The 57,407-nt window shown below is 56.5% G+C and carries 54 protein-coding genes and 1 other annotated feature (2 of these 55 cut by a window edge); of the genes, 28 read left to right on the plus strand and 26 right to left on the minus strand.

All coding sequences use genetic code 11. The features are described 5' to 3' along the window. The 10 genes from AC790_RS16590 to hisL all read right to left on the minus strand — a co-directional run. On the minus strand, nt 1–457 hold the 5' end (the start) of the coding sequence (locus AC790_RS16590) for a type II toxin-antitoxin system HipA family toxin (RefSeq protein WP_049852480.1). It extends 860 nt beyond the left edge of the window; only the first 457 of its 1,317 coding nucleotides appear in the window; its start codon is at nt 455–457; its stop codon lies off the left edge, out of view. A 118-nt stretch (nt 458–575) separates the two neighbouring features. Then, nucleotides 576–1,187, minus strand: a complete 612-nt coding sequence (gene hisIE / locus AC790_RS16595) for a bifunctional phosphoribosyl-AMP cyclohydrolase/phosphoribosyl-ATP diphosphatase HisIE (protein WP_049852481.1) — start codon at nt 1,185–1,187, stop codon at nt 576–578. Next, the gene (gene hisF / locus AC790_RS16600) at nt 1,181–1,957 is read right to left on the minus strand and encodes an imidazole glycerol phosphate synthase subunit HisF (protein WP_007888882.1); all 777 of its coding nucleotides are present in this window, start codon (nt 1,955–1,957) and stop codon (nt 1,181–1,183) included. Before hisF ends, hisIE begins: the two co-directional genes overlap by 7 nt. After that, the gene (gene hisA, locus AC790_RS16605; protein ID WP_049852482.1) at nt 1,939–2,676 is read right to left on the minus strand and encodes a 1-(5-phosphoribosyl)-5-[(5-phosphoribosylamino)methylideneamino]imidazole-4-carboxamide isomerase; all 738 of its coding nucleotides are present in this window, start codon (nt 2,674–2,676) and stop codon (nt 1,939–1,941) included. Before hisA ends, hisF begins: the two co-directional genes overlap by 19 nt. Then, nucleotides 2,676–3,266: an imidazole glycerol phosphate synthase subunit HisH gene (gene hisH, locus AC790_RS16610; RefSeq protein ID WP_008104825.1), complete on the minus strand. Its 591-nt coding sequence runs from the start codon at nt 3,264–3,266 to the stop codon at nt 2,676–2,678. Before hisH ends, hisA begins: the two co-directional genes overlap by 1 nt. Further along, nucleotides 3,266–4,333, minus strand: a complete 1,068-nt coding sequence (hisB, locus tag AC790_RS16615) for a bifunctional histidinol-phosphatase/imidazoleglycerol-phosphate dehydratase HisB (protein ID WP_049852483.1) — start codon at nt 4,331–4,333, stop codon at nt 3,266–3,268. Before hisB ends, hisH begins: the two co-directional genes overlap by 1 nt. Continuing rightward, nucleotides 4,330–5,406 (minus strand): histidinol-phosphate transaminase, encoded by a 1,077-nt coding sequence (gene hisC, locus AC790_RS16620; protein ID WP_049852484.1) that lies wholly within the window; start codon nt 5,404–5,406, stop codon nt 4,330–4,332. The genes hisB and hisC overlap by 4 nt, the downstream gene beginning before the upstream one ends. Beyond that, nucleotides 5,403–6,710: a histidinol dehydrogenase gene (hisD, locus tag AC790_RS16625; RefSeq protein ID WP_049852485.1), complete on the minus strand. Its 1,308-nt coding sequence runs from the start codon at nt 6,708–6,710 to the stop codon at nt 5,403–5,405. The genes hisC and hisD overlap by 4 nt, the downstream gene beginning before the upstream one ends. A 4-nt stretch (nt 6,711–6,714) precedes the next feature. After that, nucleotides 6,715–7,614: an ATP phosphoribosyltransferase gene (gene hisG / locus AC790_RS16630; protein WP_007888873.1), complete on the minus strand. Its 900-nt coding sequence runs from the start codon at nt 7,612–7,614 to the stop codon at nt 6,715–6,717. A gap of 53 nt (nt 7,615–7,667) precedes the next feature. Further along, nucleotides 7,668–7,789: a sequence feature (His leader region), on the minus strand. Then, nucleotides 7,765–7,812, minus strand: coding sequence for a his operon leader peptide (hisL, locus tag AC790_RS24775; RefSeq protein ID WP_100396937.1), 48 nt, complete (start codon nt 7,810–7,812; stop codon nt 7,765–7,767). It overlaps the preceding feature by 25 nt. Before the next feature lie 176 nt (nt 7,813–7,988). On the opposite strand from hisL, the gene AC790_RS16635 reads away from it, so the two are divergent. Further along, complete coding sequence (locus AC790_RS16635) at nt 7,989–8,816, plus strand: SDR family oxidoreductase (RefSeq protein WP_049852486.1); 828 nt, start codon at nt 7,989–7,991, stop codon at nt 8,814–8,816. A 61-nt stretch (nt 8,817–8,877) separates the two neighbouring features. Here AC790_RS16635 and AC790_RS16640 read toward each other — a convergent pair whose 3' ends face one another. From AC790_RS16640 to puuD, 3 genes are read right to left on the minus strand one after another with little or no spacing between them, the layout of a single operon-like run. Continuing rightward, nucleotides 8,878–10,155 (minus strand): FAD-binding oxidoreductase, encoded by a 1,278-nt coding sequence (locus AC790_RS16640; RefSeq protein ID WP_049852487.1) that lies wholly within the window; start codon nt 10,153–10,155, stop codon nt 8,878–8,880. 24 nt (nt 10,156–10,179) lie between these two features. Next, complete coding sequence (gene puuR, locus AC790_RS16645; protein ID WP_007888866.1) at nt 10,180–10,737, minus strand: HTH-type transcriptional regulator PuuR; 558 nt, start codon at nt 10,735–10,737, stop codon at nt 10,180–10,182. Further along, a complete protein-coding gene (gene puuD, locus AC790_RS16650) occupies nt 10,734–11,498 on the minus strand; it encodes a gamma-glutamyl-gamma-aminobutyrate hydrolase (RefSeq protein ID WP_049852488.1) in 765 nt (254 codons plus the stop codon). Before puuD ends, puuR begins: the two co-directional genes overlap by 4 nt. Nucleotides 11,499–11,711: 213 nt before the next feature. Between puuD and AC790_RS16655 the strand changes: the two genes are divergently transcribed. Next, nucleotides 11,712–13,127, plus strand: coding sequence for a glutamine synthetase family protein (locus tag AC790_RS16655; RefSeq protein WP_007888864.1), 1,416 nt, complete (start codon nt 11,712–11,714; stop codon nt 13,125–13,127). 371 nt (nt 13,128–13,498) lie between these two features. Beyond that, complete coding sequence (locus AC790_RS16660; protein ID WP_007888862.1) at nt 13,499–14,857, plus strand: APC family permease; 1,359 nt, start codon at nt 13,499–13,501, stop codon at nt 14,855–14,857. A gap of 156 nt (nt 14,858–15,013) precedes the next feature. On the opposite strand, the gene ygbI is transcribed toward AC790_RS16660, so the two are convergent. Next, nucleotides 15,014–15,775 carry a DNA-binding transcriptional repressor YgbI gene (gene ygbI, locus AC790_RS16665; RefSeq protein WP_049852586.1) on the minus strand — a complete coding sequence of 254 codons (762 nt, stop codon included), beginning with the start codon at nt 15,773–15,775 and terminating at the stop codon, nt 15,014–15,016. Between the two features lie 258 nt (nt 15,776–16,033). Between ygbI and ltnD the strand changes: the two genes are divergently transcribed. From ltnD to AC790_RS16690, 5 genes are all read left to right on the plus strand, one after another. After that, on the plus strand, nt 16,034–16,942 hold the full coding sequence (gene ltnD / locus AC790_RS16670; RefSeq protein ID WP_072093438.1) for an L-threonate dehydrogenase: 909 nt from the start codon (nt 16,034–16,036) through the stop codon (nt 16,940–16,942). A 2-nt stretch (nt 16,943–16,944) separates the two neighbouring features. After that, entirely contained in the window at nt 16,945–18,201 is a 1,257-nt protein-coding gene (gene otnK, locus AC790_RS16675; RefSeq protein ID WP_049852489.1) for a 3-oxo-tetronate kinase, read from the plus strand. Next, nucleotides 18,201–18,827, plus strand: coding sequence for an aldolase (locus AC790_RS16680; protein WP_007888852.1), 627 nt, complete (start codon nt 18,201–18,203; stop codon nt 18,825–18,827). The genes otnK and AC790_RS16680 overlap by 1 nt, the downstream gene beginning before the upstream one ends. Next, complete coding sequence (locus AC790_RS16685; protein ID WP_049852490.1) at nt 18,827–19,606, plus strand: HPr family phosphocarrier protein; 780 nt, start codon at nt 18,827–18,829, stop codon at nt 19,604–19,606. Before AC790_RS16680 ends, AC790_RS16685 begins: the two co-directional genes overlap by 1 nt. Before the next feature lie 228 nt (nt 19,607–19,834). Then, nucleotides 19,835–21,187: a GntP family transporter gene (locus tag AC790_RS16690; protein ID WP_007888850.1), complete on the plus strand. Its 1,353-nt coding sequence runs from the start codon at nt 19,835–19,837 to the stop codon at nt 21,185–21,187. Between the two features lie 88 nt (nt 21,188–21,275). Here the strand turns inward: AC790_RS16690 and sbcB are convergent, their stop codons facing one another. Beyond that, a complete protein-coding gene (gene sbcB / locus AC790_RS16695; RefSeq protein ID WP_049852491.1) occupies nt 21,276–22,697 on the minus strand; it encodes an exodeoxyribonuclease I in 1,422 nt (473 codons plus the stop codon). A 201-nt stretch (nt 22,698–22,898) separates the two neighbouring features. Between sbcB and dacD the strand changes: the two genes are divergently transcribed. The 4 genes from dacD to tmaR all read left to right on the plus strand — a co-directional run bounded on the left by dacD (nt 22,899) and on the right by tmaR (nt 26,400). Further along, nucleotides 22,899–24,065: a serine-type D-Ala-D-Ala carboxypeptidase DacD gene (gene dacD / locus AC790_RS16700; RefSeq protein WP_200902273.1), complete on the plus strand. Its 1,167-nt coding sequence runs from the start codon at nt 22,899–22,901 to the stop codon at nt 24,063–24,065. Between the two features lie 88 nt (nt 24,066–24,153). Beyond that, on the plus strand, nt 24,154–24,618 hold the full coding sequence (locus tag AC790_RS16705) for a GyrI-like domain-containing protein (protein ID WP_049852493.1): 465 nt from the start codon (nt 24,154–24,156) through the stop codon (nt 24,616–24,618). Nucleotides 24,619–24,859: 241 nt separating this feature from the next. Continuing rightward, entirely contained in the window at nt 24,860–25,918 is a 1,059-nt protein-coding gene (locus AC790_RS16710; RefSeq protein ID WP_007888846.1) for an FUSC family protein, read from the plus strand. 161 nt (nt 25,919–26,079) lie between these two features. Further along, complete coding sequence (gene tmaR, locus AC790_RS16715) at nt 26,080–26,400, plus strand: PTS system regulator TmaR (protein ID WP_007888845.1); 321 nt, start codon at nt 26,080–26,082, stop codon at nt 26,398–26,400. 65 nt (nt 26,401–26,465) lie between these two features. On the opposite strand, the gene AC790_RS16720 is transcribed toward tmaR, so the two are convergent. Continuing rightward, on the minus strand, nt 26,466–27,527 hold the full coding sequence (locus tag AC790_RS16720; RefSeq protein WP_049852494.1) for a LacI family DNA-binding transcriptional regulator: 1,062 nt from the start codon (nt 27,525–27,527) through the stop codon (nt 26,466–26,468). A gap of 99 nt (nt 27,528–27,626) precedes the next feature. On the opposite strand from AC790_RS16720, the gene AC790_RS16725 reads away from it, so the two are divergent. Beyond that, a complete protein-coding gene (locus tag AC790_RS16725; RefSeq protein WP_049852495.1) occupies nt 27,627–28,394 on the plus strand; it encodes a YdcF family protein in 768 nt (255 codons plus the stop codon). Nucleotides 28,395–28,485: 91 nt separating this feature from the next. On the opposite strand, the gene AC790_RS16730 is transcribed toward AC790_RS16725, so the two are convergent. After that, on the minus strand, nt 28,486–29,397 hold the full coding sequence (locus AC790_RS16730) for a ketopantoate reductase family protein (RefSeq protein WP_049852496.1): 912 nt from the start codon (nt 29,395–29,397) through the stop codon (nt 28,486–28,488). 209 nt (nt 29,398–29,606) lie between these two features. On the opposite strand from AC790_RS16730, the gene fusA reads away from it, so the two are divergent. Both fusA and AC790_RS16740 read left to right on the plus strand, forming a co-directional pair. Next, on the plus strand, nt 29,607–31,703 hold the full coding sequence (gene fusA / locus AC790_RS16735) for an elongation factor G (RefSeq protein ID WP_049852497.1): 2,097 nt from the start codon (nt 29,607–29,609) through the stop codon (nt 31,701–31,703). An 87-nt stretch (nt 31,704–31,790) separates the two neighbouring features. Continuing rightward, entirely contained in the window at nt 31,791–32,384 is a 594-nt protein-coding gene (locus AC790_RS16740) for a LuxR family transcriptional regulator (protein ID WP_049852498.1), read from the plus strand. Nucleotides 32,385–32,535: 151 nt separating this feature from the next. On the opposite strand, the gene AC790_RS16745 is transcribed toward AC790_RS16740, so the two are convergent. The 4 genes from AC790_RS16745 to AC790_RS16760 form a co-directional block, all read right to left on the minus strand. After that, nucleotides 32,536–33,702 (minus strand): CfaE/CblD family pilus tip adhesin, encoded by a 1,167-nt coding sequence (locus AC790_RS16745; protein ID WP_049852499.1) that lies wholly within the window; start codon nt 33,700–33,702, stop codon nt 32,536–32,538. Nucleotides 33,703–33,711: 9 nt separating this feature from the next. Beyond that, a complete protein-coding gene (locus tag AC790_RS16750) occupies nt 33,712–36,450 on the minus strand; it encodes a TcfC E-set like domain-containing protein (RefSeq protein WP_049852500.1) in 2,739 nt (912 codons plus the stop codon). A 76-nt stretch (nt 36,451–36,526) separates the two neighbouring features. Beyond that, on the minus strand, nt 36,527–37,030 hold the full coding sequence (locus tag AC790_RS16755; RefSeq protein WP_007891030.1) for a CS1 type fimbrial major subunit: 504 nt from the start codon (nt 37,028–37,030) through the stop codon (nt 36,527–36,529). A gap of 102 nt (nt 37,031–37,132) precedes the next feature. Continuing rightward, nucleotides 37,133–37,930 (minus strand): fimbrial protein, encoded by a 798-nt coding sequence (locus tag AC790_RS16760; RefSeq protein ID WP_049852501.1) that lies wholly within the window; start codon nt 37,928–37,930, stop codon nt 37,133–37,135. Nucleotides 37,931–38,411: 481 nt separating this feature from the next. On the opposite strand from AC790_RS16760, the gene AC790_RS16765 reads away from it, so the two are divergent. The 8 genes from AC790_RS16765 (at nt 38,412) to AC790_RS16800 (ending at nt 48,273) form a co-directional block, all read left to right on the plus strand. Beyond that, nucleotides 38,412–39,275, plus strand: a complete 864-nt coding sequence (locus AC790_RS16765; RefSeq protein WP_049852502.1) for a hypothetical protein — start codon at nt 38,412–38,414, stop codon at nt 39,273–39,275. Between the two features lie 177 nt (nt 39,276–39,452). Then, nucleotides 39,453–41,066, plus strand: coding sequence for an ABC transporter substrate-binding protein (locus tag AC790_RS16770; protein WP_049852503.1), 1,614 nt, complete (start codon nt 39,453–39,455; stop codon nt 41,064–41,066). 241 nt (nt 41,067–41,307) lie between these two features. After that, entirely contained in the window at nt 41,308–41,832 is a 525-nt protein-coding gene (locus AC790_RS16775; protein WP_049852504.1) for a GNAT family N-acetyltransferase, read from the plus strand. 36 nt (nt 41,833–41,868) lie between these two features. Beyond that, nucleotides 41,869–43,482, plus strand: coding sequence for an ABC transporter substrate-binding protein (locus AC790_RS16780; RefSeq protein ID WP_049852505.1), 1,614 nt, complete (start codon nt 41,869–41,871; stop codon nt 43,480–43,482). 13 nt (nt 43,483–43,495) lie between these two features. Beyond that, nucleotides 43,496–44,488: an ABC transporter permease gene (locus AC790_RS16785; protein WP_049852506.1), complete on the plus strand. Its 993-nt coding sequence runs from the start codon at nt 43,496–43,498 to the stop codon at nt 44,486–44,488. Next, nucleotides 44,485–45,318 carry an ABC transporter permease gene (locus AC790_RS16790; RefSeq protein ID WP_007891014.1) on the plus strand — a complete coding sequence of 278 codons (834 nt, stop codon included), beginning with the start codon at nt 44,485–44,487 and terminating at the stop codon, nt 45,316–45,318. The genes AC790_RS16785 and AC790_RS16790 overlap by 4 nt, the downstream gene beginning before the upstream one ends. Then, a complete protein-coding gene (locus AC790_RS16795) occupies nt 45,315–46,922 on the plus strand; it encodes an ABC transporter ATP-binding protein (protein WP_049852507.1) in 1,608 nt (535 codons plus the stop codon). Before AC790_RS16790 ends, AC790_RS16795 begins: the two co-directional genes overlap by 4 nt. Before the next feature lie 10 nt (nt 46,923–46,932). Beyond that, a complete protein-coding gene (locus tag AC790_RS16800) occupies nt 46,933–48,273 on the plus strand; it encodes an LLM class flavin-dependent oxidoreductase (protein ID WP_049852508.1) in 1,341 nt (446 codons plus the stop codon). A 64-nt stretch (nt 48,274–48,337) separates the two neighbouring features. On the opposite strand, the gene AC790_RS16805 is transcribed toward AC790_RS16800, so the two are convergent. Then, the gene (locus AC790_RS16805) at nt 48,338–49,123 is read right to left on the minus strand and encodes a phosphate/phosphite/phosphonate ABC transporter substrate-binding protein (protein ID WP_152929139.1); all 786 of its coding nucleotides are present in this window, start codon (nt 49,121–49,123) and stop codon (nt 48,338–48,340) included. Further along, nucleotides 49,020–50,087, minus strand: a complete 1,068-nt coding sequence (locus AC790_RS16810) for a fatty acid desaturase (RefSeq protein ID WP_049852510.1) — start codon at nt 50,085–50,087, stop codon at nt 49,020–49,022. The genes AC790_RS16805 and AC790_RS16810 overlap by 104 nt, the downstream gene beginning before the upstream one ends. Before the next feature lie 204 nt (nt 50,088–50,291). On the opposite strand from AC790_RS16810, the gene AC790_RS16815 reads away from it, so the two are divergent. Then, nucleotides 50,292–51,314, plus strand: a complete 1,023-nt coding sequence (locus AC790_RS16815; RefSeq protein WP_007891009.1) for an LLM class flavin-dependent oxidoreductase — start codon at nt 50,292–50,294, stop codon at nt 51,312–51,314. Between the two features lie 110 nt (nt 51,315–51,424). On the opposite strand, the gene AC790_RS16820 is transcribed toward AC790_RS16815, so the two are convergent. The 3 genes from AC790_RS16820 to AC790_RS16830 form a co-directional block, all read right to left on the minus strand. Beyond that, nucleotides 51,425–52,252, minus strand: coding sequence for a glycosyltransferase family 8 protein (locus AC790_RS16820; protein WP_049852511.1), 828 nt, complete (start codon nt 52,250–52,252; stop codon nt 51,425–51,427). A gap of 18 nt (nt 52,253–52,270) precedes the next feature. Beyond that, the gene (locus tag AC790_RS16825; protein WP_049852512.1) at nt 52,271–53,653 is read right to left on the minus strand and encodes a D-arabinono-1,4-lactone oxidase; all 1,383 of its coding nucleotides are present in this window, start codon (nt 53,651–53,653) and stop codon (nt 52,271–52,273) included. A gap of 74 nt (nt 53,654–53,727) precedes the next feature. Beyond that, complete coding sequence (locus tag AC790_RS16830; RefSeq protein ID WP_036621675.1) at nt 53,728–54,369, minus strand: TetR family transcriptional regulator; 642 nt, start codon at nt 54,367–54,369, stop codon at nt 53,728–53,730. A gap of 213 nt (nt 54,370–54,582) precedes the next feature. Here AC790_RS16830 and AC790_RS16835 point away from each other — a divergent pair, with 213 nt between their 5' ends. The 4 genes from AC790_RS16835 to AC790_RS16850 form a co-directional block, all read left to right on the plus strand. Then, nucleotides 54,583–55,410 carry a MetQ/NlpA family ABC transporter substrate-binding protein gene (locus AC790_RS16835; RefSeq protein WP_007891001.1) on the plus strand — a complete coding sequence of 276 codons (828 nt, stop codon included), beginning with the start codon at nt 54,583–54,585 and terminating at the stop codon, nt 55,408–55,410. 11 nt (nt 55,411–55,421) lie between these two features. Further along, a complete protein-coding gene (locus AC790_RS16840) occupies nt 55,422–56,552 on the plus strand; it encodes a methionine ABC transporter ATP-binding protein (protein WP_049852513.1) in 1,131 nt (376 codons plus the stop codon). Further along, the gene (locus tag AC790_RS16845) at nt 56,533–57,192 is read left to right on the plus strand and encodes a methionine ABC transporter permease (RefSeq protein ID WP_007890997.1); all 660 of its coding nucleotides are present in this window, start codon (nt 56,533–56,535) and stop codon (nt 57,190–57,192) included. The genes AC790_RS16840 and AC790_RS16845 overlap by 20 nt, the downstream gene beginning before the upstream one ends. 131 nt (nt 57,193–57,323) lie before the next feature. Beyond that, nucleotides 57,324–57,407, plus strand: partial view of a M20 family metallopeptidase gene (locus tag AC790_RS16850; RefSeq protein ID WP_049852514.1) — the 5' portion only. Its footprint extends 1,116 nt past the window's final position; 84 of the gene's 1,200 nt are visible here — the first part of the coding sequence; its start codon is at nt 57,324–57,326; the stop codon falls past the right edge of the window.

A 57,407-nucleotide genomic window follows, 5' to 3' on the forward strand; every position in this document is an offset into this window, starting at 1 on the left:
GCGCGTACTCAAGAAAGTCGGTATCCCGTTCAATCGCCCATTCGGCGGGAAAACGCCGGCTTTTCAGTCGGCTGTCTGGCGGCAGTTGCGGCAGTGACTCTTTTATTCTCAGATTGCCCACAGGCGCGATGGTTCCAGCCTTCAACAGCGTGTAATCTTGCTCGTTCGCAGGTTTACCTTGCAGACCCAGCTGCGTAATCCAGTAACGTCTGCTGGCACCGGCGGGAATGATGTCATCAAGAAAACCAAACCAGGGTTTAGCAAAATGGCTGCCAATCAGCATGACCGGATAGTTGATGCTACAGCTAGCCATATCGTTGCGGTCTAAATGTTCAACGGCATAGTTGAAGTCGTATGCAAGCAGGGCTTCGCCGTCGCGGCCTTTGAGCGGCGCTTTAAAATCAAGCACCGCGGCATCATGCCAGCATCCATCCAGGTAGATCTGCAGAGTGAGCATGGGAAACCCAAGTTGAGCAGTATATTGCTCAATTCTAGTTTGTTTTGCTTTTTTTGAGAAGCATGCTGCTCAATTTTGGCTTCATCAGCCAATTTTGAGCAGCATATTGCACAATCAGTTATTTATGACGCGCGCGCAGATTATTGATGATGGTACTCAAATCCAGATCCTGATCCTGCAGCAGCACCAGCAGGTGATAAAGCAGGTCCGACGCTTCATTGGTCAGCTCGTGACGATCGTTAACCGTAGCCGCCAGCGCGGTTTCCACGCCTTCTTCACCCACTTTCTGTGCAATGCGCTTGGTGCCGCTAGCGTAGAGTTTCGCGGTGTACGAGCTCTCCGGATCGGCGGTTTTGCGCGACGCCAGCAGTTGCTCCAGCTGGTAGAGGAAAGTCCAGTCGGGCGCAGCCGGCGAGAAGCAGCTTGAGGTGCCGAGATGGCAGGTTGGGCCAATCGGATTGGCCAGCACCAGCAGCGTGTCGTTATCGCAATCCGGCGTGATGCTCGCCACTTGCAGGAAGTGGCCCGAGGTTTCGCCTTTGGTCCACAAGCGGTTTTTGGTGCGTGAGAAGAAAGTCACGTTGCCCTCGCTGAGGGTTTTTTGCAGCGCTTCCTCGTTCATATAACCGTGCATCAGCACTTCGCCGGAAACGTTGTGCTGGACGATAACGGGCATCATGCCCGCAGTTTTGACCCAATCCAGCTTGCTCAGTTGTTCTGCAGTTAACACGCGCGAATCTCCACACCGTTGTCGATCAGGAAGTTTTTCAACTCACCGATATTAATAATTTGTTTGTGAAACACTGAAGCGGCCAGCGCGCCATCGACGTTCGCTTGCTCAAAGGCTTCAAGGAAGTGCGGCATGGTGCCCGCGCCACCGGACGCGATCAGCGGCACTTTGCAGACATCGCGTACCTTCTTCAGCTGCACCAGATCATAGCCATTCCGTACGCCATCCTGGTTCATCATGTTGAGAACGATTTCACCCGCACCAAGCTTCTGCACTTCCTGCACCCAGTCGAGCGTTTCCCATGTGGTGACTTTGGTGCGCGCTTCGTCGCCGGTGTACTGATTGACGTGATATTTGCCGCTCGCTTCATCAAACCAGGTATCAATGCCGACCACGATGCACTGCACGCCAAAGCGATCGGCCAGGCGCGTAATCAGTGTTGGATCGGCCAATGCCGGTGAGTTGATAGAGATCTTGTCGGCACCGAACTGCAGAATGCGTGCCGCGTCCTCTTCACTTTTGATGCCGCCCGCCACGCAGAAAGGAATATCGATCACTTCCGCCACGCGCGATACCCAGCTTTTGTCCACTACGCGGCCATCCGAAGAGGCGGTGATATCGTAGAACACCAGCTCGTCCGCGCCTTCCTGCGCATAACGCTGCGCCAGCGGCACGATGTCGCCGATGATTTCGTGGTTACGGAACTGAACGCCTTTCACCACTTGCCCGTCACGTACATCAAGACAAGGAATTATCCGTTTTGCCAGCATGCAATCGCCTCCGCCACCGTGAATTTATCTTCCAGTAAAGCGCGACCGACGATCACGCCCTGCGCGCCGCTGCCGCGTAACGCCGCGATGTCATCCAGCGAACCTATGCCGCCAGAAGACTGGAAGGCGATGTCCGGGAAGGCCGCAGACACTTCTTTATACAGTTCAACGTTAGAGCCGCTCAGCGTACCGTCGCGCGAAATGTCAGTGCACAACACATGCTTGAGGCCCACCGGTTGATACCAGCCAATCACCTCTTCCAGCGTTACGCCGGCCGCTTCCTGCCAGCCGCTGATCGCCACGTCTTTACGATTGTTGCCATCAATGCGCACATCTAATGCCAGCACGATGGCGTCCGCGCCAAACTCGCTAAACCAGCTCTTCACCTCTTCCGGTTGCTTCACCGCGGTGGAACCCACCACCACGCGCGTAGCGCCAGCTGCCAACAGCGCCTTTACGTCATCGCGGTTGCGGATGCCGCCGCCCACCTGCACTGGCACATTTACGCCACGCAGCAAGGTGGTGAGCAGGGGAATCTGGCGTTTGGCCGGATCTTTCGCGCCGGTTAAATCCACCAGATGCAGCACTTCGGCGCCCTGGCGTTCGTAATCCTGTAAGCGCGGCAGCGGATCGCTACCGTAATCGCGCTGCTGGCCGTAATCGCCCTGATGCAGGCGCACCACTTTGCCGTCGATTAAATCTAATGCGGGGATAATCATTACATCTCCAGGAAATTTTTCAGCAGCTGTGCGCCGGCTTTGCCTGAACGCTCGGGGTGGAACTGCACGCCGAAGAAGTTATCTTTCTGCAGGGCGGCGGTGAACGGATGGCCGTAATCGCATTGGGCGATGGTGGCGGCATTCACCGGCATGGCGTAGCTGTGCACGAAGTAGAAGTAGCTGCCATCGGGAATATCGCGGAACAGATGGTGACCGGCTTTGGCGGTGATCTGGTTCCAGCCCATGTGCGGCAGCGGTAAATCCTGCGTGTCCATCAGCGTGACCGGCTCATCAACCAGGCCCAGTGTAGTGACGCCACCGTTCTCATCGCTGCCGCGACCGAGCAGCTGCATACCGAGGCAGATGCCGAGCACCGGCTGGGTACAGGCTTTGATTAGATCAATCAGATCGCGCTCCTGCAGCTGATTCATCGCCGCCTGCGCGGTACCCACGCCCGGCAGCAACAGCTTGTCGGCATGCAATACCACGTCGGGATCGCGGCTGACCTGCGGCGTGTAGCCGAGGCGCTCAATTGCCCACTTCACCGACGACAGGTTGGCGCAGCCGGTATCGAGGATCACCACGTTCATCACAGCACTCCTTTCGAGCTCGGCAAGGTGTTGCCTTCCACGCGAATCGCCTGGCGCAGCGTGCGGCCAAAGGCTTTGAACAGGCTTTCCACACGATGGTGATCGTTGCGGCCTTTGGTTTTCAGGTGCAGCGTGCTCATCATGGCGTAGGAGAGCGAGCTGAAGAAGTGCTCAACCATCTCGGTGCTGAGATCGCCGACGCGCTGATAGCTGAACTCGGCTTTGAATTCGATGTGCGGGCGGCCGGAGATATCCAGCGCGCAGCGTGCCAGACACTCATCCATTGGCAGCACGAAGCCAAAACGGCCGATGCCACGTTTGTCGCCCAGCGCTTTCAGCAAGGCTTCGCCAAGTGCTAAACCGGTATCTTCCACGGTGTGGTGATCGTCGATGTAGAGATCGCCTTTTACATCGATGTTCATGCGGAAGCCGCCATGCACCGCAATCTGATCGAGCATGTGGTCAAAGAAGCCGACGCCGGTATTGATTTTGCTGCCGCCTTCGCGGTCCAGCCACACTTCGACTTTAATCTGCGTCTCTTTGGTGTTGCGCTGCACCAGCGCGTAGCGGTCACGTTTGGTGAGGCGCGCCTGAATTGCATCCCAATCTTCGCCTTCCGCGCCATAGCGCAGGCCCTGAATGCCCATGTTCTGCGCCAGCTGAATGTCGGTGAGACGATCGCCAATCACATAGCTGTTGGCGGTATCCAGCGCGCCAGCGGCCAGCCAGGCTTCCACCATTTTGGTTTTCGGCTTGCGGCAATCGCAGTTATCTTCCGGCATGTGCGGGCAGATCAGGATGTCGCTGAAGTTCACGCCTTGCGAGCTGAGGATCTGCATCATCAGGTTGTGCGGACCATCAAAATCAGCCTGCGGGAAGCTATCGGTGCCGAGGCCATCCTGATTAGTGATCATCACTAGCTGATAACCGGCTTCCTGCAACGCCAGCAGCGCTGGAATGGCGTTCTTCTCAAACGCCAGCTTCTCCATACGATCCACCTGATAATCAGTTGGTGGCTCAGAGATGATGGTGCCGTCGCGGTCGATAAAAAGGATCTTCTGACTCATGCTTGCTCCACTGATAAGGCTTGCAGCGCGGCGATCAGGCGCTCGCACTCTTTACGGGTGCCGATGGAGATGCGCAGGCATCCCGCAAGGCCGGGGTTTTTATTTTGGTCGCGCAGAATAATGCCTTGATCCCACAGCGTTTTAAACACTTTTGGTGAATCAGTGAAGCGCGCCAGAATGTAGTTGGTTTCGCTTGGGAACACCTGCTGCACCACCTTAATCTGTGGCAACTGCTCAAACAGCCAGCTGCGATTGGCGTTCAGCTCGGCGACATGCTGGCGCATCAGCGTAATGCCTTGATCGCTCAGCGCTTGCCCGGCCACATCGGCGACTGGCGTGGCGAGTGGATAGGGCGCAATCACCTTCATCAGCAGGTCGATCACCGGCTTATTCGCCAGGGTGAAACCGCAGCGCAATCCGGCCAGCGCAAAGGCTTTGGACAGCGTGCGCAGAATCACCAGATGCGGATAATCCTGCAGCCAGCCCGCCAGCGTCGCTTCCGGGCAGAACTCGATATAGGCTTCATCAGCCACCACCAGCGCTTTACCGGCGGTCATCGCCAGCAGCTCGCGGATGTCATCCTGACTGATCAGGTTGCCGGTGGGATTGTTCGGGCTGCACATATAGACAACTTTTACGCCGTCGAGCTGCTCGGCAATCGCCGGCAGATTCAGCTGCCAGTCGTCGAGCGCGGCCACGGTGCGATATTCAATGCCGATGGTTTCGGCGCTGACGCTGTACATGCCGTAGGTTGGCGGGCAGAACAGAATCGCATCTTTGCCCGGCTCGCAGAAGGCGCGCATTAGCAGTTCGATGCCTTCATCCGCGCCGCGGCTCACCAGAACCTGTTCCGGCGTTAAACCGGCGTAGGCGGCGTAGCGCTCAATCACAATCTTCGGCTGGCATTCCGGATAGCGATTCAGCGTCTGCTGCGACAGCTCAAACGGCACCGGCAGCGGGAATTCGTTGGCGTTCAGCCACACATCACCATTGCCACCCAGACGACGCGCCGATTGATACGGCGTCAGTGCACGCACGTTAGCGCGCGCTAATTCTTCAATATTCAGGCTCATGCTTGCTCCTTCAGCGCGGCAACACGCAGGGTAACGGCATTTTTGTGGGCTTCCAGCTGCTCGGCGGCGGCCAGCGTTTCAATCGTCGCGGCAAGATTGAGGAAGCCTTGCGGCGTCAGCTCTTGCACCGTCATGCGTTTCTGGAAATCAGCCAGGCCGAGGCTGGAACAGGTCGCGGTGTAGCCGTAGGTCGGCAGCACGTGGTTGGTGCCAGAAGCGTAATCGCCCGCCGATTCCGGGGACCAGTCGCCAAGAAATACCGAACCGGCGCTGGTGATGCTATCGACCAAATCGCGCGGCTGGCGCGTCTGAATAATCAGGTGCTCCGGGCCGTACAGGTTGGAGATCTCGATGCACTGTTCCAGGTCGCGCAGCACAATCAAACGGCTGCTCTCTAACGCCTGGCGCGCGGTAGCGGCACGCGGCAGCTGCGCCAGTTGTTCCTCAACCGCTTGCGCCACGTCTTCAGCCAGCTGCAGCGACGGCGTTAACAGAATCACCTGTGAATCCGGACCGTGTTCCGCCTGCGACAGCAAATCGGATGCCACGAACGCTGGCATGGCGCCTTCATCGGCAATCACCAGCACTTCGGATGGACCGGCAGGCATATCAATTGCCGCGCCATCTAAACGCTGGCTGACCTGACGTTTCGCTTCAGTCACGTAGGCGTTGCCCGGGCCAAAAATCTTGTCCACTTTCGGCACGGTTTCGGTGCCGAAGGCGAGGGCGGCGATGGCTTGTGAACCGCCAACCTGAAACACCTCTTTCACACCGCACAGCTGCGCGGCGTAAAGAATCTCATCGGCAATCGGCGGTGGCGAGCACAACACCACGCGACCGCAACCGGCGATGCGCGCAGGCGTCGCCAGCATCAATACGGTTGAGAACAGCGGAGCGGAACCGCCAGGAATATATAAACCCACCGATTTCACCGGTCGGGTAATCTGCTGGCAGCGCACGCCGGGCTGGGTTTCCACATCCACTTCGGCAAGGATCTGGGCGTTATGGAAGGTTTCGATATTTCCAACCGCCACCGCCATCGCCTGCTTGAGCGTGTCGCTAAGACGATCGCTGGCCGCCTGCATCTCTGCAGCGCTGACGCGCAGATTATCCACCTGCGCCTTGTCGAAGCGCGCACTGAATTCACGCAGCGCCGTATCGCCTTCTTCTTTTACTTTCACCAGCACGTCGCGCACGATTTGGCTGATGCTTTCTGAAGCCGAAATTGCCGGACGCATCAGTAGCGCTTGCTGCTGTTCTGCGCTGCACTGCTGCCAATCTATCGGTGTCATCAGGTTGCTCATCGTGTTACTCCAACATTTTTTCGATTGGCAGTACGAGGATCGAGCTGGCGCCCAGCGCTTTCAGTTTTTCCATGGTTTCCCAGAACAGGGTTTCGGTGCTCACCATGTGCATCGCCACGCGGCTCACGTCACCAGCCAGCGGCAGCACGGTTGGACGCTCAGCGCCCGGCAGCAGGGCAATCACTTCTTCCAGACGCTCGCTTGGCGCATGCAGCATGATGTACTTAGACTCACGCGCTTTGATCACGCCCTGAATACGCGTCATCATTTTATCAATCAGCTCTTGCTTGGCGGCGGGCAGTTCGCCGTCGCGCTGAATCAGCACCGCTTTCGAGCGGTAGATCACTTCCACTTCGCGTAGACCGTTGGCTTCCAGCGTCGCGCCGGTAGACACCAGGTCACAAATCGCATCGGCCAGGCCAGCGCGTGGCGCGACTTCGACAGAACCGTTTAGCAGGCAGGATTTGAAGGTGACGCCTTGTTTATCGAGGTATTTCTTCAGCAGGTGCGGATAAGAGGTAGCAACGCGGGCATTATTCAGGCACTGCGGACCGGTGTACTCGGCATCCACCGGCATCGCCAGCGATAGGCGACAACCGCCGAAATCCAGACGACGCAGCGTGAAATAGCGCGGGTCTTCACCTTGGGCACGACGGTTCAACAGTTCTTCTTCCAGTACGTTTTCACCGACGATACCGAGATCCACCACGCCATCCATCACCAGGCCCGGAATATCGTCATCACGCACGCGCAGGATGTCGATGGGCATGTTCTCCGCAAACGCAATCAGACGCTGCTGCTGAAGGTTGATTTTGATACCGCAGCGGGCCAGCAGTTCGCGTGATTCATCGCTTAAACGGCCAGATTTCTGCATAGCTATGCGAATACGGGTGTTATCTAACATGGTTCCTATCCTCTTATTCAATCCTGTCTGAGCTTGTTGGGTTGCGTTCGCCCATAAAAAAACCCCCGGAAGATGATCTTCCGGGGGCTCTCTTTGCGTTCGCACCACTGGAAGATCCTAATCGTCTCCCAGCACACATCGCCTGAAAGACTAGTCAGGGTGATGGTGATGATGGTGGTTGAACTGAACGCGTGTCATAGTAAATTCCGTTGCTGAATGAGTATTCATTTGCGTGCTGATTAACCTAACGAAGATGATGACAATTGGCAACCCTTTTTTAACTGTCAATTTCCGGAATCTCCCGAAACAGTTTGCGCTGGTTTGCTACATCTACCGGCACTAAGATGAAGTGTGAGCCCATAGCAGGAGTCGATATGAAAAAGGTCGCGATTGTAGGTCTGGGATGGCTGGGTATGCCGCTGGCGATGGCGCTAACGGCACGCGGCTGGCAGGTAACCGGCAGTAAAACGTCGCCGGATGGCGTGGACGCTGCACGACGCTGCGGCATTGCCGCCTTCCAGTTGGTGCTGACGCCCGAGCTGGAGTGCGAAGCCGAAGATTTAGCGACGCTGATGGCGGTGGATGCGCTGGTGGTGACCTTGCCCGCCAGCCGCACGGTCAAAGGCGGTGAAGATTACATGCAGGCGGTACAGAACGTGGTGGATACCGCGTTAGCGAATAAAGTACCGCGCATCATTTTCACCAGCTCAACGTCGGTTTACGGCAGTGGCGCGGGTGTGATGAAAGAGAGCAGCCCGCTGCAGCCGGAAACCGTCGCCGGCAAAACGCTGGTGGAGCTGGAGAACTGGCTGCACGATTTACCGGGCACCAGCGTGGATATTGTTCGCCTCGCGGGATTAGTCGGGCCAAATCGTCACCCCGGCCGTTTTCTGGCGGGCAAAACCGGACTGGAAAACGGCGGCCATGCGGTCAATCTGGTACATCTCGACGACGTGGTAGACGCGATTGTGCTGCTGCTGCAAACGCCAAAGGGCGGGCACGTTTACAATCTTTGTGCTTCGAAACATCCGTCGCGCGACAGTTTTTATCCGAGTGTGTCAAAGCAGTTAGGGCTTGAGCCACCTACGTTTGTCGCTGAATCAGAGCGTTCTAACGGGAAGGTGATTGATGGCTCGAAGATCGCTAATGAGTTGGGGTTTGAGTACAACTATGATGATCCGATGAAAATGCCGCTGGAGTAAGCTTTTAGGTGCGCACTAATGCGCACTCGATGATGAAGGGTCGCTCTTCCTGGCGACCTGGTCAAACCCCCAACCGATCCCTCAGCGCATACCAAACCGCGCCCATCGCCGTGAGCGGCACCTTAAACCGTCGCCCACCTGGGAACGGCAGATGCGGCAACTTCGCGAACGCATCAAACCGTTCCGCATGCCCGCGCAGAACCTCAGCAATCAATTTCCCCGAAAGATGGGTACAGGTGACGCCGTGGCCGCTGTCGCCCTGCATAAAGAACGCGTTCTTCTCGATTTGCCCGAACTGCGGCATGCGCGACAAGGTGAGCAGGAAATTGCCACTCCAGCGGTGGCTGATTTTGATATCACGCAGCTGCGGAAAGGTACGCAGCAGCTTGGGACGAATCAGCGCTTCGATATCATCCGGCTCGCGCGCGCCGTACACCACGCCGCCGCCATACAGCAGCCGGTTATCTGCAGTGAGGCGGAAGTAATCAAGCAGATAATTACAATCCTCCACGCAATGATTGTTTGGCAACAAACCCAGCGCCTGGTCACGCGTTAAAGGCTCGGTGGTGACGATCTGCGAACCGCACGGCATGCTTTTGCGCGTCAGGCGCGGTTCAAGTTGTGACGGTAAATAGGCGTTGCCGGCAAAAATCACGAAGGTAGCGCTTACTTCACCTTTGGCGGTTTTCACCCGATGCGGTGCGCCGTATTTCACTTCGAGCGCTGCCGACTGCTCATAAATGCGCCCGCCATGCCGACGAATCGCTTCCGCTTCACCAAGCGCCAGATTAAGCGGATGCAGATGTCCACCACGTTTATCAAGTAAGCCACCGACATAACGATCGGTCGCCACTTCGCGACGAATACCGCGTTCATCCAGCAGTTCCAAATCGTGATTGCCGTAGCGCGCCCAGCTGGATTGCTGGCTGCGTAGATGGCCCATTTGCCGTTGATTGAGCGCGGCGAAAATGCCGCCGGGACGATAGTCGCAGGCGATGGCGTATCGGTCGATACGGTCGCGGATAATGTCTGCGCCTTCAAACATCATGCTGCCGAGCATCTGTGCAGTTTGTTTGCCGTAGCGCTGCTCAATCACATCCACGTCGCGGCTATACGAGTTGACCACTTGGCCGCCGTTGCGGCCGCTGGCACCAAAGCCGATTTTTGCCGCTTCAAGCAGCACCACGTCATAACCGGCTTCGGTCAGAAATAGCGCGGATGAAAGCCCGGTAAAGCCGCCGCCAATAATGCAGACATCGCACTGTACCGACTCCTGCAGCTCCGGCCAGGGCGCATGAGCGTTGGCGGTAGCGGCGTAATAACTTCCCACATGTTGCATTCAATCCTCCTTAAGCGCGAAACCTTAAAAATTGGCGGGCGTATGCGCGCTAACAATGCGACACGGCTGATCTGAGGTATTGGTAAAACTGTGCGGCAGGCCGGTGTCAATCACATAGCTTTCACCGCGGTATAAGTGATAACTCTGGCCGTTCACCACCAGCGTGATCTCGCCTTCCAGCACCGTGCCAGTCTCCTCGCCGGGATGGCGCAATTTTTCCCCGGTACTGGCGCCGGGTTCATAACGCTCCAGCAGCATCGCCAGCGCGCGTCGCGCGGCACCGTTATCTATCAGCAGCAGCGATACGCCCAGGCTGCCGATCTCCACGCACTCTTCCGGGCGCACAATCACGCGCGGCGTGGCATGGGTTTTGGGTTCGGAGAAAAACTCCGACAGCGATAACCCGTAAACCTTCAGCAGCTTCTGTAAGGTGCTCACCGCCGGACTCACTTTGTCCTGTTCGATGGTGCTAATCGCGCTGTGCGTTAAACCTGACAATTCAGCGACGCGACGCTGAGACAATCCCAACTCTTGCCGGATCTGCGATAAGCGCCGTCCGGGGGCCAGAGTGGCATCATTCATGGCTGTTTTTCCTTGTGATAACCGGCAGCGGCGTGGATAAAGGCCTCAAATAAACGGCGCGAAACCGGATCGCGCTCAGAATGCCATTCTGGATGCCATTGCACCGCGAGGGCGAAAGGGTGTTTTGGCAGGCTAACGGCTTCAATCAGTCCGTCGGGCGCACGCGCTTCCACGCGCAGCTGCGGACCGGTTTCACGAATGCCCTGGCCGTGTAACGAATTGACGGCGAAGGGATCGGTGCTGCCGAGCAGCTGGCTCAGCATGCCGTCGGCTTCTGGCTGCACTTCATGCACCGGCGCATATTGCTCATCCAGCGAGAGCGCGTCGTCTTCCCGGTGTTCCTGAAAAAGATGCGTCATATGTAACTGACGATGCAACGCGCCGCCGTTGGCGACCACCAGCTCCTGCAGGCCACGACAAATGCCAAACATCGGCATCTTTTTACCAGCCGCATGTGTGATCACGCCGAAGGCAAGGCGATCGCGCGCCGGATCGGCATGCGCCTCTTTGCCGTCTTCGCCATAGTGCCAGGGTTCAATGTTACTTGGGCTGCCGGTCAGCAAAATACCATCCAGCACGGTCATACTGTTTTCTAATAGATGAGGCGCCTGCATTAGCTGATGCGGCAAGGGCAGCGGTACGCCACCGGCGAGTACGACAGCGTCGAGATATTTATTGTGAACCGTTTGACTAACATGGCTGCCGATATCGTTCTGGCACATCACTACGCCAATCAAAGGCTTGTCAAAAATAATGCCCATAACGTCTCCACGCTGCTGTTCAATATTTTCGCCGAAAAGACACGGCTGGCGTTAAAAGTGTGCAATATTTTGTCAATCTAGCAATCAGTCGTTCATTCCTCCAGCACAATTGTTACATTTGCACACTTTTTGCGTTAGCGCTATGTTAGAGGAGTGGCTGTTATTTTGAGCATTGCGCGCACCAATTCTAAACGGTAAAGGGCGGGTGGGATCATGACGAACCTCGTAGAAGTAGAAGACTTCACGCGACACAGTGAAGAGAAACGAACAAGCGCGTTCCAGCTGGAGGTCAAAACCTGGCTGGAACGCCATCCTGAAACGCAGTATGTCGATATTCTTCTTAATGATTTAAATGGGGTATTTCGCGGTAAACGCATTCCCGTCTCAGCGCTGGCTAAACTGGAAAAAGGGTGTTACTTCCCGGCCTCGGTTTTCGCCATGGATATTCTCGGCAACACCGTCGAAGAAGCCGGACTTGGACAGTCACTGGGCGAACCCGACCACCTCTGCATTCCGGTTCCCGGAACCTTAATTCCCTCTGCCGCCGATCCCACACACATCGCCCAGCTGCTGCTGACTATGTGTAACCAAGATGGCACTCCCTTTGACGTTGAACCCCGTAATGTCCTCAACCGGTTGTGGCAACAGCTGCGCAATCGCGGATTATTCCCGGTGGTAGCGGTAGAGCTGGAGTTCTATCTGGTGGATAAAAAGCGCGATGCGGAGGGGTTTATCCAGCCGCCGTGCTCGCCGGGCAGCGACGATCGCAATATGCAGAGCCAGGTTTACTCGGTCGATAATCTTGACCATTTTGCCGACGTGCTGCGTGATATCGATCGTCTAGCCAAACAGCAGGGCATTCCGGCGGATGGCGCGCTGGCGGAAGCGTCGCCTGGTCAGTTCGAGATCAATCTGCATCACGCGCGCGACGTGCTGAAGGCGTGCGACCATGCCATCCAGCTGAAACGGCTGGTGCGTCAGGTGGCAGAAAATCACGGTATGACCGCCACTTTTATGGCTAAGCCGTATGAAGAGTACGCGGGCAGCGGCATGCATGTGCACATCAGCATGCTGGATGCCGCCGACCACAATGCCTTCGCCCTCGATGACGGCAGCGATTCTCCACTGATGAAACGCGCGCTGGCGGGCATGATCGATCTGATGCCGGCCTCGATGGCGCTACTGGCCCCCAACGTTAACGCCTATCGCCGCTTCCTGCCGGAAGCCTACGTGCCGCTGCAGGCATCGTGGGGACATAACAACCGTACGGTTGCCCTGCGCGTGCCTTGCGGCGATGCCGATAACCACCGCATCGAGTATCGCGTGGCCGGTGCGGATGCAAATCCCTATCTGGTGGTGTCAACAATTCTTGCCGGAATATTGCACGGTCTGGATAATCAGCTCCCTTTACCGCCTGCGGTGCAGGGCAACGGACACGAAGCTGAAGGGCTCGCATTGCCGATTCGCCAGAGCGATGCGCTGTATGAATTCGAGAATAGCTATCCGCTACAGAAGCTATTGGGCGAGCGATTTAGCGGGGTGTGGCACAGCTGCAAACAGTACGAGTTAATGCAGTTTGAGCGGCTGATCACCTCGACGGAAATCGACTGGATGTTGAAGAACGCCTGAGCCTAAGAAGAATTGATCTAACGTCTTGTGCCGATGGCATAAGTTGGGGCAAAATACGCGCCCTGCAAAATGAGAACTAACCGACGTTAACCGCGTCGGTTATTTTTTTGCATGATGTACTCACTGAAATTTAAACGAGGCCGGACACGCATCCGGATAGATAGATACCGACAAACACGCTTGAGCGTGAGATTTGAGGAAAACAAAGATGGGACTGTTTAACATTGCACCAGCTCAGGCTGGTTCTCGCTTCCGTGATGACTACGGCGCCGCGACAATCGTAAACACTTATATCACTTCTCACTGCAGCAAATTGCGCAGTATCCCGGTAGCTCAGCCGATCGCGGTTGTCGCTTGCGGGGGCCTGAACAATGTCGCTTAACACCTCTGCCGCACCTCAGCGTGCACACCTGAAAAAATCCCTGACCTTGATCCCGGTTGTCATGATGGGCCTGGCGTATATGCAGCCAATGACCCTGTTTGATACCTTCGGTATCGTGTCTGGATTGACCGACGGCCACGTCGCCACCGCTTATGCTTTCGCCCTGATAGCGATTCTGTTTACTGCCGTGAGCTACGGCAAGCTGGTACGCCGCTTCCCATCTGCGGGCTCCGCTTACACCTATGCTCAGAAGGCAATCAGTCCGCACGTCGGCTTTATGGTTGGCTGGTCATCACTGCTGGACTACCTGTTCATGCCGATGATCAACATCCTGCTGGCGAAAAGCTACTTTGAAACGCTGGTGCCGGGCATTCCGTCGTGGATTTTCGTGGTGCTGCTGGTGGCCTTTATGACCATCTCCAACCTGCGTGGAATCAAAACCGTTGCCAACTTCAACAGCGTGATCGTCGTGCTGCAAGTGGTGGTGATGGTGGTGATTACCGGCATGGTGGTTTACGGTGTGGCGCACGGTGTTGGCGAAGGGACGTTAACCAGCAGCAAGCCGTTCTGGTCTGAGAATGCGCATGTGGTGCCGATGATTACCGGCGCGACCATTCTGTGCTTCTCGTTCCTCGGCTTTGACGGCATCAGTTCGCTGTCGGAAGAGACCAAAGATGCAGAACGCACCATCCCACGCGCGATTTTCCTCACCGCGCTGATTGGTGGTGTGATCTTTATTGGTGTCTCTTACTTCCTGCAGCTGTACTTCCCGGACATCTCGCGCTTCCAGAATCCGGACTCTTCACAGCCAGAAATCATGCTGTTCGTAGCGGGTAAAGCGCTGCAGATTGGCATTCTGATCTTCTCGGTGGTGACGGTGCTGGCTTCCGGTATGGCCGCACACGCCGGTGTTTCACGTCTGATGTACGTGATGGGCCGCGATGGCGTGTTCCCGCAGCGTTTCTTTGGTTTCGTGCATCCGAAATACCGCACGCCGTCACTGAACGTGCTGCTGGTGGGTGCCGTGGCGCTGATGGCGATCAACTTCGACCTGGTCACGGCAACCGCGCTGATTAACTTCGGTGCGCTGGTCGCGTTCACCTTTGTGAACCTGTCGGTGATTGCCCAGTTCTGGATCCGTGAGAAGCGTAATAAGACGCTGAAAGATCACCTCAACTATCTGGTGCTGCCGGTGATGGGCGCCCTGACAGTCGGTGCGTTGTGGATTAACCTGGAAGAGACCTCGATGGTGCTCGGCCTGGTGTGGGCGGCGATTGGTATTATCTACCTGGCGTTTGTCACCCGTACGTTCCGCAATCCAGTACCGCAGTTCAGCGAAGAAGTGTGATTTGATTGAAGTCGCTGTCCCCCATCCCGGCCTTCCCCCGCAAGCGGGGGAAGGAGACGCTGCCACATGCCACTCCTAACTCGCATGTAGCAGCATCTTCCTCCCCCATCAATGGGGGAGGACCGAGGAGGGGACAGCGAGCACAATTTAAAAAACTCATCCCGCAATCACCAATTCCCAACTCCCCGCACTTAACGCTTCGCGTCCAGTTTTACTCAATTCCGCATCCGTAACCAGGATATCAAATCGCTCCAGCGGCAACGCCAGATGCGTAGCTATCTTGTTGTACTTTGAGCTGTCGCTCAGCAACACGCGCTTACTGCTAACATCGCTCGCCGCCTGCTTCACCGGCACTTTATCCTCATCCGGCGTATACAGCCCGCGTGGGCCCCAACAGGAAGCGGAAATAAAGGCGATATCAATCGCCAACTGACGCAAACTGCGCGCCGCCGCTTCACCCACGCTGGAACGGTTCTCACGACATACCGTGCCGCCCGTGTGGATCAGCTTGCAGTCGCTACTCTCCATCAGCAGCCGCGCAATCACGAAATCATTGGTCACCACCAGCAGATCGTCACGCTCAACCAGTTCACGCGCCAGCGCTAACGTGGTGGTGCCGGCGTCCAGATAAATGCAGCTGTTGCGTGGAATATGACGCGCAGCGTACTGACCAATCGCCATCTTCTCGCCGCTGTACATGTTGGTTTTCGCCAGATGCGACGGTTCTGCCGCCAGCCGATCGGCCGAACGCACACCGCCCGATACCGACAGTACCGCGCCTTGCTCTTCCAGCTTCTGCACATCGCGACGAATCGTCATATGCGATACGCCCAACCGCTCAGTCAGCTCGGCAATACTCACCACGCCGCGTTCAGCAACCAGCGTTAGAATTTGTTGATGACGTTCAACCGGAATCACCATGCTCTCCCTGAATTATCATTTTTTCACATTGTAGATCATCGATTCACAGCCCGCAGCACAATTTATGTTGCCGAAATCTAACAAGAAAGCCGGTCTGCCAGGGAATTTCGCGTCAGGGCGGCACTGTGAATTGATGTTAATCATTACGCATCTAAGTTAATTTTTGTGATGCCACGCACGTTTATTGCCCAGTATCTGCGGCAGACTTAACACCAATGAACAAATTATCACTTAAATTAACAATGGAGGTTTGCTGTGTCAGCAACCGTGAATAACATCGGCGTGATTGGTTTAGGTTCTATGGGCATGGGTGCCGCGCAGTCTTGTATCCGTGCAGGATTGAATACCTGGGGAGTTGATCTGAATCCGCAGGCGCTGGAAACCCTGCGTCAGGCCGGTGCACGTGATGCACAGACCTCCGCTGCCAGCTTTGCTGCAGAACTGGATGCGGTGCTGCTGCTGGTGGTTAACGCCGCGCAGGTGAAGGCCATTCTGTTCGGTGAAAACGGTGTGGCGGCGCAGCTCAAGCCGGGCACGGTGGTGATGGTGTCGTCCACCATCTCTTCACAGGATGCGCAGGCGATAGAACAGCTGCTGGCTCAGCATCAGCTGCTGATGCTGGATGCGCCCGTTTCCGGTGGCGCGGCCAAAGCGGCGGTTGGCGAGATGACCGTGATGGCGTCCGGCAGCGATGAGGCTTTTGCGCTGCTCAAGCCGGTGCTGGATGCGGTGGCGGCGAAAGTCTATCGCGTGGGCAGCGAAATCGGTCTGGGCTCCACCGTCAAAATCATTCACCAGCTGCTGGCGGGTGTGCACATTGCCGTGGGCGCCGAAGCGATGGCGCTGGCCGCGCGTGCCGGTATTCCGCTCGACACCATGTACGACGTGGTGACCAACGCCGCCGGTAACTCATGGATGTTTGAAAACCGCATGCGTCACGTGGTCGATGGCGATTACTCGCCGAAATCTGCAGTCGATATCTTCGTCAAAGATCTCAACCTGGTGGCGGATACCGCCAAGTCGCTGCACTTCCCGCTGCCGCTGGCGTCCACCGCGCTCAACATGTTTACCGAAGCCAGCAATGCCGGTCACGGTCGTGAAGATGACAGCGCGGTAATCAAAATTTTCAGCGGCATTACGCTGCCGCAGGCGAAGGAGCAGTAATCATGCGTTTAGGCGTAATCGCGGACGACTTTACTGGCGCCACCGACATTGCCAGCTTCCTGGTACAGAACGGTCTGCCGACCATTCAGTTCAACGGCGTACCAGAAGGTCACGATGAATTAAGCGCGCAGGCGATTGTTATCAGCCTGAAGTCGCGCTCGTGCCCGGCCCAGCAGGCCATCGACCAGTCGCTGGCGGCGCTGCAGTGGCTGCAACAGCAGGGCTGCGATCGCTTCTACTTCAAATATTGCTCCACTTTCGACAGCACCGAGCATGGCAACATCGGTCCGGTGACCGATGCGCTGTTGCAGGCGCTAGGCGAAACGCAAACGGTGATCTCGCCGTCGCTGCCGGTCAACGGTCGTACGGTGTATCAGGGCTATCTGTTTGTTGCCGACCAGCTGCTGTCCGAATCGGGCATGCGCCATCATCCGGTGACGCCAATGACCGACAGTAATCTGGTGCGCCTGATGACGCATCAGGCCAAAGGTCAGGCAGCGGTAATCAATGCAGCACAGCTGGATCAAGGTGCCGATGCGGTGCGTGCGCAGCTCGATGCGCTGAAAGCGCAGGGCATCAACTATGTGGTGCTGGACGCGTTGCACGAGCAGCATCTGCTGACGCAGGGCGAGGCGCTGAAAGAGATGCGTCTGGTGACCGGTGGTTCAGGACTGGCAATTGGGATTGCCCGCGCCTGGGCGACGCAGCAGCAGAACCGCGATGCCGAACAGGCTGGTCGTCCACAGGGCGAGCGCGCGGTGGTGATTTCTGGATCCTGCTCGCAGATGACCAACCGTCAGGTAGAGGCCTATCGCCAGCACGCGCCATCGCACGAAGTGCGGGTTGAACGCTGCCTCGACGATGTTGCTGGCTATGCGCAGGAGCTATGCGATTGGGTTGCCGCCCATCATCAGCCCGATCTGGCACCGTTGCTGTTTGCCACTGCCGATGCGCAGCAACTACAGGCTATTCAGCAGCAGTACGGTGCGGCACGCAGCAGTGAAGCGGTTGAGCAGCTGTTTGCCGCCGTCACGCGCGAACTCAAAGCGCGCGGCTGGCAGCGCTTCATCGTCGCCGGCGGCGAAACCTCGGGCGTGGTAGCGCAAAGCCTGGGCGTCACCGCGTTCCATATTGGACCGATGATTTCACCGGGCGTGCCGTGGGTGCGTGACATCCAGCAGCCGCTGTCGCTGGCGCTGAAATCAGGCAACTTTGGCGACGAACAGTTCTTTGCCCGCGCACAAACGGAGTTTTCATGATGACCGAACAACAAGCACGCGAAGAGATGGTCCAGCTCGGCGCGTCCTTCTTCCAGCGCGGTTACGCCACCGGTTCGGCAGGTAACCTGTCGCTGCTGCTGGAGGATGGCCATCTGTTAGCTACGCCTACCGGCTCCTGCCTCGGCGAGCTGCAGGCCGATCGCCTGTCGAAAGTGACACTACAGGGCGAATGGCTTTCCGGCGACAAGCCCTCGAAAGAGGTGGCATTTCATCGCGCACTCTATCTCAACAATCCAAACTGCAAAGCGGTGGTGCATCTGCACAGCCACTATTTGACGGCGCTCTCCTGCCTGAGCGATCTCGACAGCGAAAACTGCATTCGTCCTTTCACGCCGTACGTGGTAATGCGTGTCGGTGATGTACCGGTGGTGCCGTATTACAAACCCGGCGATCAGCGGCTAGCGGACGATTTGGCCAACCTGGCGTCGCGCTATAACGCTTTCCTGCTGGCCAATCACGGCCCGGTGGTGGTGGGAAAATCCTTGCGCGAAGCCGCTAATAACACTGAAGAACTGGAAGAGACCGCGCGTTTGATGTTTACGCTCGGCGACCGCCCGATTCGTTATCTGACCGATAGCGAAGTGGCGGAATTGAGGAACTACTGATGCCTAAGTTTGCAGCCAACTTATCGACCCAATTCGGCGAACTGCCGTTTATCGAACGCTTTGCCGCCGCGGCAAACGCCGGCTTTCGCGCCGTCGAATTCCTGTTCCCGTATGACTTTCCCGCCGAGGTGATTAAAGCCGAGCTGGAGAAACATCAGCTGGAGCTGGTGCTGTTCAACACCGCGGCAGGCAATGTGCAGGCGGGCGAATGGGGCGTTTCGGCGATTCCAGGACGTGAAGATGAGGCGCGCGCCGATATCGATCGGGCGCTGGAGTATGCGCTGGTGCTGAATTGTCAGCAGGTGCATATCATGGCGGCAACGGTGCCAAACGGTGCCGATCGCGCCGCTTATGAAACCACTTTTGTGCAGAACATGCATTACGCCGCGGAACGTTTCGCGCCGCACGGTATTCGCCTGTTGCTGGAAGCGCTGAACCCCGTCACCAAGCCGAACTACCTCTACTCCAGCCAGTATCAAACGCTGGCGATGATGGCGCGCATCGATCGTCCGAACGTCTTTACCCAGCTCGATCTGTTTCATGCGCAGCTGGTGGACGGCAATCTGACCCATCTGATTCGCGAATATGCCGGGCGGTATCGTCATATCCAGATCGCCTCGGCACCGCATCGTCACGAACCGGATGAAGGCGAGATTAACTACACCTATCTGTTCAATCTGCTGGATGAGGTGGGCTACGACGGTTGGGTGGGATGTGAATATATCCCGCGCGGCCGCACCGAAGCCGGTCTTGGCTGGTTCGCGCCATACGCTAAATAACCCTTGTTTTACCCCCAGCACAGCGCTTTAACGCGCTGTGCCAATGACGTCTTACTCCAATACCTTAAAAAAACAAATTCCAACTCTACCGTAAATACTTCGAGCTGCAGGAAGGCGGCAAGTGGGTGAGTCCCCAGGAGCTTACTGAAGTCAGTGACAGGGGCGAGCACACGCAGCCAACGCACCTGCAGCGTGAAGTATTTAGGGTAGTTAAATTAGAGGGATACCATGTCTACCGCGTTGTTATTAGCTATCGCTACCGCCAGCATCGTGATCTTGCTGTTGCTGGTGATTAAAACCAAAGTGCACCCTTTCGTGGCGCTGCTGATTGTCAGCCTGCTGGTGGCGATTGCTACCGGCATTCCGGCGGACAAAATCATGGAAACCATCTTTAGCGGGATGGGCAATTTGCTGGGGCATATCACTATCATCATCGTGCTGGGGGCGATGCTGGGCGCGGTGATTGAAGCCTCGGGCGGAGCGGAGTCGCTGGCGCAGCGCTTCAGTAAATCGCTAGGTATCAAACGTACCGTCGCGGCGTTGACCATGGCGGCCTTTATCCTCGGCATTCCGGTATTCTTCGAGGTCGGCTTTATCATCGTGATTCCGCTGATTTATGGCTTCACCAAGGTGGCGCGCGTCTCGCCGCTGAAGTTTGGTCTGCCGATGGCGGGCGTGATGCTGACGGTGCACGTGGCGCTGCCGACCCATCCGGGCGCGGCGGCGGCGGCGGGTATTCTGCATACCGATATGGGCTGGCTGATGATGCTGGGCATCCTGATCTCGATTCCGGTGGGCATCGTGGGCTACTACGTGGCGAAAGCGATGAACCTGCGTCAGTACCACCTTTCGGTCGATGTGCTGGAGCAGTTGCAGCTGGCGAAGCCGGAAGGGCAGGCGAAAAATGACGCGCCACCGCCGGGTGCGCTGACCATTACCGGCCTGATTGTGGTACCGATCCTGTTAATCGTGATGGGGACCTTGGCACACACCACGCTGGCAGAAGGCAGCATGCTGCGCTCAGTAATGACGGTAATTGGTACGCCAGCGATTGCGTTGCTGATTGCCCTTGGGCTGGCGGCATGGCTGCTGGGCGTGCGTCGCGGCTGGAGTAAAGAGAAGCTGGAAGATTTGACTGGCCGCGCAATTCCCAGTTCCGCCAGCGTGATTCTGGTGGCGGGTGCGGGCGGTGCATTTGGTAAGGTGTTGGTGGAGTCTGGCGTGGGTAAAGCGTTGGCGTTGACGCTGGAAACCCTGCATCTGCCGCTGGTACCGGCTGCGTTTATTCTGTCGCTGGCGCTGCGTGCCTCGCAAGGATCGGCAACGGTAGCGATTCTCACCACCAGCGGTTTGCTAAGCCAGGCGGTCGGTGATGTGACGGATATGCAGCGCGTTTTGGTGACGCTGGCGGCCTGTTTCGGCGGGTTAGGCTTGTCTCACGTTAATGATGCGGGCTTCTGGGTCGTGACGCGCTATCTGGGCTTATCGGTAGCGGATGGACTGAAAACCTGGACGGTGCTGACTACCGTGATGGGCCTGAGCGGTTTTGCGCTGACGTGGCTGGTGTGGGGAATGATTTAAGTTCTCAGGTCGCCATGAATGGCGACCCTACAAACGGGCATTGCATAGGGTCGCCATTCATGGCGACCTCTCACCAGACCGCAGAGGACTAAGACACCAGCTCCTGCGCATACAAATACAGCGCCTTCAGCTGCGCCATCTTCTCGCTGTTATCCTCATGCAAACTCGCCAGCGACTCCAGCTCCTGCAGGAACGCCTGCACACGATCGGCATTAAGCACTTCGCGGCGATGTTGCAGCCAGCGCTGCTGCTCTGCGTCATCCAACGTGCCGGGGAAATTACGTGCACGATAGCGGAACAGCAGTTTGCCAATGCGCTTATCTTCGAAGGTCAAATCCAGGGCCGGTAAGTTCTGCGGCGGCGTCTGGCGCAGAATATTCATGCCCGCGCGATCGGCATCGCTAAAGAATCCGTCATACAGCTGCGCATCCACGTCATCTGTAGGTTTAAACGGCTCCGCTTCGGCAAACAGCGCCACCACTTTTTCCCGTACTTCCGCATGCTCGCGCAGCACCTTGAGGTTCGCCAGGCAGCGTTGGCGATCGATACCTAAGCGCGTAGCATCTTCCGGACGCAGCGTGCTCGCCGGCGCCAGCACCGGACATTTATTGATATGCACCAGCTTAATCGGCACCGCTGCCAGATCGCCTAAATCACTGTGGCGCGTATACAGGCGCTCACGCAGTTCGTCAGATTCCAGCTCAAGCAGCGGCGACATATCACCGGCCAAATCAGCGACAATCAGCGCATTGCGGTTATCCGGATGCCACGCCAGCGGCACAATCCAGCTGGTGTTGCCGCGCGCTGCGCCGAACATGCCGGAAACGTGCACCAGCGGCTTCATCTGCGGGATATCAATCAGCGTCATCAATTTCTGCTTGTTGCGATGGGTAAACAGAAACTCAAACAGCTTCGGCTGCTTCTCTTTCACCAGTTTCGCCATCGCCAGCGTGGCGTAAACGTCGGACATCGCATCGTGCGCCTGTTCGTGCGCCACGCCGTTGGCCTTAGTGAGATGCTCCAGCTTAAAGCTCGGGAAGCCATCATCATTCTCTGGCCACACAATCCCTTCCGGACGCAGCGCATAGCAGGCGCGCATCACGTCGAGCAGATCCCAGCGCGAATTGCCGTTCTGCCAGCTCCAGCCGTAAGGATCGAAGAAGTTGCGGTAAAAAATATTGCGCGTCACTTCATCATCGAAACGCACATTGTTGTAACCAATCACACAGGTTTGCGGTTCGCTAAACAGACCATGAATGCGTTCAGCAAACGCCGCTTCTGTAACGCCGCGCGCTTTGGCGGTTTGCGGCGTAATGCCGGTGATCATCACCGCTTCTGGCTGTGGCAGATAATCGTCGGCGGGCTGGCAATAAAAGACCTGCGGTTCACCTACTGCATTGAATTCTTTATCGGTACGCAGGCCGGCAAACTGCGCCGGACGGTCCAGCGACGGACTTTTACCGAAGGTCTCATAATCGTGGAACAAGAAGGTGAACTCAGAGGCGGGCACGGCGTTATCCTGGCTAGATAGAATCAACGCACAGGATAGTCGTCCCTGGTTAGCAGTACAACCTTCATCCTGTTCGCTGCGAGCGGGCGCGCAGCATTTATGCGCAGTTCATACTTTTTTTCAATTTATTCAGATCTGTAAGCGCTATTTGCCGTAAAACGTGCGGCGGTAAATTCATTTTTTGATTTCGAGGAAGAAGTGTTGAAAAGGCGTCTGCTGGTTACTGTATCTGGAATGATTGTTTGGGCATCGTTGGCGCAGGCTGACGACAGCATGCCGTTTCCCCTGACGCCGCCGCCGATTGATGCGGCTTCGTGGGTGTTGATGGACGCCACTACCGGTCAAATTTTGACAGCCGGTAACCCGGACGAAGAGCGCAACCCGGCGAGCCTGACGAAATTGATGACCGGCTACGTCGTTGATCGCGCCATCGATCAGAATAAAGTCAGCCGCGATGACAAAGTCACCATCGGCAAAGATGCGTGGGGCGCGGGCAATCCGGTGTTCAAAGGCTCTTCACTGATGTTCCTCAAACCGGGCGATCAGGTCACGGTGCGCGATCTGATGCGCGGCGTGATCATCGATTCCGGTAACGATGCCTGCGTGGCGCTGGCGGATCACGTGGCCGGCAGTGAAGGCAGCTTTGTCACCATGATGAACAACTACGTGCAGAAGCTCGGTCTGACGCACACCCATTTTGAAACCGTGCACGGCCTTGATGCGCCGGGTCAACACACCACGGCACGCGATTTGGCGGTGCTGTCGCGCGCGATTATCAGCGGCGAGCCCGATTTCTACGCCATGTACGGTGAGAAAACCCTCACGTGGAACGGCATCACCCAGAACAACCGTAACGGTTTGCTGTGGGATCAAAATCTGCACGTCGATGGCCTGAAAACTGGTCACACCGAAAGCGCGGGCTTTAACATCATCGCTTCCAGCGTGGTGGGACGTCATCGCCTGATTGCGGTGATCATGGGCGGCAAGAGCCCGAAAGGCCGTGAAGATCAGGCGCGTAAGCTGCTGGTGTGGGGCCAAAACACCTTTGATACCGTGCAACTGTTCCACGCCGGCAAAAAAATCGGCACGGAAAACGTCTGGTACGGCAATCCGCATAAAGTCGATGTTGGCACCACGCAGGATATCTATCTGTCGCTGCCGCGCACCGAAGTCTCTAATGTGATGGCGAAGTACGTGATCGATCGCAAAGACCTGGAAGCGCCGCTCAAAGCGGGTGAGCAGATTGGTGAAATTCAGGTGATGGACAAAGATAAGCAGCTGGCCAGCTATCCACTTTATACCCTGCAAACGGTTGAACAGGCTGGCATCATTACGCGCATTAGCGATTACGTGAAACAGAAACTGTAATCCATCGCGTATTTCAGCGCCGTCACGCGTGCCGTGGCGCGCTGGTGGTGGCACAATCGTGCTTTCGGCTGCTGAATTGAGGCAAGGTATGAAAGCATCGATTGTTGAACGTAATCCGCAAAGCTGGCTGGGCTACTCTCTGCAAGGCCCGTGGCAGGAAACCGTGCCGCGCGGCTTTAACCGGCTGAAACGCTGGGTGAGCGAGCACCAGGCAGCAGGCGAATGGCTGGCGATTTATTACGGCAATCCGCAGGAGCTGCCGCCTGAAGCGCTGCGCGTGGAAACGGTGATTACCGCAGCGGAGGACGCAATCCCTGCGGTGGGCGACGATATCGAAAAAGGATTATTGCCCGGCGGATGCTATTTCCATGCGCGCATCGAAGTACTCGATAATGATTTTTTCAGCGCGTGGCACAGTTTGTTCGACAGCTTAAAAGCGCAGGGCGGCTGGCAAGTGGACAATCGTCCCTGTTTCGAACACTACCTTACTGATGGATCTGACAGCGGCACCTGGCTGGTGGATATGTACATTCCGGTGCGCGCGGCTGAATAAAATACGCGGTCACCATAAATGGCGCCCCTACTAAACACGCCCGTAGGGTCGTACCTTCATGGCGACCGATTCAATCACCGCACAAAACCCGATGCGTTACATCAATGTTTCTATTGAGGAAATTAGATGTAACGCGCATGTTGAATTTCAGCCAAAGACAAAAATAATTGCGTTCAACCCTGATGGTTCGCGCATCGCCAGGGTAACATAGCGCGCAAATTTGTATCGTTCCCGGACAACCATGTTACGCGCTGACAAGCCCATCTCGCAGATTGAGTTCTGGTTCTACCGCCACTATCGCGCCGTACACGGCGTGCGCATCGCCATCGCCTTTGTACTGTGCTTCCTGTTTGTACGCCTCACCGACATTCCTGAAGGCACCTGGCCGCTGATTACGCTGGTGGTGGTGATGGGGCCGATTTCAACCTGGGGCAATGTACTCCCGCGCGTGGTGCAACGCATTAGCGGCACCTTCGCCGGTCTGATCTCCGGTTTGATTGCGCTGAAGCTGGAACTATTTTCGCTGCCGGTGATGCTGGTGTGGTGCGCCATCGTTATGGTGGTCTGCGGCTATCTGACGCTGGGAAAACATCCCTATATGGCGTTGCTGATTGGCATTACGCTCGGTGTGGTGGTCGGCGCGCCGGCGGGCGATTTCACAATCGCTATGTGGCGCGGCGGCGATGTGATTCTGGGTTCGCTGATGGCGCTGCTGTTTAGCGCTATCTGGGCACAGCGGGCTTACACCCATTGGCGCATCCAGCTGTCGGACGCGTTTATCGCCATGGCCAAGCTGCATCACACCGGTTTCTCTGCCAACCTGCTGGAAAAACCGCGGCTGAATAAGCCCTTTCAGAAGCTGCTAAGTAGCGTGATTAAAATGCGCTCGCTGCTTGATCCCTCCAGCAAGGAGACGCGTATTCCGAAATCGGTGTTTGAGGCCATTCAGACCATCAACCGGAATATGGTCAACACCATGCAGATGCAGATTGATGCGTGGTGGTCATCGCGCGAGAGTCATCTGATTATGCTCAACGCGCCGACGCTGCGCCGTACCCAGCAGATGACGGAAGACACGCTCAATGCGCTGGCGACGCTGATGGTGAAAGGCGAAACCGAGGAGATCACCGCTAACAGTCACGCGCTGGAAGAGATCACCCAGGAACTGGAGCAGCTGATTGCCAATCGCAGCGGACGCTCTGAAACCACGGCGATCTACGGCTATGTCTGGCTGAGCCTTGAACAGGCGCGTCAGCTGGAGCGTATGACGGATTTAGTGCGTCTGGCGCTGCGTAAATAGTTTTCTCAGGCAATGACTTAATGTGAATCACGCTTTCTTTGCGCTAAGATAAGCGCCAGTCCGAATTTAGCTGTGAGAATTGCAACCCTTGCGGCCAACCCGCTAAGCTAAACGTTATGACTATTCCGCCTGCCGATGCAGGCCTTAAGAAAGGTGCCAACATGGAAAATGCCAAGCAATCATTTCAGGACGTACTGGAGTTTGTGCGTATGTTCCGTCGTAAAAACAAACTGCAGCGCGAAATCGTGGATAACGAGAAGAAAGTCCGTGATAACCAGAAACGTGTGTTGCTGCTGGACAACCTGAGTGAATACATCAAGCCCGGCATGAGCATTGAGGCGGTTCAGGAAATCATCGCCAGCATGCGTGTGGACTATGAAGACCGCGTGGATGAGTACATCATCAAAAACGCTGACCTCTCTAAAGAGCGTCGCGAGCTGTCGAAGAAATTGAAAGCAATGGGCGAGCCTAAACCGCAGTAATTCTCGTTTTAGCTTCCACACTGAGGTCGTCATTTATGACGACCTTTTTTATTTCTGCATCCCGTTCAACGTAACAGCTGACGCGCCAGCGCCTGCAGCTGCTGTGCAATCTCCGTCACATTCACCCGATCCTGCTGCGGTGCCGCCGTGGTCTCACGCAGCACCAGCTCGGTCTCCAGCGTTTTCTCAGCGGCATTGCCGCCTTCCAGCTGCGCCAGTAATCGCTCGACGCTGACCGCGCCTAACTGCTGCAAATCCTGACGCACGGTGGTTAACGGGGGCTGATACCACGCGCTTTCTGCCGTGTCGTCGTAGCCAATCAGCGAAATCTCTGCGGGGATCTTCACGCCGTGCTGATGCAGGGCACGCATCGCGCCGAGCGCCATCTGATCGTTGGCAACCAGCAGCGCCTGTGGCAGCCGATCGGGCAACTGCGTCAGCAGCGCCTGATAACCGGATGCCGCGCTCCAGTCGCCGCTCAGCACGCAGCAGGGCGCCGGCTGGTGTGCGGCCAGCGCCTGCTGCCACGCCGCATAGCGCGCGCGGGCTGAAGCGGAACTGGCGGGGCCATTCAACACGCCTATCTGCCGATGGCCGAGTGCTACCAGATGAGCCACCGCCTGCTGCGCGCCAGATTCGCTCTGATATTGACACTGCGCGACTGCGGCGTGGCGCTCAACATCAAGAAACAGCACCGGTTTGCGATCGCACTGCAGCTGAATCTGCGCCGCTTGCTCCGCATCCAGCGGCAGATTAATCAGCAGCGCATCAACCCGCTGCGCCAGCAGCTCATTGACCGTATCCTGCGGCGCGCTGCCCGCATTCGCCATGGCGATCACCAGATGATAGCCCTGCGCCGCGGCACGTTGCTGAATTGCCGAGGCAATTTGCGCCGGTGCCATCAACGCCAAATCGCTGGTGGCGAGACCCAAAGTGCGGGTGTTTTTCCCCGCCAGCTGCTGCGCTACGCGATTTGGCACATAGTTGAGCTGCTGCATAGCCGCTTCCACTTTGGCGCGGGTACGCGGCGAAACCTGCTCAGAATGGTTAAGTACGCGGGAAACGGTTTGATAGGAAACCCCAGCCAGATGAGCGACATCGTCAAGGGTTACGGAACGCGCAGTCATTGATCTCTCCTGAAGATTGAGCGGCGAGTGTAGCAAATTTTTCCCTGCTGCCGCGCGCTTAAGCCGCTACACTGCCAGAGGAAACGTGAGGAGAATGGGATGCAGCTCAACAACGATCAGATTCAGGATATCAACACCCTGGCGGCCTGGCTGGCACTGGATCACATGCCTGCCGACGGCACGCTCGATATCGATTTAGCGATTTTAGCCGGTCACGCGGTACTGCCGAATGTGGAAGCGGTGATTGCCGTAGCGAAAAAGTATCAGCTGCCGCTGTTAATCAGCGGGGGGATCGGCCACTCAACGCCGCTGTTGACGGAGATGCTGGCAGCACATCCACTGTATCGCCAAATTGAGAGCGACGATAAAAGCGAAGCCGCCTTGCTGGCCGACGTAGCACGCGTATTCGCCGCGCTGCCTGACGATCAGCTGCTGCTGGAAACCGCATCGCGTAACTGTGGCGAAAACGCCGCCTTCAGCCAGACATTACTGGATGAGCACAACTGGCAGCCGCAGCGTGTGCTGCTGGTGCAGGATCCGCTGATGCAGCGTCGCACCTGGGAAACCTTCCGCTACCAATGGCGCGATCGCGCAGATGCACCGGAATTTATCAGCTGGCCGGTGTTTAAGCCGCAGGTGATGATGGATGCGGGCATGCTGCGTATTATCGGCGCGCCGCCGCAGGGCTTGTGGTCGATGGAGCGTTTTCTGTCGCTGCTGATGGGGGAAATCCAGCGCCTGCGTGACGACGAAAGCGGTTACGGGCCGCGCGGCAAAGGTTTCCTCGGTCACGTTGAGGTGCCAGAGGAAGTCGAAGCCGGCTGGCAGCGGTTGAAACAGCTGCCGGGCGTGCAGTCACGCTTGTGATGTTTCGGTCGCCATAAATGGCGACCCTACGACACGACCGTACGCAAATCGCGCCAAACAACCGTAGGATCGCCATTCATGGCGACCGTTGTTACCGGTTCTGCACATACACCTGCAAATTGACATACACCGCGTTAAGCAACGGCGTTACGATGCCGCTGCGCGCGCCGCGTACCAGCAAATCACCAATCACCTGATCGGCTTCAATCTCGAAACCCTGGGTTAAATCGCGGTACATCGACGAGGTCATCGCCGCCTGAGAATTGTTCAGCGTCTCATAAATCTTTGCCGTTACCGCCGGACGCTGTTGATAACCTTCCGCACTCAGCACCGCCAACACTTCGCCAAAAATCGTTTGCAGCAGCGCTTCGCCGCCGTTTGAGTTCAACACCTGTTGCGTATTACCGCGCGCGATGCAGCACACGGCACCCAGCGTGCTAAGCAGCAGCCATTTTTCCCACAGCTCGCTGATAATGTTGTCGGAAAAAATGGTATCAAACTGCGCCGCGCGCAGGGTTTCATCTATCCGCTGCAAGCGCGCATCGTTATTGCCGTCCAGCGCGCCGTAATAGAGCCTATGCAGCGGCGTCATCTGCATCACTTCGCCATTCTCACCCAGCGTGGCGTTAATTTTGCACAAGCCGCCAATCACCTTGTCGCCAAAACGTGCGCGCAGCGTATCAATATGCCGCATGCCGTTAAGGATCGGCATGATCAGCGTGTCAGGACCGACTGCGGGCGCGATATCGCTCATCGCCTGATCCAGACCGAAGCTTTTCACCGTCAAGATAATCAGATCAAAGTGACCATTCAGCGTGCTGGCCTGCGCCAGCTGCGGTGGTATCACTTCCGTGCCGCCCGGCGTTTTCAGCACCAGACCGGTCTGCTGCAGCTGCTGAAAGCGGCGCTCGCGCACCAGAAAGGTTACATCACGTCCTGCTTGCGCCAGACGCGCGCCGAAATAGCCGCCGGTTGCGCCGGCGCCGACTACCAGAATGCGCATGGTTATTCCTCATCAGAGTGAAAGCCTTACCTTAAAGTGCCGGGCGGCGGCTTTCCAGCCCGTAAATGCTGAATCAGTTACAAGGTTTTAACGATGTTTAAAAAAGGCTCAAACTGTTCGTATTTATTCGTACAATGGGTTTAGGCTGTTACGCAGCGGCGGGCAATGGTGCCCGCCGCATTTTCCAGTCGAATGACTAAGGACGCATCATGCCCCGAACCCTCCCCATCGAACGTTATCGCAACATCGGCATCTCCGCGCACATCGATGCCGGTAAAACCACCACCACTGAGCGCATCCTGTTTTACACCGGAATGAGCCACAAGTTAGGTGAAGTGCACGATGGCGCGGCAACCACCGACTGGATGGCGCAGGAGCAGGAGCGTGGCATCACCATTACCTCGGCGGCAGTAAGCTGCTACTGGCCCGGTATGGACGGCAGCTTCACGCCGCACCGCATCAACATCATCGATACGCCCGGACATGTTGACTTCACCATTGAAGTCGAGCGCTCAATGCGCGTGCTGGATGGCGCGGTGATGGTGTATGACGCGGTTGGCGGCGTACAGCCGCAGTCGGAAACCGTGTGGCGCCAGGCCAACAAATATCATGTGCCGCGCATCGCCTTCGTTAACAAGATGGATCGCCAGGGCGCAGACTTCTTCCGCGTGGTGCAGATGATGAAAGATCGCCTGCACGCCAATCCGGTGCCGATTGTGATTCCCATCGGCGCCGAGGAGCACTTTAGCGGCGTGGTTGATCTCAATAAAATGCGCGCCATCTACTGGGATGACGCCAGTCAGGGCATGAGCTTCAGCTATGCGCCGATTCCAGAGGAGCTGCAGGTGCTGGCGGCCGAATGGCGCGAGAACATGCTGGCAGCGGCAGCCGAAGCTAGCGAAGCGCTAATGGATCGCTATCTCGAGCAGGGCGATCTCAGCGAAGACGAGGTGATTGCCGGTTTGCGTCAGCGCACGCTGCTGGGTGAAATTCAGCCGATGCTGTGCGGCAGCGCCTTCAAGAACAAGGGCGTGCAGCGCATGCTTGATGCGGTGATTGAGCTGATGCCATCGCCGCTCGATGTACCGGCGGTGAGCGGCGTTAACGAGCAAGGCGAACATGACGAGCGCCATGCCGATGACAGCGAACCCTTCTCCGCGCTGGCGTTCAAGCTGATGAGCGATCCCTATGTCGGCCAGCTGACGTTTGTGCGCGTCTATTCTGGCGTGCTGCGTAAAGGCGACAGCGTGTGGAATGCGGTGAAAGGGCGCAAAGAGCGCATTGGCCGCATCGTGCAGATGCAGGCGAACGATCGCATCGAAATTGAAGAGATTCGCGCCGGTGATATCGCCGCCTGTGTCGGCCTGAAAGAGGTCACTACCGGCGAAACGCTGTGCGATCCTAATGCGGTGATTACGCTGGAGCGCATGGAGTTTCCCGAGCCGGTGATTTCGCTGTCGATTGAGCCGAAAACCAAGAGCGATCAGGAGAAAATGGGGCTGGCGCTGCAGCGTTTGGCGGCGGAAGATCCGTCGTTCCGCCTGCACACCGATGAGGAGTCGGGTCAGACGATTATTTCCGGCATGGGCGAGCTGCATCTGGAAATTATCGTTGACCGCATGAAGCGCGAGTTTGGCGTGGAAGCCAATATCGGTCGGCCGCAGGTCACCTATCGCGAAACCATCCGCAAAACCGTGCGCGAGGTAGAAGGCAAATTTGTGCGCCAGTCCGGCGGGAAAGGGCAGTATGGTCATGTGGTCCTGACGCTGGAACCGCAAGCGGCGGGCGCCGGTTTTGCCTTTGAAGATGCCACCAAAGGTGGCGTGGTGCCGCGCGAGTTCATTCCTTCGGTGGAGAAGGGGATTCGCGAAGCGCTGAATAGCGGCGTGCTGGCCGGTTATCCGGTGGTGGATATCAAAGCCACGCTGACGTTTGGTTCGTACCACGATGTCGATTCATCGGAAATGGCGTTCCGCATGGCAGCGATCTTTGGCTTCAAAGCCGCCGCAAAGTTGGCCGATCCGGTGATCCTCGAACCGCTGATGCAGGTGGAAGTGGAAACGCCGGAAGAGTATGCCGGTGGTGTGATGGGCGATCTCTCATCACGACGCGGTACGCTGCAGGGCATGGATGAGCGTTTTGGTGCGCGCATTATTCGCGCTGAAGTGCCGTTGTCCGAGATGTTTGGCTATGCCACCACGTTGCGATCGATGTCGCAAGGCCGCGCAACCTACAGCATGGAATTTGCGCACTACGCGGAAGCACCGCGTAATGTGGCTGAAAGCATCATCGCGGCTCGCGCGTAACTCACTTAGCACCAAAAATGGACAGTTAATTTCCGCCGGTTAGCCGCTACTATTTGCAGGATGAGGGATAATTAGCGGAAATTAATCATGGATGTGTTTTATCTGGATCAGTCCTGCTTTCACCAGCAGGGCTTATCTTCGCTTCTGAAACAGTTAAATATTACCTGCTGTAAAAATATCGCTGAATTGAAAAGTCGACTCAGTGAGCGGGATAAAATCACCTGTCTTTCACCCGTAATTATTTTTGATTTACCTGCAAACTTTCGTACGGCGCTGACTTATATTCATTATCTAACCAGAGTAAAAAACGCTCGCAATGCGACGCTGATTTTCTTTTCTGATTTAGAGAAAAATAAGATTAACTATAGCAGTCATGCCATCAAAGCTGATTGTTTTATCGATAAAAAATCTTCTACCGACATCATCAGTAGCAAGCTCGCTATCATGCTTTGCCATCACAAAAACGGCCGGTCATTCGCCTCTCCCGTCGTCAATAATCATTTAACCCGCAAAGAGTTTAACTTCCTCTGTTGTTTATTCACTTACCAATCAATTGAAGGTATAGCGAAAATAACCGGTGAAAACAAAAAAACACTTTACAGTCATCAGAATAAGATTGTTAAAAAGCTGAATCTGAAAAACAGCCTGCATCTCTATCAGCGTTTCACCAATAATTTTTAAACCACCAATCTATACCGTAATGCCGATAATTTGATAACCGCATCAAATTATTGCACATTCCGTAGCGGCGCGATTTATCGCGCAATAAATTGCGCCGCTACCGTGTGTGCGCTCGGTAATTTCGGTTTTTATGACATCACTACTGGCGCCGTTACTGCGTCGTCGGGGTATAAATAATTCTCAACGTACCCTGATAACGGCCCGCTGTTTTTGATGATAACGTGAAGGCCGGTGTAATAAGCTGCATCGGCGCGGGAACGCACAGCACCGAATTGCTCTGGCCCGGCAACACCACACGCCTTAGCACTCCTCTGTTGGTGCCGCTCCAGATAATTTCACTGCCGTTCTCAACTGCCTGGCGCGCTTTGGTCAGCGGGTTGATCACTTCGACCGCATAATCGAGACGATTTTGCGCCAGATTTTTGTCCGCGCCATTGAGATATAGCGAAAACAACCCCGTGGCTCTGGCGGGCGCGGCGGCACCTTCATCCTGAAAGATCAGGCTCACCCGGTTACTGTCTGAATTATTGCCGTCGTACAGGCACATATCCAGCGAACGGCTGCCGCTAACGGTGGTAGTGGCGCGCGCACCGGGGAAGGTTTTCAAACCGAGGTCAACGTTGGCGGCCGCATTGCCAAACTCTGGCAAATAGATCTGCTGATTGCCGTAGTCCGTTACCTTAAACGTCATGGTGGCGATCCAGTCACCGAGTTTCGTCACATTGGTACATCCCACGTTCACGTTCTGCGAATTTCCGGTGCAGGAGGTAATTGGCCACTGCATCAGCGACATTTTTAGCGTTGCGCTCCAGTTGCCGGCCGACGGGAATTTACTCAGTTCGGAGGAGGGGAGATAGGCTGAATAATCTGTACCATCCCCACGCGGGGTAACCGCCCCGCCGAAGGCGTTCAGCGGCACCTGGTTGGTTGCTACCACCACATTATTCAGCGAACGCCTTTTGGTGAGGTAGACATTCAGTACCTGCGTCTGCCTGGTGCTGTTTTCAGTAAACAATACCGGCACGGGATAGGGTGACGGAGACGCTTCCAGCCAGACCGGAAACGTCAGGCAGGCACCGTACTGATTGCTGGTGCGCGACTGGCAAACCAGCGTATTTCGCCCCCATTTCGGCGCGTCGTTGGTATCGTAACCGCCGCTTTCATTAGTCCAGATCGGCAACTGTGCCGGCACTGACATGCGGTCAAAGGTGACGGCAACGCTGGTGTTGCGCCCTGAAGGTGTGAGCAGGGCGGCCTGCGCCTGCATGCCCACCATCAGCCATAACAGTGTTAATGCGGTGAGAAATCGGGTTTTCATCGAATATCCCTATTGTTGTTGCGGTGAAGTAAGCGCGGTGCGCGCCAGTGGCACCTCTTCTGACCGGCTGCGGACGATCAGCATTTTTGCCCGCTGCTGCACGTCTTGAGGCACTGAGGCAAGTTCGATGGGTTGACAGGCGCTATCGCCGACGTAACGCACCACGTCGTGGGTGCTTTTCACCTTTATTTCACAGCGGTACATCTGCATGCCGCGCACCATGTACAAATTTTTGATGCGGTGATCGGTTTCTGCGCTGAATCCGCCCTGACCTAAACCTGACCAGCTGGCGACATTGAGCGGCGTGGCCCCTTCCAGCGGCATCTGTTGATTGATCATTAGCCGTCCGAGCCAGGTGTAGCGCGAGACAATATTCACCTTGCTGACCAGCATGCGCCCCGGTGCGATAAACAACGTGCGTCGTCCGGCACCCTGGGTGATTTCGCTGCGCATCGCGTGGGAGGATTCGATGGAGTCATTGATGCTGAGCGTGCTCTGGGTATAAGCCGGCAGACTGAACAGCGTGCGGCCAGTACCGTGCAAGCTGGCGCTGCCTGCACCCTCAACGGACACATCCACTCGCGTATCGCGACTCTCATCACTGCTCGCGACCTGTAGACCAACAGCCGCACCGGGCAGCCCGTTCCCCCATTTTCCCCAATACAAGCCGGAGCGCGCCACGGCCAGCGAAGAGTTGTAGCTACCGCTGCTGCTAAAGCGCTGGCCCGATGAACCCGATGATGCTGAGCTGATCGCCAGGCTACCGCTGCCGTATTCGCCGCCGGTTTTGCCGTAAAGGGAGGCATTCAGGGTATTGTCCTGATTACCGTTGAGACTGACGCCGATTTCCTGCTGATTCTGCGCATCGAAATACCAGTTTTGCGCCACGTTATAACCCACCTGATCTTTACTGTTGCGGTCGGTCTGGTAGGTCATGCCGATGGAACTGTAATTCGAACGTGAATTCATGGTTGGCGTGCTGACACGCGAAAGTGAAACGGAGAGGAAGCCGCCGTTGTCGCGCTTGATCCCGCTACTGCTGGTGCGCGTAAAGAGGTTGGCACTGGTATTAACATTGATGCCGTTGAAGCTGAAGCCACGCCCAAGGCCAGCCTGCCATGTGGTGGTCTGCGTTTTGCTGTAGGTGTTACGGCGCGCCCATAGCGGCACGACAGCGTTATCATCCAACTGGACCGGGATCACATTGCGACCTTCATTCTTGCTGGTGCTGTAACCGGCATTCAGATACCAGCTGTCCACTGGCACGCTAAACATCAGGCTGCTGCTCTGGTAGCAACCGCTGAAACCGTACTGACCGCCATTGCTGCTGTAGCAATCTTGCGCATACAGGGCGCTGCGGTAAAAACTCAGGGAGAAGCCGTCGTTATAAGAGACCTGCTGGATATTACCGCGCGAGCCTTCACTGCCTTTGAGATAGCTAAAGCGGTTAGTGAGAATGCCGTCGAGCAGTGGGTTGTCGAATCCATGACTCCAGTCGAGTGCACTTTCGATAAAGTGGTTGCGGTTGGTCACGGCTACACCGCCAGTCAACGCGGCGTCCTGCGTGACAGGGACTTTAATACCTGCCTGCATGACGCGGCGGTCGGCACCCTGTTGCGACGCTGCGCCGTTGCCCTGCACTTCGCCATCGGGGATGGCACCGCCTTGCACAAACCACTCAATGTTCTGACTGGTGGTATTGCCGGTGCGGCTGAAAGGAACCTGCTCGGTACGCGACAACTGATTATCTTCATAGATGCGTAACGTCACGCTGTAGCTGCCATTGGGAAAGGCGCTGGTATCAAGGTTTTGCGTACCCGCATTCAGGTAAAATGTGCCCAGTAGTTGTTGAGCGCGGTAGGCATCAACACGTGAAGGACGCGTAATAAACACCGTCACCGGCGTGCCTTGGGCAGCCAGCGCCGTGTTCATCCAGGCGAGCGTTGAGCCGATACGTGCGCCTTCGATAGTACTGAGCGGCAGCTGGCTTAAGGTGATGTTGCCGCCAGCGTTACTGAAAATGTCCCGCGCATCCATGCGCCCGGCCTGCACGTAATAGCGTTTGCCGAGATCGCGACGCAGGAAGACGTTATTGAAGCGCACTTCCTGATGATTTTGCTGACGGTATTTCTGCGCGAGATAGTCCCAGTCAATACCGGCATAACTGTTTTCAGTTAACCCGAGCGCGCCTGCGCCCTGCAGGGATAGCGTCTGGTCATCGCGGTTGGTGACGAAATTGATATTCTGCTGATGAATAAATGCCGCTTGCGTTTCTGCGGTCTGTTCGTAATAGGGCGAGTGAGATTTTGCGGCCAGTGGCACAAACTCTGGAGCGAGAAACAGCGACACGTTGGCACTGTTTTCGTCATAGATAAGCGCGACCGAATCTGTTTCAAGATAGTCACACCCCGCCGCGCCGCCATTGCTACTGCAGGCCTTATTGCCATGACGTGCCAGAGGTGCACCGATCAGGCTTGCTAACCGCTTTTCCTGCTGCGCATCTTTTTGATAATGCTGCATCACCGCCCGGGCTACGTCTTGCGGCTTAAGGAAGGTGACACTATCAAGCGAGACCGAGGCTTCAAACAGACCGAGCGATTGCCCATAGACAGAAAGGTTAACCCAGAGCGTTTGGCCGGTGACCAGCGATTCAAACCCAGGCGGAACCTGTGTAGTGGCACGGGCTGAAAGAGAGGGGATCAGGGTAATGAAAGAGGCTATTAAAACTACGCGAATATTGACCTTCATTACAGCGTCCTGCTGAAAAAGAATAACAAGGGGGCGAACCGCCCCCCGAAATAATCGATCAGTCAATTACGGCAAATTAACTCTGCGTGGTTGCCTGGGTAATTAACAGGCTAACGACACCGGAATAGGTGCCGGTTGCCAGCACGCCTGGCGTGGTTTGAGAGATTTTCAGCGGCAACACTGAGGAACCGTTCGTTGTGCCTGCTGGGAACAGCGAAGCATATGTCAATGGCGTCACGGTAGTGGTGATCGGTTTTAAATCCGCGCCCAACGTTACCGTTAATGGCACCGCCGTACCGGTGACGGTTTCGTTTAACTGCGCGGCACTCACCAGCGCCACGTTAATATTGGCCGTTTGGGAGTTCGACCAGATTTTAGTATCCAGCGAATAGGTAGACAAACCACGACCCGGAATATATTGCATATTAATGGTGCCCGGTAACGCGGTGCCGTCCGCCTGCGTCATATCTACTGTCGCATCGACGTTGGCATTCACTGTAATATCTTTTTGCACAGCCTGTGCGTTAAATGCAGCCGTTAACGCAGCAGCGATGACAAGTGGTTTAATTAATTTTTGCATTTGTAGCTCCATGAAAATCCGTGTACTGGCCTTAAATGACCGTCTCGATGGGAATAAACTGCTTCATAACAACCGGGTTGTTATTCGGTTACAACAGGCCGATCATTTACCGAGAACGTATTCGTTCATATTTCTCGTTTTTTGATCAACATATTTTATTCTGACTTGCTGGGCTAAGTTTAACTCTGCCGGCGTCCATGCCTTGAATTGCAGTGACTCATCGGGATAAACCGTGGCATGTTCCTTTCTCCACTGACAACTGTGGCTGGATTGTGGGTCAGAGCAAAGCGCGACCTCACGAATAACTACGCGCACCGTTCCTGAGTTTTTAATTTCACCCGATGCTAAACGGCTGAGAGATAACAGCGGCGTTTGCGGTGGAATATGAACCAGCACGCCCCAGACCAAACTGATGCCTAGCTGATTACTGATTTTATTTTGCTGGTGCATTTTATCTTTCAATTCGTCAGGGGCACCAACCGCCTCGAAGTACACACGCCAGGCGGTCTCTTTTTCAGGCGGTTGTAGTGAAATAAGGCGAATGATGCGTTGCGATCCTGAAGCCAATGCAAACTTATCTGGAGTCGCAATAAGTGAGTGTGAAATGGCATCTTTAACCAGCGTTTCTTTTTCGAACGGTGTTGCGGGACGCTCTATTCGCTTGATGCTGACGCGAATAAATTGCGCTTCACTGCTTTGCGATAACGTCTGAACCTGAGCCGCGCCTTGATTATTTAGCGTGACTTCCATCGGATAGACACTCATATTTGCCCATGCTGATGTGGCGAACATAAAAACTATGCTTATCAGAGGGTAAGTGAGTTTTTTTACGATATGACTATTGGAGAATATGCCAGTCATCACACCGCGACGCAGTGTCTGAAGAAGTGAATCGTCCATGATAAATCCTTATAAAATCCATTAAACAATAGAGCGGAAATTCCCCATCCTGAACGGCTTGTCTATAAGCCAGGATGTGAAGATCAAACGGAATAACCGTGCGTTAAGAAAGTTCTCATACGCGCTTTGTTTAGTCACTGTCCATTTTTGTGGTTAATTTTTTTAAGATTTTTTGCAAGGTGAATTTCTTTGAAAATAAAGTGACCTAACGTAATGAATTGGCTGTAAAAACAGAAGGCTGTTTTGCCTTTCAGGAATTCATTAATCTTGCCTGAATAAAATCAGGCTTTACAAAAAATAGTCCGTTGATGTTAGGATTATGCTTAGAAGGGCAAAAAGACCCTCGCGGATATTTGAATATTTGCAACGTTTCGAATGTTGCCATATAGCAGGCTGAACGGTTATTCAACAGATTGCGAATAACCCGAAAGGCGTATGGTGATTATTTTTAAGTAAATAACCGGGCACGCAGAACAGCAATATGAAAAGCAAACAACAACTCACGCAGTTGATTTTTCAACGAGCGCAAGAGATTAAGTCGCATAAAAATATAGCGTTAGTCATGCAAAAGCATTACAAACTGCTGTTCAGACTTTATCTGACTAAACCACTCTATTTCAAAGCTATTTTTAAAGCTAATCGCTTTATTATTGGTTCGGCAATTATGGCGTACTTCTTCACTACCCATAAGCCAACGCTTTGTCAGGTAAAGGACTTCTGTAAGAAAACCGGACTAATCAGCAATAATACCATTGACTCGTTTTTACTCTTTATTCGGGTAAGTGGACGTATGGAGGTGGAAAAAGATGCGCAGGATAAACGTAAGTTAACCTACAAAGTGACAACGAAAGCGCTGGATGAAACCCGAGCTTTAATTAATACCATGATGATCCCCTATGGCATGCTATATGAAGATTTTGATGTCTCAGCTTGTTTGAAAATGAAAACCTTCAAAACCGAGTATTTTAAAAAATACGCGGACATTACCCTCAATCATGTCTACTTATTCGATATGGTGCCGGAGAGCAAAGCATTCATTTTCCGCGATGCCGGGCATATGTTGCTGATGGATCTGTACATCGAAACCCTCAAGCAACAGAGTAGCGTGATTGAATACAACTACCTTAAAGCCTCCCTCAAATGCGGAGTGTCACGTTCGCATATAAAACGTTGTCTGCAGGCAGCCGAGGCTGTTGGCTTGCTGACGCTTGATGCAGCGAACAACAGTATCATTTTACATCTCTCGTTCATGCAGATGGCGCTGGATTATTTTGCCGTTTATATGGCCATGGTGGAGTATGGATTACGCGGTTTATCGGGCGTGCCTCCGTTAGCGGCGCGCTGATGCTGTAGCCGCTAAAGTCCAGGCAACGCTATTATTGCTGAATTGCCATATTCAACAAATCGATTGCCACTATTGTCGTTTTACTTTTATTTGTCCGAATTTTAATAATTCAGCGGGAATTAAATCAGGCTTGCTGTTGGCCATTAATAAAATTTACCTGCAATCACCAAGGATAATATGAAAATAAATACAATAGCTCTGGCGCTGGGCTTCAGCCTGCTGGGAAGCGCGTTAAGCGTTGTGGCTGCCGATCGGCCCGTTAACGGCGGCAGCCTGACGGTCGGTGTCGAAACCGAACCGACCACCTTTAATCCGCAGCTCAACGGCCAGGATAAGGCCGAAATTACGCTGCGTAACTTCTGGGAATCGCTGCTGGCACGCCGTCCGGACGGCAGCTTTGTGCCCTGGCTGGCGGAAAGCTATCAGGCCAGCGAGGATGGCAAAGTAATTCGCTTTAACCTGCGTCGCGACGTCACCTTCTCGAACGGTGAAAAATTTGATGCCAACGCCGTTGCCGACAATTTCCGCCAAACCCAGGTGGCGCAATACTGCGCCGGCACCAGCTTGTGCCTGATGGGTTCGCACATTGATAAGATTGAAACGCCTGACGATCATACGGTGGTCATCACGCTGAAAGCGGTCTATTCGCCGTTCCTCTCCTTCGCTGCGGGCTTGCAGATTCTGGCACCGGCCAGCTGGAAATCGCCGCAGCTGAAATCGGGTGGCAAAGATCTGGCGGGGACCGGGCCGTTTATTCTCGACAGCTATGAAAAAGGTCAGCAGGTCACTTACGTTAAAAACCCGAAATACAACTGGGCGCCCGCCACCGCTAAACATCAGGGACCGGCGTATCTCGATCGCGTCACCTATCGCTTTCTGCCGGAATCGTCGGTGCGCACCGGGGCGTTGCTCTCCGGTCAGGTGGATGCGATTGAAGGGATTTCGGGCAACGATGCTGGAGAGTTCAAAGACAATGCAGACTTCACCTATCAGCATGCACTGAACACCGGCACGCCATATTCCCTGTTCCTCAACGTGGAATATGGCCCGACGCAGGATGTCAAAGTGCGCCAGGCGCTGTTGCAGGGGTTGGATATTGATCCGCTGCTGAAGTCGGTGTATCGCGGTGAACGCACGCACGCGTGGGGCATCACTTCGCCTATCGATCCACTCTACAATAAAGAGCTGGAAGGGAAGTACGGCAACAATCCGGCGGCGGCCAACAAGCTGCTGGATGACGCCGGCTGGCAAACGCGCGATGCCGAAGGCTTCCGCAGCAAAGAGGGCCAGCGTCTGCGCATTGAGCTGATTCAGGCGCAGGCGACGGTGCGCGATCAGCGCGATGTGCTATTGCAGGCGATTCAGGCGCAGGCGCGTCAGCGTCTGGGCGTGGACCTCAAGCTGAACTATGTCGACTCCGGTACCTACGCCGACGTGCGCAAAAGCGGTAAGTTCGGCACCATCGCCAACTCCAACACGCCGACCGATGGCGTGGACATCGAAAACCACTATCGTCCGATTGCGCAAGGCGGCGCAATTAACTACAGCCGTGTCAACGATGCGCAGATCAATGGGCTGCTGGATCAAGCCGCCAGCACGCTGGATCTTAAACAGCGCCGCGATTTCTATAGCCAATTGCAGCAGGTGGCGTTGCCGCAGCTGGCACTGGCCGTGCCGCTGTATGAACCGGAAGACCAGTTAGCCACCGCCAGCTACGTGCACGGTTACGGTTTCCGCAGCTACAAGCAGATGCCTGAAAGCGTTTACGATGTTTGGGTGAGTAAACACTGATTTCGCGATTACCGACAATTCAACAATTACCTAATCACCGTAGGGTCGCCATTCATGGCGACCTGTTTTGCAGGTGCGCATTAATGCGCACCCTACAGCATTTGTTATTTCCACGCGTAATATTGTTCCGTAGGAAAATATCATTTCCCATATTCAACAAATCGATTGCCGTTATTCTCGGTTTACTTTAATCCGCCGGATTTTAATACTTTCCGCAAGATTGATTAAGAGAACGGAAAATATGAGCCAGCTGATTGAAGTCGCTAAACCTGAAGACGCCGAAGAGGTTTTTGCCCTGCTGCAGCGTGCCTATGCCGCGCTGGTGGCGCTGGATGTGCATTTCACTATTTCGCAGGGCAACGTCGAGCAGGTTCGCCGCGTCATCGAACAGGAAACGGTGCTGGTGCTGCGCAAGTGGAAACGCGCGGTCGCCACGGTGACGGTGCGTTTTCCGTGGCAGCAGGATGAACATGCGCCATCAACGTTGCCGTTCATTCACTGGTTCGCCGTCGATCCCGATTACAAAGGTCAGGGTTATGGTCGTGACATCATCACCTACGCCGAAGAAACCTTGCTGAAGCAGACGCTGAAAGCGCCCGGTGTCTATCTGGCCACCGCCACTAAACATCCGTGGCTGAGCGAACTCTATCTGCGCCGTGGCTATCAACCTTTCCATCACCGCACCAATCCCTTAGGCGAAGCGCTGGTATTTCTGAAAAAGGAATTCAACCCGCCAGCCGAGCAACCCATCGCCAAAATCGCCTGAACAACTAAAAAAACACCTGCAACCTTCAAGGATCTTATGAAAGCGAATTCAATCACTCTCGCGCTGGGTGTGGCCTGCCTGCTGGGAAGCGCATCATTATTCGCTGCCGAGCAACCCCGCAGCGGCGGCAGTTTGACGTTTGGTGTGGAAACCGAGCCGGTGCCGTTTAACCCGCAGCTGAATGGGCAATCGAAAGCCGAAGTCACGTTGCGTAACGTCTGGGAATCGCTGCTGGCGCGACGTACCGACGGCAGCTTCGTACCGTGGCTGGCGGAGAGTTATGAAGTAAGCCCTGACGGTAAAACCTATCGCTTTAGCCTGCGCCGCGACGTTACCTTCTCCAACGGCGAGAAGCTCGATGCCAACGCGGTAGCTGAGAACTTCCGCCATGTGCAGGACGCAAAATACTGCGCGGGCAGCAGCATCTGCGCTCTGGGCGCGCGTATTGCCAGCGTGGCGACGCCGGACGATCACACCGTGACCATCACGCTGAAGCAGGGCTATTCGCCGTTCCTGTCGTTTGCCGCCAAACTGCAGATTCTGGCACCGGCCAGCTGGAACTCGCCGCAGCTAAAGGCTGGCGGCAAAGAGATTGCGGGCACCGGACCGTTCATTATCGAGAGCTACGAAAAGGGCCAGCAGGTCACCTTCGTGCGTAATCCTCACTACAACTGGGCGCCTGCCACCGCAAAGCACCAGGGCCCGGCCTATCTGGAACGCGTGACTTATCGCTTCCTGCCGGAATCCTCGGTGCGCACCGGCGCGCTGCTTTCTGGGCAACTTGACGCGATTGAGGGAATTTCGGGCAACGATGCCGGCGAATTCAAAAACAATACTGACTTTACCTATCAGCACGCTCTGAATACCGGCACGCCGTATTCGCTGTTTCTCAACGTAGAGTATGGCCCAACGCAGGATGTGCAGGTGCGCCAGGCGCTGCTGCAGGGATTGGATATTGATCCGCTGCTCAAGTCGGTGTATCGCGGTGAGCGCACCCGCGCGTGGGGCATCACCTCGCCGGTCGATCCGCTCTACAACAACGATCTTGAAGGCCAGTACGGCAACAATCCGGCGGCGGCCAACAAGCTGCTGGATGACGCTGGCTGGCAAACGCGCGATGCCGAGGGTTTCCGCAGCAAACAGGGCCAGCGTCTGAGCATTGAGGTGATCCAGGCCCAGGCGACGGTGCGCGATCAGCGTGATGTGCTGCTGCAGGCGATTCAGGCGCAGGCGCGTCAGCGACTCGGCGTGGAGATTAAACTGCGCTACGTCGATTCCGGCACCTACACCGAGGTGCGCAACACCGGCCACTTTGGTTCAATTGCCAACTCGAATACCGAAACCGACGGCATCGATATCGAAAATCACTACCGTCCGGTGACAGCGGGTGGACCGATCAATTACAGCCGCGTCAACAGCCCGCAAATCAACGGCTGGCTCGACCAGGCCGCCGCCACGCTGGACATCAATCAGCGCCGTAAATTCTACAGCCAGCTGCAGCACTATGCGCTGCCACAGCAGGCGCTGGCGATTCCGCTGTATGAACCTGAAGACCAGATCGCCACCGCCAGCTATGTCCACGGTGCCGGTTTCCGCAGTTTTAAACAGATGCCGGAGAACGCGTACGACATCTGGCTCAGCGACCACTGATCAGGAGGCGAAGATGAGTCTGGAAAGCATTGTCACCCGCACGCCACGCGCGCGGCGGCCATCGGTGTGGCGCAGCGATTTAACGCGCCGCATTGTCAGCCGTCTGCTGGGCGGCGTACTGGTGCTGTGGGCAGCGGTATCGCTGGCTTTTCTCGGCGTGCATCTGGCGCCGGGCGATATTGTCAGCCTGCTGATTGGTGAGCAGCTGCGCACCCCGGCAATTGAGGCGGCGATCCGCGCCGAATGGGGCCTGAACGAGCCACTGTGGTGGCAGTATCTGCACTACATGTGGCGCGTGCTGCACGGCGACTTTGGCCGTTCTTATATGCTCAACACGGAAGTCAGCCATCTGCTGGCAACGCAGTTATGGCCCACCATCAAACTGACGCTGGCAGCGCTGCTGGTCAGCATCCTGTTTGCGGTGGCGATTGCCGTCGGCACAGCGCATCGGCGCATCGGCCGCCGCATCGCTAACGCGTTTGAGCTGCTGTTGGCCTCCACGCCATCGTTCTGGATGGGCATTGTGCTGCTGTTTATTTTCAGCTTTACGCTGCGCTGGTTCCCGGTGGCGGGCGATCGATCGCTGTCGTCGCTGGTGCTGCCGGCACTGGCGCTTGGCCTGGCGCAGGGCGCGGTGATTGCCCAGCTGCTGCGCCGCGAACTTGAGCGCGCGCTGGATGCGCCGTTCACCTTGACGCTGCGCGCGTGGGGCGTAGGTGAAAGCACCATCCGGCTGCGTCACGCGCTGCGCCATGCGGCGCTGCCGGCAGTGACCTTAACCGGCTGGCTGGTGGGCGGCTTACTCAGCGGTGCGGTGATCACCGAGCAGGTGTTTGGACGTCCCGGGCTCGGTAAATTAACCGTGGATGCGGTGCTGGCGCAGGATCTACCGGTGGTGTTGGCGGTGGCGATTCTGTCGGCGCTGATCTACGTGGTGATGAGCACCTTAGTCGACATCCTGTCGCTGTGGATCGATCCCCGTCTGCGTGGGGAGAGCAAATCATGATTGCCGCGCTGCAACGCCTGCCGGTTGCTCTGCCCGCCGCGGTATGGGCTGCCATTCTGTTTCTGCTGGTGCTGGCTGTCGCGGTGATCGCGCCGCAGTGGCTGGCGCATAGCGATCCACTGCTGGCCGATCCGGTCAACGCCCAGCTGCCGCCGTCGGCGCAGCACTGGCTCGGCACCGATCAGCTCGGACGCGATCTGCTCACGCGCGTGATTTATGGCAGCCGCTATTCGCTGCTGATAAGCGTAGCGGCAATGGCGCTGGCGGTGGTGTTCGGCACCTTGCTCGGGCTAGCGGCCGCGCTGGCGCGTGGTGTGGTTGATGAGCTGCTAAGCCGCGCAGTGGATGTGATTTCCGCCTTTCCCGATCTGCTGCTGGCGCTGATGCTGATCGCCTTTACCGGCCCCGGTACGAATAACCTGATCATCGCGCTCGGTGTGGCATCGGTGCCGCGCTTTGCCCGCGTGGTGCGCGCCCAAACCTACAGCGTGATGACGTCTGGCTACGTCGAACAGGCGCGCACCTTTGGTTTGTCACGCTTTACGCTGATCACCCGCCATATTCTGCCGCACGCCATTGCGCAGGTTCCGGCACTGGCGACGCTCGGGCTTGGCACCGCGATTATCGGCACTGCCGGCTTGAGTTTTCTCGGCATGGGGCCGCAGCCGCCGACGGCCGAATGGGGCCTGATGCTGGCGGAAGGGCGCAACTATCTGCGTAATGCCTGGTGGATTGCGGTGTGGCCGGGCGTGTTCATCACGCTGACGGTGATTGCGGTTAACACGCTGGGCCGTTACTGGCAGGCACGTTTTGAAGGACGCTCAGCATGAGTCAGCCATTTATTGATATCCACAATCTCTCGATTCGCTTCGGACCACAGCAGGTGGTGAAGAATCTCAGCCTGCAGGTGGCGGCGGGAGAATCGGTGGCGCTGGTGGGGGAGTCCGGATCCGGCAAAACCCTCACCGCGCGCAGCCTGCTCGGCCTGTTGCCGGAAGGGGCCATCGTCACTGCCGACCGATTCACCATCGACGGGCGCGATATGCGCCATGCCAGCCGCAGCGACTGGCGCGCGCTGCGCGGTCGCCGCATTGGCTATGTGCTGCAGGATGCGCTGGTGTCGCTCGATCCGCTGCGCCGCATTGGTCAACAGCTAAGCGATGCGTTAAGCGCCGTCGGACATCGCGGCAATCTGCAGGATAAAAGCATCGAATTGCTGAAGGCGGCGGGCATTCACGATGCGGAGAGCCGACTGGAACGTTATCCGCATCAGCTTTCGGGCGGCCAGCGTCAGCGTGCGCTGATTGCCACCGCGCTGGCGGGTACGCCGACGTTATTGATTGCCGATGAACCGACCACCGCGCTGGACATGACGGTACAGCGCCAGATTCTGCAGCTGCTGGCGCAGCGGCGGCGTGACGGGCACGGCCTGCTGTTGATCAGCCACGATTTGGCGGTGGTTGCCGAGTTGGCGGATCGCGTGCTGGTGATGCGTGATGGCGAAGTGGTGGAGCAGGGCCACAGCGGACCGCTGCTGCAACGCCCGCAACACACCTGGACACAGCGTCTGCTGCGTGCGGTGCCGACGCCCGCCACGCGTGGTTTACGCCTGAGCGCCGCCGAGCCAACGCCGCTGCCGCCACGGCCACAACGCAGCCACGCGCCGCTGCTGGAAGGCATCGGCCTGCACAAAGCCTACGGCGATCGTCTGGTGCTAAATGACATTAACTTCACGCTGCATGCCGGCGAAACGCTTGGCGTAGTCGGTGAATCCGGCTCGGGTAAAACCTCGCTGGTGAAAGTGGTGATGGGCTTAACCGAACCCGACAGCGGCACGCTGCTGCTGGAAGGTGAACGCTGGGATCGTCTGCCGGAGAAAGCGCGCCGCGCCCGGCGTGCGCGCCTACAGCTGATCGCGCAAGACCCGTTCAGCTCCTTCGATCCGCGTTACACGGTGGAAAAAATCATCGGCGAAAGCCTCGACAGCGCCGGTATTTATGGCGATGCGCGACGTCAGCGCGTGCGCCAGCTGCTGGACGAAGTGCAGCTCGGCGATCGCTTTCTGCAGCGCTATCCGCAGCAGCTGTCCGGCGGGCAGCGCCAGCGCGTGGCAATAGCGCGCGCTTTTGCCCCGAATCCGGCGCTGCTGGTGGCCGATGAGCCGGTAAGCGCGCTGGATGTTTCGGTGCAGGCGCAGGTGCTGGATCTGCTGGCCGATATGCAGGCTGAACACGGCACCGCGCTGCTGTTTATTTCGCACGATCTCGGTGTGATCCAGCACCTGGCGGATCGCGTGCTGGTGATGCAGAACGGACAAGTGGTGGAGAGCGGGGCGCTGCAGCAGGTATTCGCCGCGCCGCAGCATCCGTGGACGCAAAAACTGTTACAGGCGCTGCCGGTGATCCCCGACTGGCAGCCCGCACACGCATATTAAGGAGAGCAGAATGAGTCAAACACAACGCCAGCTGCGACTGGGCGCGATTATTCAGGGCGTATCCGGCAACATGTCGGCATGGCGTCATCCCGATGCGGTGGCGGATGCCAGCATCAACGTTGATTACGTGCTGGATCTGGCGCGTAAAGCGGAGCAGGCGAAGATCGATTTCCTGTTCGTCGCCGACGGCTTGTACATTACGCCGCAGTCGATTCCGCACTTCCTCAATCGCTTCGAACCCATCACTTTGCTGTCGGCGCTGTCGCTGGTGACGAAAAACATCGGTCTGGTCGCCACGCTCTCCACCTCCTACAGCGAGCCGTTCACCGTGGCGCGCCAGTTCGCCAGCCTTGACCACCTTAGCGGCGGTCGCGTCGGCTGGAACGTGGTGACCTCGCCGCTGGAAGGTTCGGCGAAAAACTTCTCACGCAGCAGCCATCCGGAGCACGACGAGCGCTATCGCGTGGCCAGCGAATATTTGCAGGTGGTCAAAGGGTTGTGGGATTCGTGGGAGGGCGATGCGTTTGTGCGAGATAAGCACAGCGGCGAGTTCTTCGCCGCCGACAAGCTGCATACGCTGAACCATAAAGGCCACTACTTCTCGGTGCAAGGACCGCTGAACGTCGGGCGTTCGCCGCAGGGACGTCCGATTGTGTTCCAGGCGGGCGCGTCTGAAGCGGGTAAAGCTTTCGCCGCCGAAGCCGCCGATGCCATCTACACGCGCCAGGAAACGCTGGAGCAGGCGCGTGAGTTCCGCGAAGACGTGCGCCGTCGTCTGGTGGCGCGCGGCCGCGATGCGGATGATATTCGTGTGTTTCAGGGCATCAGCGTGATTATCGGTGAAACGGAACAGGATGCCGAACGCCGCTATCAGCAAACTGCCGAGCTGGTGACCATCGATAAAGCGCTGGAGTATCTTGGCCGCTACTTTGAGCATCACGATTTCAGTCAGTACGCGCTGGATGAACCCTTCCCGGATATTGGCGAATTGGGCGCGAACAGCTTCCGCAGCACCACCGATAAGATTAAACAGAATGCGCATGCTCGCGGCTTAACGCTGCGCCAGACGGCGCTGGAGGAGGCCACGCCGCGCCCGAGTTTCCTTGGTACGGCAGAGCAGGTGGCGGACGGACTGGCAGACTGGTTCCTGGCCGGCGCCACCGACGGCTTCATCGTGCGCGGCGGCACGCCAACGGCGTTTGATGATTTTGTCGCCCAGGTGATTCCACTGCTGCAGGCGCGCGGTATCTATCGCACTGAGTATGAAGGCGAGACGCTGCGGGAAAATCTCGGGCTGGCCGAGCCAGAGAACCAGTTCGCGGTGCAGCGCGGAAGTCAGCAGGTGGCGTGATGTTTGCCCGGTCGCCATAAATGGCGACCCTACAGTAGGGTGCGCATTCATGCGCACCTTGACATTACAACGTCGTTACGCCGTGCACCTCGGCGTAATCTTTCCACGCTTTTACTTCAGCATAAAACGCCCGATCGGTGACGCTGAACCCGCCTATCAAACTCTCATCCAGCAGATCCTGATAACGCCGATCGCTGGTCAGTTCTTTCAGCGCGCTGCGCAGTTTTACCAGCGTTGCCGCATCGGTTTTGGCGGAGGTAATCAGCGGCAGCGCGGCGCACAGCGGCGTTTCGCCGATAATCTCCAGCCCCGCCAGCTCCTCCGGGAAATTGCGGCGCAGCAGCGCCCAGGTGATGCAGTCGATGGCGGCGATATCCGCCTGGCCGCTACGCAGCGCCGCCAGCGATTGCCGATGGCTGCCGCTAAAGTGGGTTGCGCTAAAGAATCTGCCAGCGTGCGCCAGCGGCGCAATTACGTAGCGCAGCGCATTAAAGCCGGAGTGAGAATCGTTGCTGTTGCACACCGCGCGCCGTCCGCGAAAATCACTCAGCATCAGCTGCTCGTCTTCGCGGCGCGCTACCAGCCAACTGCGATAGCGCAGTCCGTCGCAGCCTTGCGCGCTTGACTGAAAGGTACCAACCAGCTGCACATCCGGCAGCAGTTCGACCAGCGGATAGCCGCAGGTTTGGCTCAGCAACACATTGTCATCACGCCAGTGCGGCAGTAAATCCTGCGGCCACGCGACCTCAGCCGGCACGTCGCGTTGCTGCAGCAGCGTCGTTAGCGCTGCGGTCAGGCCGACGGTAGCCTGATGATTGATGTCGTACATCGGTAACGAAATGATGGGCATCCTGTGCATCCTTTTGCGTGCCCGGATGGGCATTAACCTCGACCGATTTGCGCCAGAAGCGCGTCAACCATTCGCCATAACCGGCGACGCGAAAACCGTGATTACGGACATGGTAGCCATCGCGATACAGCAAATAGACTTTGCGCAGGCCATACCACGGCAAACCGGGCAGATCGTGATGTACAGAATGATAGTTGAGATTGAGGAACAGCAGGCGCCACGGCAGCGCCGCTTCGTTATTCACCGAACGTGCCAGCGGTTCTTCTTCTGCGCGATGTTCGTAGAATGAGCGCACTTTGGTCAGCATCAGCGCCGGATAACTTACCGCCAGCACCAACCACAGCGGCGAGAAGCCCTGCTGCGTCATCCAGTAAAACAGTCCGCTCAGCAGTGTGAGATGGCTGATCCACATCGCCATGGCAGGTTTATCGCGTTGACTAAAGGCGTTTACGCAGGTTTTGATGGTCGCGGCCATGTCCAGCAGCGGACCCAGCAGCAAACGCCCGGGAAAGGTATTGTGTAGATGAATCACCTGCTGCTGCCACGGCTTGAGCTGCGCCCAGCGTTCCGGCGCAAGGTAATAGGTTTCAGGATCTTCGTCGGGATCGGTCAGGGTGTGATTACGATGATGCGCCAGATGCGAATCACGATATAGACCATAGGGATACCACACCGCCAGCGGCAGCGTGCCGAACAGCTGGTTGAGGCGGGGAAAGCGCGTTGGATGGCCGTGAATCAGCTCGTGCTGCAGCGACATATACCAGGTAGTGAAAAGGATCAGCAGCAGCGTGCTGACGGTTAATCCCAGCGTTTGCCAGTAGATGACGCTGGCAAACCAGCCGCTATAAATCACCACCATTAATAGCCATGTCGGCAGTTCGCTGCGCCACAGCCAGCTGCGCGCCAGTTGATGTATCACCTCGCGCTGTTGCGTATTGAGATAAGCCGCTGTCCCTTTACTCATAACCCTACTGAACCTGCTAAAGCGGGAATATACCGCCAAAGATGATTGATAACGGTGACCATCACAAAGAATCTCTTTTTCTTACTTATGCAAAAAAGTTGATGAAGCGCGCGAAATCTATTGGCTATCAGTCATCTCGGGTCTGGCGTAACCTTGCTGCATTGAAACGTTCGGGCCTGCGTGGCTCACGAGGAGAATTTCAGCATGAAAAATATTGGCTTTTTATCCTTTGGTCACTGGACGCCGTCATCGCAGTCCGCAACCCGCTCGGCGCAGGACGTGCTGCTGCAATCGATTGATTTAGCGGTCGCTGCCGAAGAGTTGGGTGCCGATGGCGCCTATTTCCGCGTGCATCACTTTGCCCGGCAGCTTAGCTCGCCGTTCCCGCTGCTGGCGGCGGTGGGTGCGCGTACTAAAAAGATCGAAATTGGTACCGGCGTTATCGATATGCGTTACGAAAATCCGCTGTATATGGCGGAGGATGCGGGCGCGGCGGATCTGATCTCCAACGGTCGTCTGCAGCTTGGTCTGAGCCGTGGTTCACCGGAGCAGGTGATTGAAGGTTATCGTTACTTTGGTTTTGATCCACAGAACGGTGAAAGCGATGCCGATATGGGCCGTCGTCACACCGAAGAGCTGCTGGAAGTGCTACGCGGCGAAGGTTTTGCCAAACCTAATCCACAGCCGATGTTCCCGAATCCGCCGGGCTTGCTGCGTCTTGAGCCCTTCTCGGCCGGTTTGCGTGAGCGTATCTGGTGGGGATCCGGTTCCAACGCGACATCGATTTGGGCGGCACAGCAGGGCATGAACCTGCAAAGCTCTACCCTGAAAGATGATGAAACCGGCGAGCCGTTCCATGTGCAGCAGGCGAAACAGATTCGAGCCTATCGCGCAGCCTGGGAAGCCGCGGGACATCAACGCACGCCGCGTGTCTCGGTGAGCCGCAGTATCTTTGCGCTGACCAACGACACCGACCGCGCCTACTTTGGCCGTAGCGGACAGGATCAGGATTCGGTTGGTTTCCTCGACGAGAAAACCCGCGCCATTTTTGGCCGCAGCTACGCCGCCGAGCCCGATAAGCTGATCCAACAGCTGGCGCAGGATGAAGGCATTGCCGAAGCCGATACGCTGCTGTTGACCATCCCGAATCAGCTCGGCGTGGATTACTGTGCGCACGTGATTGAAAGCATCCTCACCCACGTCGCGCCCGAGTTGGGCTGGCGTTAAATCTCCAGGTGCGCAGCAGTGCGCACCTGTATGAATCTATGCGCAATAAATTGCGCCGCTACAATAAGGGAACAATCCTGTAGCGGCGCGATTTATCGCGCTGTTCCAAATTATTCCGCCGCTAACTCCCACCACAGCTTATCCAGCGCGTAGTAACGGTCGCGCTCAGCTTTGGGTTGGTTCAAATCGCGCTTCCACGGTTTGGCCAGAATGAAGTGCAAATTCTTCACATCTTCTTCGCGCCACATCGCGCTGTGCTGGAACGGCAGGGTTTTCAGCGCATTGTAGATGTAGGGCAGCGGCAGCCAGCGATTTTCGAACACTTCATTGAGCAAATCCTGCTCGGAGAAGGGATAACGGCGCAGATCGCTAATCTCCGCCACTTTCTCTTGTAACCACTTAAACACCGACAAATCAGGCTTCAGCACCAGGAAGCCGCCGTTGAGATAGCGATCGAGCGTGGACGGGGCCGGTTCGCCGCGATCCTGCCACGTATAGTGACAATTCTCCGGCTGCCAGCTGGCCGGATAACTGGCGATTTTATTCGGATTGCAGCGACAGGCGTGACAGGCCGCCAGCGCATGCTTGCCGAGATCGAGCGTGAACAGCTCGTCCATATTGCGCAGCACCAGCATATCGGCATCCAGAAACACCACGCGCTCGCAGTCGACCAGCTCCCACGCGCGCAGCTTGCTCCACACTTCGCCAAATTGCGCCGAAGCGTAATGCTGCTCTAGCTCGGCATTGGGCATCAGCGGTTCAACCGGATGGATTACGCAGCCAAGCGCCTGCAACGCTTCGCGCGTTTCCAGATCGATAGCGTCTGTCACCATCACAATCAGCGGCCAGCGTGTTTCGCTGCGTTTCAACGAACGATGCAGCGCTTTCACACCAATAAAATAGTCAGGCTGCGTTAACAGCGTTACCCATGCAAACATGGTTTCTCCCCTTCAAACTTAATCAAACAAAGCAGTGACATAGTCATTGCTAAAACGGCGTTGTGGATCGAGCTGGTTACGCACATCACGGAAAGCGTCCCATTGCGGATAGATATCGCGCCACTGGTAGCGCTGGGGATCGTAATATTTGCCCCAGTGCGGACGTCCACCCTCGGCCGCCAGCAGCTTCTCCACTTCGGTAAGAAAGTGCAGGCCATCTTCCGACAGCGAGCCATCATCGGCGTAATAGACCACAAAGCCGAAGAAGCAGGTGGCATGCTGGTAAGCCGGGCTGAGCCAGGCTTCAGACGCGCCGGTACAACGCAGGATAATCGGGTAGTGCATATGCGGATGGTTCTCGGCATACCACGCTTTAATCTTGCTGATAATCTGCGGCGTTTTCTCCAGCGGCACGCCGATCTCCACGTTGATTTGCGGCACGGCAATGCCACGGCAAAACAGCTGATAGATATCGCCGCTGATGTCGGTAAAGTCGCGGAAGCGCGTCACGGTGCGGAATTGTTTGCCGCCTTTGCCGTGAATCTGCGTGTCACGATGCATCTGCGCCAGCGTCTGGTCGATGGTGTCGTTCAGGCTGCTGTCGGTATCGTCGCCGTGCTCAATCACCTCGCGCTGATTGGCATACCAGGCTTGCGTCTCTTCATCGCTGGCCTGCTGTGCATTCCACACATGCATTAGATTGTCATCAACAAACCACCAGGCTTTGCTCATCTCATATTGCTGATTCCACACGACCAGATCCTGCTCCAGCTTATCGGCAGGAACAGCGAACTTGTGGCATGTAAACAGGCGGAAAGGGCGCGTACGCAGCGTAACGGCGGTCACGATGCCCAGCGTGCCGAGTGAAACCTGTGCCGCCGCGAAATCAGGCTCGCCGCGTACAAATTCACGCACGCTGCCGTCAGCCAGCACCATACGGATGCGCAACGCTTCATCGGCCAGCGAGCTTTGGCCTAAACCCTGGCCGTGGGTGCCGGTCGCCATTGCGCCCGCCAGCGTTTGCACCGCAATCACACCTGGCGAGGACGCCAGCATGCGATCCATATCGGTCAGCGCGCTATAGACCTGCTCCAGCGGGGTGCCGGCAGCAAAGGTCACGCTATCCGCATCTTGCGCCATCACGCCATTAAAGGCGCTGAGATCCAGCAACAGATCCTGCTCATCCACGCCCAGCATACGACCGGGTGATAGACGACTGCCCAGCACGCGCACGTTGCCATTGGCGCTACGCAGCAGTTGTTGTAACTCCGCTTCGTTTTGCGGCTGCTGTAACTGACTGCGCTGACCAACCACCGTGTTCTGCGCCCAGTTCCACAGAGCGCTATCCTGGTCGGTGTTGTGCGTATGGCGTAAGGGATAAAGGTGGGGGTCTTTGTTCACTACGGCGTTCCTTAGTCTGAGGTCTGTGACGGTCCCGAGCTTTTAAGCGTAGACCATCACAGCGAGGCCGCAGACTACGGGGCTTTGCGCACATATCGCAAGGTGGCGGTGACCGCTAACTGCCGATTACGGCGGATGCTGTCCTCCTCGCTATCGTTTGGCGTGAACAGCGTATGAAAGGTGTAGCGATTGGAAACGTGATGCACGCAAATGCTGCTGAGCAGGCGGTGCACATCGACGGTATCCAGCTCCTGAATAAACAGCCCCTGCTGCTGACCGCGCGTCAGGATGTCGTCGAGCACATCAAGCGCACTCTTATTCAGCGTTTTAATACGTTCCGATTGCATGATGTAGCGGCCGCGCAGCAGGTTTTCGGTACACACCAGCCGCATAAAATCCGGATGCGAAACATGATAATCAAAGCTGGCCTCCACCAGTTTGGTCATCGCCAGCTCCGGCTCCATCGCCGCCAGGTTCAGGCCGGTTTCATGCTGACGAATCGCCTGATACACCTGCTCCAGCACCTCGATATAGAGCTGCTCTTTATTACCGAAGTGATACACCACCATGCGTTTGGTGGTTTGGGCGTGCTCAGCGATCTGCTCCAGCCGCGCGCCCTGCATGCCGAACTCGGCAAACATTTTCAGCGCACCGGCGAGGATGCGTCTCTTGAGCCCTTCAGGGTCATTTTTTCGTTTGGTTATGGTGTCCGACATAGCGCTCAGTAACAGGTCAATCAAAAGGGGAAGGATAACACAGCCATTTTCGCGCTTGTGGCGATGCGAGCGGCGTTATGCCTTTATGCATTTCAGGAATAGCATTCCCGAATAAATCATAATGCAGGAATAAGCAACTGCGTATACTGCGGTCATCTGTCGTTACGACAGCTTATTTTGACTCGCGCAATTATAACGATTGGGAAACATTTTATGCACACACGTTTGGCCTCGGTAAAAAATAAATTTCTGTTAACCGCCGGCGCTTTGCTGCTGGCGAGTGCGGCGCTGTCGCCGTTGTCCATCGCGCATGCGGCGGATAAAACCTCAATCAAAGTCGGCATTATGAGCGGCGAAGATGAAGATGTCTGGCGCGAAGTCATCAAGCAGGCCGCCAGCAAAGGCCTGACGGTGAAAACGGTCATCTTCAACGACTACAACCAGCCGAACGAAGCGCTACAAAACGGTGAGGTGGACGCCAACGCCTTCCAGCATCAGCCGTTCCTGAATAACCAAATCAAGGTGAATCACTACGATATCGTACGCGTGGGCGATACCGCCGTCTGGCCGATTGGTCTCTACTCGAAGAAAGTAAAAACGGCCGCCGAGCTGAAAGAGGGCGCGGTCATTGGCGTGCCAAACGATCCCTCCAACGAAGCGCGCGGCCTGGTGCTGCTGGAGCAGCAGGGGCTGATCAAACTGAAACCGGGCGTGGGCATCGCGGCGACCACCGCTGATATCACCGCTAACCCCCATCATCTGCAAATCAAAGAGCTGGATTCCGGCATCATTGGCCGCTCTGTTCCCGATCTGGATGCTGCGGTGGTGAACACCGACTGGGCGCTGAAAAGTGGCCTGACCGCCGCAGACCGCATTGCCCAGGAGCCGGTAAAAGATAACCCGTACAACAACTTCATTGCGGTGAAGAAAGAGAACGTCAGCGCGCCATGGGTGAAAACGCTGGTCTCTTCTTATCAGAACGATGCTGTGAAGACCGTGTTTGACAAGGTCTACAAAGGCACCGGTGAGACAGCCTGGTAAGGAACAGAAAGATGACGCTATTCTCAGCAGCCGAAACGCCCTTTAACGCTTTAACGCGCGGCGTGGCCGACAGTACGCATGACGAGGCGCAGGTGACGTTTCGCAACAGCACCAGCGTGGTGCGCCTGCAAGGTGTGTCGCGGCGCTTCGGACAGACGCAGGCGCTACGCGATATTTCGTTAACGGTGCAGAAAGGCGAAATTCTTGGCCTGATTGGGCGCAGCGGGGCGGGGAAATCCACGCTAATCCGCTGTCTTAACGGGCTGGAGCAACCTGATGAAGGCGTCATCGAAATCGAAGGCCGGAACATCACCGGCCTGTCAGAAAAACAGTTACAAACGGTGCGCAGCCGCGTCGGCATGGTGTTCCAGCACTTCAATCTGCTGTCGGCGAAAACCGTGGCGCAGAACGTGGCGCTGCCGCTGAAAATCGCTGGCATGGATAAAGCGCAACGCCAGCAGCGCGTAGCGGAATTGCTGGAATTGGTGGGATTAGCGGACAAAGCGCAAAGCTATCCGGCGGCGTTATCCGGCGGTCAGAAACAGCGCGTCGGTATTGCGCGTGCGCTGGCGGCCAGTCCGGCGCTGCTGCTGTGTGATGAAGCCACTTCCGCACTCGATCCGGAAACTACGCGCTCAATTCTGGCGCTGCTCAAATCCCTTAATCAAAAACTTGGCATCACTATTCTGCTGATTACCCACGAGATGGAGGTGATCAAATCTGTCGCGCATCGCGTGGCGGTGATTGATGCCGGGCAAATTATCGAACAAGGTCCGGTGTGGCAGGTATTTGCTCATCCGCAATCGGCGCTGACGCGCACGCTGCTGCGCGGCTTGTTGCCGCAGCTGCCGGAAAACCTGGCCGCGCGCGTGAGCGATCAACCGCAGGGTGAAGCCATCTACAGCGTGCACTTTGCCGGCGACGATGCGCAGGGCGATCTGCTGACGCGTTTTGCCGCGGCGCTGCCGGGCAAATTCCGCCTGCTGCAAGGCGGTGTCGATCATATCCAGCACTACGCGGTGGTGCGTTTCTTTATCGCGCTCCCGGTGGCGAATGCCGCCGATGAGCAACAGATTCTCAGCTGGCTGCACGCGCAGCAGGCACAAGTGGAGTTGGTAGGTTATGTCACCAGTCATGATTGATTTACTGCTCAATGCGCTGGGCGAAACGGTATTGATGACCGCCATTTCCGGCCTGTTTTCGCTGCTGGCGGGCTTGCCGCTCGGCCTGATTCTGGTGATGACCAGCCCCGGCGGCATTGCTGAACATCGGGCGATCAATCGCGTGCTTGGCCTGGTCATCAACAGCTTCCGCTCGCTGCCGTTCATTATTTTGCTGGTGGCGCTGATTCCCTTTACCCGCTTCCTGGTGGGAACGTCGCTCGGTACCTGGGCGGCGATTGTGCCGTTGTCGATCACCGCAACACCGTACTTCGCACGCGTGGCGGAAGTTTCGCTGCGCGATGTCGATCGCGGCTTGATCGATGCGGTACGCGCCATGGGTGCCAGTAAACTGCGCATCGTCTGGGATGTGCTGATCCCGGAAGCGCTGCCCGGCATTCTTTCCGGCTTTGTGGTCACGCTGGTGGCGCTGATTGGTGCTTCAGCAATGGCCGGTGCGATTGGTGCGGGCGGGCTGGGCGATCTGGCGATCCGCTACGGTTATCAGCGTTTTGAAACCTCGGTGATGATCGCGGTTATCGCGGTGTTGATTGTGTTGGTATGCGGCATTCAATGGATCGGCGACCGCCTGGTGCAGCGCATTGATAAGCGTCATGCGTAGCCAGGTGCGCATCAATGCGCACCCTACAACACCGCTATCTGCCGTCATTCCGCATCGCCCATTCCGCCATCGGCCCCGATTCACCGTAGGGTCGCCATTTATGGCGACCGCATAGCAAAAGGAGAATGACTATGACGCTGAACGCCCTTCAGCTCACGCTTGAAAACAGCCTCGAACAGCACAGCGCCGCCTATCTCAAGGTCTCGCAGGCGATA

This window comes from Pantoea sp. RIT-PI-b, assembly GCF_001187905.1.
GTDB classification, from domain to species: Bacteria; Pseudomonadota; Gammaproteobacteria; order Enterobacterales; family Enterobacteriaceae; genus Pantoea; species Pantoea nemavictus.

Bases quoted from the DNA above. Each gene is read 5' to 3' on its own strand.
- AC790_RS16740 (WP_049852498.1), top strand. From the start codon at position 31,791: ATGGATGTGTTTTATCTGGATCAGTCCTGCTTTCACCAGCAGGGCTTA.
- AC790_RS16795 (WP_049852507.1), top strand. From the start codon at position 45,315: ATGAGTCAGCCATTTATTGATATCCACAATCTCTCGATTCGCTTCGGA.
- AC790_RS16790 (WP_007891014.1), top strand. From the start codon at position 44,485: ATGATTGCCGCGCTGCAACGCCTGCCGGTTGCTCTGCCCGCCGCGGTA.
- AC790_RS16835 (WP_007891001.1), top strand. From the start codon at position 54,583: ATGCACACACGTTTGGCCTCGGTAAAAAATAAATTTCTGTTAACCGCC.
- hisA (WP_049852482.1), bottom strand. From the start codon at position 2,676: ATGATTATCCCCGCATTAGATTTAATCGACGGCAAAGTGGTGCGCCTG.
- hisG (WP_007888873.1), bottom strand. From the start codon at position 7,614: ATGTTAGATAACACCCGTATTCGCATAGCTATGCAGAAATCTGGCCGT.
- AC790_RS16830 (WP_036621675.1), bottom strand. From the start codon at position 54,369: ATGTCGGACACCATAACCAAACGAAAAAATGACCCTGAAGGGCTCAAG.
- AC790_RS16750 (WP_049852500.1), bottom strand. From the start codon at position 36,450: ATGAAGGTCAATATTCGCGTAGTTTTAATAGCCTCTTTCATTACCCTG.
- hisB (WP_049852483.1), bottom strand. From the start codon at position 4,333: ATGAGTCAGAAGATCCTTTTTATCGACCGCGACGGCACCATCATCTCT.
- AC790_RS16760 (WP_049852501.1), bottom strand. From the start codon at position 37,930: ATGGACGATTCACTTCTTCAGACACTGCGTCGCGGTGTGATGACTGGC.
- AC790_RS16775 (WP_049852504.1), top strand. From the start codon at position 41,308: ATGAGCCAGCTGATTGAAGTCGCTAAACCTGAAGACGCCGAAGAGGTT.
- hisC (WP_049852484.1), bottom strand. From the start codon at position 5,406: ATGAGCCTGAATATTGAAGAATTAGCGCGCGCTAACGTGCGTGCACTG.
- AC790_RS16635 (WP_049852486.1), top strand. From the start codon at position 7,989: ATGAAAAAGGTCGCGATTGTAGGTCTGGGATGGCTGGGTATGCCGCTG.
- AC790_RS16815 (WP_007891009.1), top strand. From the start codon at position 50,292: ATGAAAAATATTGGCTTTTTATCCTTTGGTCACTGGACGCCGTCATCG.
- AC790_RS16820 (WP_049852511.1), bottom strand. From the start codon at position 52,252: ATGTTTGCATGGGTAACGCTGTTAACGCAGCCTGACTATTTTATTGGT.
- AC790_RS16840 (WP_049852513.1), top strand. From the start codon at position 55,422: ATGACGCTATTCTCAGCAGCCGAAACGCCCTTTAACGCTTTAACGCGC.
- puuR (WP_007888866.1), bottom strand. From the start codon at position 10,737: ATGAATGATGCCACTCTGGCCCCCGGACGGCGCTTATCGCAGATCCGG.
- AC790_RS16725 (WP_049852495.1), top strand. From the start codon at position 27,627: ATGCAGCTCAACAACGATCAGATTCAGGATATCAACACCCTGGCGGCC.
- AC790_RS16780 (WP_049852505.1), top strand. From the start codon at position 41,869: ATGAAAGCGAATTCAATCACTCTCGCGCTGGGTGTGGCCTGCCTGCTG.
- fusA (WP_049852497.1), top strand. From the start codon at position 29,607: ATGCCCCGAACCCTCCCCATCGAACGTTATCGCAACATCGGCATCTCC.
- AC790_RS16845 (WP_007890997.1), top strand. From the start codon at position 56,533: ATGTCACCAGTCATGATTGATTTACTGCTCAATGCGCTGGGCGAAACG.
- AC790_RS16680 (WP_007888852.1), top strand. From the start codon at position 18,201: ATGACCGAACAACAAGCACGCGAAGAGATGGTCCAGCTCGGCGCGTCC.
- AC790_RS16720 (WP_049852494.1), bottom strand. From the start codon at position 27,527: ATGACTGCGCGTTCCGTAACCCTTGACGATGTCGCTCATCTGGCTGGG.
- AC790_RS16805 (WP_152929139.1), bottom strand. From the start codon at position 49,123: ATGCCCATCATTTCGTTACCGATGTACGACATCAATCATCAGGCTACC.
- AC790_RS16655 (WP_007888864.1), top strand. From the start codon at position 11,712: ATGACGAACCTCGTAGAAGTAGAAGACTTCACGCGACACAGTGAAGAG.
- AC790_RS16765 (WP_049852502.1), top strand. From the start codon at position 38,412: ATGAAAAGCAAACAACAACTCACGCAGTTGATTTTTCAACGAGCGCAA.
- otnK (WP_049852489.1), top strand. From the start codon at position 16,945: ATGCGTTTAGGCGTAATCGCGGACGACTTTACTGGCGCCACCGACATT.
- AC790_RS16730 (WP_049852496.1), bottom strand. From the start codon at position 29,397: ATGCGCATTCTGGTAGTCGGCGCCGGCGCAACCGGCGGCTATTTCGGC.
- AC790_RS16685 (WP_049852490.1), top strand. From the start codon at position 18,827: ATGCCTAAGTTTGCAGCCAACTTATCGACCCAATTCGGCGAACTGCCG.
- AC790_RS16755 (WP_007891030.1), bottom strand. From the start codon at position 37,030: ATGCAAAAATTAATTAAACCACTTGTCATCGCTGCTGCGTTAACGGCT.
- AC790_RS16690 (WP_007888850.1), top strand. From the start codon at position 19,835: ATGTCTACCGCGTTGTTATTAGCTATCGCTACCGCCAGCATCGTGATC.
- AC790_RS16640 (WP_049852487.1), bottom strand. From the start codon at position 10,155: ATGCAACATGTGGGAAGTTATTACGCCGCTACCGCCAACGCTCATGCG.
- AC790_RS16710 (WP_007888846.1), top strand. From the start codon at position 24,860: ATGTTACGCGCTGACAAGCCCATCTCGCAGATTGAGTTCTGGTTCTAC.
- AC790_RS16745 (WP_049852499.1), bottom strand. From the start codon at position 33,702: ATGAAAACCCGATTTCTCACCGCATTAACACTGTTATGGCTGATGGTG.
- AC790_RS16810 (WP_049852510.1), bottom strand. From the start codon at position 50,087: ATGAGTAAAGGGACAGCGGCTTATCTCAATACGCAACAGCGCGAGGTG.
- AC790_RS16660 (WP_007888862.1), top strand. From the start codon at position 13,499: ATGTCGCTTAACACCTCTGCCGCACCTCAGCGTGCACACCTGAAAAAA.
- puuD (WP_049852488.1), bottom strand. From the start codon at position 11,498: ATGGGCATTATTTTTGACAAGCCTTTGATTGGCGTAGTGATGTGCCAG.
- AC790_RS16770 (WP_049852503.1), top strand. From the start codon at position 39,453: ATGAAAATAAATACAATAGCTCTGGCGCTGGGCTTCAGCCTGCTGGGA.
- AC790_RS16785 (WP_049852506.1), top strand. From the start codon at position 43,496: ATGAGTCTGGAAAGCATTGTCACCCGCACGCCACGCGCGCGGCGGCCA.
- hisF (WP_007888882.1), bottom strand. From the start codon at position 1,957: ATGCTGGCAAAACGGATAATTCCTTGTCTTGATGTACGTGACGGGCAA.
- AC790_RS16800 (WP_049852508.1), top strand. From the start codon at position 46,933: ATGAGTCAAACACAACGCCAGCTGCGACTGGGCGCGATTATTCAGGGC.
- AC790_RS16705 (WP_049852493.1), top strand. From the start codon at position 24,154: ATGAAAGCATCGATTGTTGAACGTAATCCGCAAAGCTGGCTGGGCTAC.
- hisD (WP_049852485.1), bottom strand. From the start codon at position 6,710: ATGAGCAACCTGATGACACCGATAGATTGGCAGCAGTGCAGCGCAGAA.
- hisH (WP_008104825.1), bottom strand. From the start codon at position 3,266: ATGAACGTGGTGATCCTCGATACCGGCTGCGCCAACCTGTCGTCGGTG.
- tmaR (WP_007888845.1), top strand. From the start codon at position 26,080: ATGGAAAATGCCAAGCAATCATTTCAGGACGTACTGGAGTTTGTGCGT.